Here is a 57,671-nt window from a genome sequence, read left to right on the forward strand (position 1 = left end):
TTACACAAAAATCTTGACAGACTCTTGCCAGTGCTCGAAACGCATCCCCTACGACTCTTCCCCCCGCCTTCTCTCCCCTTCAGAACCACCGATCCATACAGAACCAAGCAACATGACAGCGCCGACCAACTGATACACAGTCATCTCCTCCCCTAAAACCAAAGCCGAAATAAACAGTGAAGTCAAGGGATCGATATAGCTCAACACAGCGATGCTCTGGCCTTTTATCCCTTTCATTCCGGCAAAGAACAGGTAAAAGCCAACCCCGCCATGAACGATCCCCAAAGTGAGAAGCAACAAAACCGTGTTTCCGGTGATCGAAGAGAAAGGATGGAAGCCATCGGTAAAGAGTACAAATGGGAACAGCATCACAACCGACATGCCGAGCTGCAGAAGCGTATTTTCCAGCCCGTCCAGCTCCCGGATAAACTTGTTGACCAATGTCAGAACGGCATAGAAACCGGCTGCAACCAGTCCGTAACCGATGCCAAGCAGATGATGTCCGGCAGTGTCCATCCTGCTGCCGTTTTGCAAAATAAAGAACAAGCCGAGCAAAGCAACGACGACACATACCGCCTTTTTTACTGACAGCTTTTCTTTCAAAACGAAAGGCGAGAGCATAATAACGAGAACAGGCGCAAAATAATAGCTCAATGCCGCGTTGGCTATCGTTGTTTCCTTGTATGCCTGAAACAGAAATATCCAGTTTCCGCTCAAAGCAACGCTTGCAATGAGGAGAGCGACGACATTTTTCTTCAACTTCCCCCATTGTATTTTCTGCTTCGTCCAAACAAAGACGACACTCAAAAACAGTGCGCCGATCAAACTCAAGAAAAACGCGATGGTACTGGACGACATGTCTATATATTTTGCAAACACGCCAACTGCGCCAAAGATAATCATCGACAAGACAAAATACAGTTTTTCTTTCACGCAATATCCCTGCTTTCTTATGATGGAGTGACCAAATTGTTTTTCATTGGGCTTTAGTGTATCATCCTTTTTAACATTACAGATCCGAATGTTTATCATAATAAAGATGACAAAACCGGATAAAAAAGAAAGGGATATACGCATGGACATGAATATCCAGAAATACCTGGCATTAGTCAAAACCGTAGAGTATGGCAGCTTTACAAAGGCGGCGGAAGCATTAAATTACTCACAGTCGGGCATTAGCCGTATGATTAACGATTTGGAGGTAGAATGGAAGATTTCTCTGCTGGAGCGCGGACGATCTGGCGTACGCCTGACTTCAGAAGGTCTTAAAATACTTCCGTACGCAAAAAGTGTTTGTAGCGAATATCAAAAATTGCAGACACAAATTGAAGAATTGCACGGGCTGCAATCGGGGTTCATTCGGATTGGCACATTTTCAAGTGTAGCGACTCATTGGCTTCCGAATATCATCAAAGCATTTCAAAAAGATTATCCCAATGTTGACTACGAGCTTTTGCTTGGGGATTATACGGAAATTGAAAACTGGATATTAGAAGGGCGCGTGGATTGCGGTTTTCTTAGGCTCCCCACACATCCTAAACTGGAAACGGTTTTTTTGGATCAGGATAAGCTGCTTGTCATCCTGCCGAAAAATCATCCATTAGCTGATTGCGAACGCTTTCCTGTCAACGCGTTAAGCGAAGATCCGTTCATGCTCCTGGAAAAAGGGGCGAAAGCGGAAATATCGGAAATCTTTGAGCGATATCATGTTGAACCAAAAGTGCAGTTTACGACATGGGATGACTACGCCATCATGTCGATGGTGGAAAACGGGTTAGGAATCAGTATTTTGCCAGAGCTCATTTTGAAGCGTATCCCCTACCAAATTGTAGCCAAAGAACTGGAAGTACCTGCATACCGCAGGATCGGCCTTGCAATGAGAGATAAAGAATCCGCATCACTTGCGGTCAAGCGATTTCTAGACTATCTGCCGTACAGGAGTATTCCGGAGAAAACGGATTTGGAAGGCCAGTGTGAACGTCAATAGCAAGCTTTCAAGGCAGGGGAGTGCGCAAACACAAAAAAGAGCTACTGGAGAATCTCCAATAGCTCTATGAAAGGCCGCGGATGGGCTTCTTTTCCGATTATGATCGACAAAGCCACTGTATGAACGAAGGAACCGCAGTGGTGGTACAGGAGCACGGCCACTCAACGAATGGTAGCCTCCTGCCCGATTGTTCGTCACCCACCCGATCCGAAAATTACGGCTGAACGCCCTCTGGCGCAGGGGCCGGATGGGCTTGCAAAAATTCAATGGCGTTGTAAATCAGCTCAGCGGCTTCCTCGCGGGTAATGGCGGCTTTCGGATTCAGGTTGCCATTGGCATCCAGCTTGACGATGCCAAAATGCAAAGCTCGCTGGATCGCCCCCTGATAACCCGGCGTGAGCGCATCTCCGTCCTTGATGGCAACGGGAGCGAGGTTAATCATGGGGAGTTGTCCATGCTGCTCAATGGCCGTGATGAGATGGTACAAAAACTGTTCGCGCGACCACACCTGGTTCGGGTCCAAATCGGCTTGCAGTTCCAGCCCGTTGTGTGCGGCGATAATCAACGCAGGGGCGTACCAGGCGTTATTGTCTGCCTTTGCATAGTAGTGCGTAGCCTTTGGCGGCTGGATAAAGCGGATGTGGTCGATGTTCAAGGAAAGTGCATTGACGATCAGTTGGATTCCTTGGGCAGCGGTTACGGCAGCATCAGGTTGGAATTGCTTGTCATTTACTCCGTGCAAATACCCTCTTTGCTGCAGGGAGATGATTTTATCTTTGGTTGTCACCTGGTTCAAGTCGGTAAAGGAAGCGGTCTCGGCAAAAGCCGGATTCGCAACCGTCAGCGCCAAAACGCCGAGAGCAGACAGAACCATGAAAGTACGTCTTGCGTTCATCACATTCACCCCAACAAGAAGATTGATCGTTACATTCTTTTTGACGAGTGCTGTGGAGGAAACGTTTCAAAAACGATTCTGGCAAGCTGCCCTCGCTTGCTTTGAAAAAACCTTGGCCGGAGCGGATGGAGGAACACACATCTGCTTGAGGTGGCCAAGGTTTTTTCGTGGGGGTGAAGGGATTAGGAAATCGTTTGTTGTCCGGGCTTCCAGTCCATCGGGCACAGCCCGCCGGATTGCAGGGCTTCGATGACGCGCAAAGTCTCATCTACGCTTCTGCCAACTTTGGAGTTGGAGACGACCGAATACTGCAGGATGCCCTCTGGGTCAATGATGAAGCTGGCCCGCAGAGGCGCTTTGGTCGCTTCGTCCAGCACGCCATAGCTGATCGTCGCTTCCTTGCTGTAGTCGGAAGCGAGCGGGAAGGACAGCGGGCCGATGCCGTCGCTTGCCTTCATCCAGGCTTTATGTGTATGAATGCTGTCGCCGCTCACGGCGAGCACCTCGACGTTCAGCTTGGCAAACTCATGAATTCGCCGATTCAGGCTGAGAATCTCGGTTGGGCAAACTTTGGAGAAATCAAACGGATAGAAGAACAGCAGAAGCCATTTGCCGCGGTAATCTGCCAAGCTTTTCGTTACGGGGAATCCGTGGTCAAAAGTCACGGTCTCCATCGTAAAGTCTGGTGCAGGAAGTCCAATGCGTGCACTCATGTGAATCTCCTCTTTCTGTTTGGCGAGTAGTATGGTCTGGTATCAAACTACCACGGATATTATTTAAAATCAATATAAAATGAAAATCATTTTAAATAAAAGTGCAGCATGCTTTTCAGCTAGCCAGTTTACAACGACAAAAAGAGAGAAAGCTGTCTGCGCGGGCTGATTTTTCGGGCTTGTCTACGCGGTGATATACAGGATGGACCTCATCTCGTTTGGCTGTCGCCTGCGTGTCGGGAGAGTCTGGCGATTTTCGCCGGAAGCACGTCGGCTTTACAAAATGAAAGCGGGCAGAGTGTACGAGAAGCAGCTCCCGAGAAGACGGACAATCAGGAGCCGCCCTGCTTTAGCCTGACCCAATGGTTGTAGTCGTGAATCGCAAAGCCGGAAAAGCTCGCATACTGTCCGAGATGTTCCTGCGCCAACTGCAATTCCGTTTTCAGCGTCTGGAGCGGCAGCGCGTGAAAGCTCGTGTGCGGCCCTTCCGCACTGGGAGCCGTCTCTACGGCGACGATTACTTGCTTTTTCAGCGTGGCCGCTTCCCGCAAAATCGGTTGGGCGTTGGCGATAATCCCGTCGTTGCCAAGCGCGACATTGCGGTAGTCCATGATGACGACGGCATCTGCCTTTTCCAGCATCCAGGCGCTCAGGCTGTAATCTGTGCCCGGGACTTTGACCTGATGGAGCCAAAACGGGATGTCGAGCGCAAGGGTAAGCCCGCTCTCCCGCCTCTCTTTTTCAATCAGGCGAACCGTGTCCATCCAGCTTTGCACGATTTGGTCGCGGTTTGACTTCCATTCCGGCAAAATGTACGGCTCAATGTCAAAATGCAGCCCGGTGAACCGCTCGTGTGCGGCGACCGAGGCGTTGTAAGTGCGGACCCAGTTGATAAACGATTGGAGCTCGTCATGGTTTGCGGGAAAAGCCCATTTAGGACGGCCTTCCAGCGCTTCTACGGCGATTTGCTTCTCCTGCGCCTTGCGGATGAACTCTCGGTAGACAGCCGGCGGGATGTCCCGATTGATTTGCAGGTAAATCGCGCTCAGCTGATGCTCGCTGGCAAACCGGATAATCTGCTCTTGCTGGGTATACAACAGGCTGGCATCCCAAAGCCACGTGCTGCGCCGATGCTGCCAGACACTGCCGGGAGCAGACGGCACAGATGCCGGAGGGACTGCACCCGCATGGCCGGACGTGGTGATTGCGACCAGATTGCGCTCGGCCAGCCACTCGACCCGGGCGTCAAACAGCTCGCTGATAAAGCGCAGCGGAACCATCGTGCGGTTGCTGCGGAGCACGGCCGGAGCGTCGAAGTGGACTTTTTTCCCGTTGACCAGCGCGTAGTCATGGCCGATGGTCAACTGAATCGTGTTCGCTGCTTTTTGGAGCGTCACCTGGCTTGTCTGTGGATTCCACTGCATGGCAAGGCCGAGCTTTTCCGCGACAAACCGGGCGGGAACCATGGTGCGCCGGGAGCTTGTGTCCACGTATGGCTGGGCGTCAGGAAACGTGACGTACTCGCCGTTCACGGCTACCTGAACTTGCGGAGCAGACTGGGCAAAAGAGAAGGGAGCGGTGCTGAGCAGAAAGGTCAGCAGGCCGACTTGCTGCATTTTTTTCATAAGTGCTTTTCCTCGCGTCTTTTTGTAGGATGTGGTGTACTATTTTACAATAGAACCGTCTGTCTTTACCTGATGACAAGGATGCAGGGAAGAAGGGGAATTTTGTGAAGAAACAACTACTTTTCCAAAAATTGCTTTACAGGGTCAGCGTCGATCTGTATAATGGTGAAAAATGACAAAAGGAATAAAAAATCAGGCTATTGTACTCCTTCCTTCTATTTTCTAAATGGACATTAGGGGTACTGCTTTCCTGATTTTTTTTATTGAGGCCGATGAAAAATCAAATCTACCTTCGCCGGAAAAATAAACTGGTTGTTGAAAAGGGACAGCATGAATTGCCTGTCTCTTATTTGGCTGCGGCTTTGCGCAACATCGAGTGCCTGGGTTACACGTTTTCCCTGGAGCTATTGGAGCGAATCCGCACGCTGTCTGAAGCGGAGTTTTTCCCGCTTTACTCCAGAGTAGTGACAGTATTGAAAGAAATGGTGGGGGCATCCCGCAAGTACAAGCCGATGTATCCGAATTTTCCCAAACAGGTGATGGAGGCAAGCGAGGGAGAATTGTATTTGCTGACGATCATCCACTATCTGACGTTGCAGCTTCCTGTGCACGAGGTGAAAAAACGGCTGCCGCTGTTGCGGGAATCCCGCCTGAAGGTGATCCATTTAGGGACGGACGAAGAGCTTTTGCAGACGGGCATGGACCTGCTGCGGGCGAAAAGCTCGCTCTCGCCGCAGGACAAGGAAGACCTCGCCGTGCTGTTCGCCGAGTACGAAGGAATCGCAGAAGCGCTGCCAAAAGAGATTCCGCACAAGGAAAACGCAGCGGTCGCAGCCAGCATCTTGCTGCGTGCCGACAAGCTGCCGCCCCGCTTTTTTGCGACCTATTGCAAAACGGCGACCGACGTCTTGCGTCTGGCGGTTGCGTTGTCTGACGGCGATGTCAGTCTGGCGACACCTGCGAAATTCCGCAAGTTCAGCCGGGCCGAGCGCCGCCTGCTGCTGCGCTTGCTGGAAGCCTGCCCGAACCTCGCGGAAGACATGCTGCGCTACAAAGGGCGCTGGATTCGCCTGGGGGAAATTTTGCATCCGTTCGAATACAAGGACCGCTATCCGCAGGCGGCGGAAGCGTTCGATATTTTGCGCAACAACCGCCGGCTGGAAACGTTCAACAGCAAGGTCGAGCTGGCGCTGGCGCGGGGGGAGGTACACGAGGCTGCACACCTGCTCGTGCAGCGGCCGGGAGAATTTGCCCGTCGCCTCGACCACTTGCTCAGGTTGGCAGAGGATGGGGGTGAGGTGCTCCGCTTATTTGCACAGGTCGCGCCTTCGGTGTCTACTCCTGTGCTGCTGCAAGCGCTGAACCACTTCGCGAAAAGGGAAGCGTACGGAAAGTGGCGCACCTTTTTCCCGAAAGGAGAGGTGGCAAAAGTACAGACGATTGCAAACGAGCTGCCACAGCTGGCCGAAGACATCCGCGCAAGTGCTGCCCGCATCTGCCGGGAAGCCCTTCTGGAGCGGTTTTCTGCCCTGCCTTCCCTGGGAAAAGTCTACATCGATCCGCGCTTGCAGGAGCAGCTTGTGCCATTTTCGCAACGGTCGGCGAGCAAGGCGCTGCGGACGATTGTGCGCGGTTCCAGGCTTCCGATCCCGGATGGCAGTACAATCCGCTTTTTCACCTGGTGGAAGGAAGGCTTGGTCAACAACGTCCCCACCGGGCGCGTCGACGTCGATTTGTCTGCGGTGCTGTACGACGCGGACTGGAAGTACATGGAGCACATTTCCTACACGAATTTGCGTTCGGCAAAATACCGCGCCTGCCATAGCGGCGATATTGTGCAGGCACCGAACGGAGCGTGCGAGTTCATCGACGTGGACATCGAATCGGTGCGAAAGTATGGCGGACGTTATGTGGTCATGTCGCTCAACTCCTTCACAAGCCAGCCTTATTGCGACTTGCCGGAATGCTATGCCGGCTGGATGATCCGCAGCGAGCCTGAGTCCGGAGAAATCTTTGAACCGCAGACTGTCCAGGACAAGGTCGATATTGCCTCGCGCTCGACGATCTGCATTCCCGTCATTCTCGACCTGGCGGAGCGCCAGGTGATCTGGACAGACGTCGCGCTGCGTTCGCATCCGCTCTATGTCAACAACGTGGAAGGGAATCGCAGCGGGATGGAGTGGATGGGCCGGGCGCTCACCACGCTGGTGAAGCCGACTCTCTACGAGCTGTTCTCGCTGCATGCGCAGGCGCGGGGGACGCTGGTTGAGCGGGCAGAGGATGCGGACACCATTTTTTCCATGAACGAAGGGATTACTCCGTACGATCTTGAAAAAATCATGGCCGACTTTTTGTAAGCCGAATGATGATAAGCCTGATACTCGCCAAAAGAGCTGCCCTGCCAGTCGTTTGCTGGAGTGCAGCTCTTTCTTGTGGAACGCGTCCGGATGGCGGGAGAGACGGCATTTCCCGAATTCATGCTGCCTTGCATTTTTTTCGTGCACTCTCGCCGGATTGCAGCTTTTGCTTGAATCCCCGGCAGCATTTGCTATTATTAAAACAAGCGATTGTCCTGAAAACGAACGACATGTGAATATGGGAGAAAAACAGGTCCTTGTGTTTCACGAGCGATCATTTGCGAAATGCGAGGTTAAAAGGGAAGTTTGGTGAAAATCCAACGCGGTCCCGCCACTGTATTAGGGGAGCTCTTCTTCCTGGCAACGACGCCGTCCACTGCACGCCAGCGTGCGGGAAGGAAGAAGAAGAGTGACGATCCTTGAGCCAGGAGACCTGCCTGTTTTTATGTGTCCACTGATTTCCTTCGGGTCAAAGGAAGAGGTGAGGATTGTTGCAGTCGGCTATCCGCGCTTTGTTTTCCTTGGAGTTTTGGGGAAACAAAGCGTTTTTTTGTGCGCGGAAAGCGAAATAACGAGGCTGTGGAAAACATTTGCAATAGGCAACGGAGCCTTACCTGCATTTGGGGAGCGCTGTGTCCCCGAAAATGTTGAGGGATGGGCAACGGGGCCTACACTTCATTTTGGAGGTTGAGCGACTTGAGTAACAAGCGAGGTCTGTTTTTGGTCTACACCGGAGATGGCAAAGGAAAGACAACGGCAGCAGTAGGATTGGCTGTACGGGCGGCTGGACGAGGCAAAAAGGTCATTATGATCCAGTTCATCAAATCGCCTGAACGCACGTACGGAGAGAAAATCAGCTTCGACAAGCTGGGCATCGAGATTGTGCAAAAAGGCGCAGGCTTTACCTGGACAAAGACGCCGGAGGAGCATCGGGCGGCGCTGAAGGAGGCGTGGGCTTTTGCCAAGGAAAAGCTTTTGTCGGGCGCGTACGACGTCGTGATTTTGGACGAGCTGAACAATGCGCTTGCGATTGATAGTTTTCCCGTTGATGACGTGCTGCCGCTTGCGGACGTTTTGCAAACGATTCAAAATCGGCCGAGCCATGTGCATCTGGTCGTGACGGGCAGAAGCGCCAAGCAGGAATTGATCGACATGGCCGATCTGGTGACAGAGATGAAGCCGATCAAGCATTACTACGATGAGGGGATTCCAGCGGTGCTGGGGGTAGAGTTTTGATGAGCGTACTGGAAGCGTACGGCCACGGCGGAGATTTGCTGACGGCGGCAGACCGCTTTGGCATGGAGCCAGGCCAGTTTGTTGATTTCAGTGCCAATATTAACCCGCTGGGCATGCCGGACAGCGTGCGCGAGTTGCTGCTCGCTTCGCTGTCTGCCGTGTTGCGCTATCCAGACCCGGGGCATCGGCTGTTTCGCCGGGCCTTGGCGCAGCGGCTGCAGCTGCCAAAGGAATGGCTTTTGCCTGCCAATGGTGCAGCAGAGGCGATGGCGCTTGCGATTCTCGGGCTCAAGCCGCAGACAGTCGGCGTGGTTTATCCTTGCTTTTCGGAATATGCAGAGCTTTCCGAGCAGTTTGGGGCAACCGTCATCGGCTGCTATGGAAAAGAAGAGAACGGCTACAAGGCCGACGAAAAAGAGCTGTATCGTCTGTTCGAGCAGGCTGACCTGGTGTTTGTCGGCTCGCCGAACAATCCGACTGGCATCTTGTACGAGCCGCAGGAGCTGTTGCAGATGGCGGACTGGACGGCCAGGACCGATACGTGGCTGGTCGTGGACGAGGCGTTTCTCGATTTTGTGGAGGAAAGCCGTCAGTTTACGCTGGCAAGCCAGCTTGACCGTTTTCCCCGCGTCATTTTGATGCGTTCCATGACGAAAATGTACGCGATCCCCGGCTTGCGGCTCGGATACGCGATTGCCCAGCCTGACGTGATTGCGAAAATGCGTGCGAAGCAGGTGAGCTGGAGCGTGAATGCGCTTGCCCTTTTGGCGGGGGAGCTGTGCTTGCAGGAGCAGGAGTACGAGCAGCGGACACGCAGTCTGATCGCCAGGGAGCGCGCTGGTCTGATCGAGTTTATTCGCGGGGAGCTGGGCTGGAAGGTCTGGCCGGGGGAGGCAAACTTTTTGCTGCTTCGCTCGCCGGAGGACTTGCCAGCGGCCCTATTGCAGGAGCGGCTCGGCAAAAAAGGTGTGCTGATCCGCAGCTGCGCCATGTACCCCGGATTGACGGCGCATGATGTGCGCATCGCCGTTCGCGGTCGGGAAGACAATGCGCGCCTGATCGCGGCCTTGCGCGAGGTACAGAACGAAAGGAGCGGGCAACGATGAGTCTTGTGCTGGTGACAGGCGGTGTGCGCTCGGGAAAAAGCCGCTTTGCAGAAGAGCTGGCCCGGCAGGCCGGAGAGCGCGTTCTGTACGTGGCGACGGGTCAGGCGTGGGATGAGGAAATGCAGCAGCGGATCGAGCGGCACAAGGAGCGGCGTCCGCAGCAGTGGGGCAGCGTGGAGGTCGGCGAGCGGCTTTGTGATTACGAGTCAGTTGGCACTGCTTACGACGTCGTGTTGATCGATTGTCTGTCGACGTGGGTGAGCAATCGGCTGATGAGCGTCGCGGAAGCAGAGTGGCGAAGCGAGGCGCACACAGAGGCGTTGCTTGCGGAGGCGGAGGCGTGGCTGGAGCTTGTCCGGCGCTCTCCGCAAAAAGTGATTGCGGTCACGAGCGAGGTCGGGCTGGGCGGTGTCGCCATGAATCGGCTCGGCAGATGGTTCGCAGACGTGTTGGGCGACGTCAACCAGCGGGCCGCGCGCCAGGCAGAGACGGTCTACGCGGTCATGGCCGGAATCCCGTGGAGGATCAAAGGATGAACGCATTTTGGCACGCGATCGCTTTTTTCACCCGCATCCCGGTTCCTTGGCTGCGCCCGTCCGAGGAAGCCTGGAAAAAAAGCGTCAACTGGTATCCGGCAGCAGGTCTGGTCATCGGTATGGTACTGTGGGGCGTCCACCAGGCAGGGCTGTTGTTCTTTAGCCCGTGGCTGTCCGCCGTGCTGACACTCGCTGTCTGGGTGTACGTGACGGGTGGACTGCATCTGGACGGCTGGATGGATTTGGCCGATGGACTGGGAAGCAGTCGGCCGAAGGAGCAGGTGCTCGCGATCATGAAAGACAGCCGTGTCGGGGCGATGGGCGTTCTGGCTGCGATTTTGCTGCTGTTGCTTAAGGCAGGGGCCGTCGCGGAACTGGCGCATCCCGGCTGGGGAGTGCTTCTCGTGTTCGTGCCTGCTGTGGCGCGGACACATGTGCTGCTGTCGATTCGGCTATGGCCGTATTTATCGCAGGAAAAAGGAATCGGCAAGGGCATTAGCGCAGGGCTGTCTCCAATAGCCATCGCAGCTGGATACATCGTTCTCGCCGTGGCTGGCTGGTTCGTCGCAGGTTTGCAGGTTGTCGCGGCTATGGTTGTCTCGTTGGTGTTCGTGCTGTTGTTTTCCCGTTCTGTCGCCCGCAAGCTCGGCGGCCTGAACGGCGACTGCTACGGCGCAGTCATCGAAAGCGGCGAGGCGGTTATGCTGCTCGTACTGGTCGGGAGCTGGTGGACATGAGGCTGCTCTGGATCCGGCACGGGGAGACGGACTGCAATCGCGAGCGCAAATATCTCGGACATAGCGACGTTCCCTTAAATGAAAAAGGAGAGCGGCAGGCGCGCGGGCTGGCGCGGCAATTGTCACAGCAACTGGAACGGCCTTGTGGGCTGTACGCAAGCGATTTGCGCCGCTGCACGCAAACAGCCCAGCCACTGGCAGACGAGTGGGGCCTGTCGATCATATCCGATCCGGCTTTGCGCGAGCTGTCTTTTGGCGACTGGGAGCTTTTGACCTACGAAGAGCTAATGCGCGCGGATGCCGAGCGGGCTTCGCGCTGGTATGACGACCCGTTCCGTTGCAGTCCGCCAAATGGCGAGAGCTTGCAGGAGTTGGGGCAGCGATTGGACGGCTGGCTGCGAAAGCTTCTTGTACAGCGGCGAGCGGATGCGGACGAACTGATCGTATGTGTTGCGCACGGGGGAGTAATTCGCTGGTTTCAGGCGATGTGGCTCGAAAACGACCCCAAGCGGTATTGGCATGTAGAAGGAGTAGGGCATGGCGAGGCCCTGCTGGCGCAATGGGACGGGCGATGCTGGCGTAGACAACGGCTGGAAGACGTAAAGAGAGGGACGACATGACGGAAGTATGGATTTTGTGCGCGGCATACGCAATTGACCGGGTGGTCGGCGACCCGCGCAGCCTGCCGCATCCGGTGGTTATCATCGGCTGGTGGATTACGCGGCTGGAACGGGTTATTCGCGCTGTAGTGAAACGGGAATCACAGCTAAAGCTGGCTGGCGTCCTGTTCCCGCTGTTGATCGTCACAGGCAGCTATGCGGTCGTCTGGCTGCTTTTATGGGGAGCGGCGCTCATTCACCCGCTGCTTTCGTGGGTGTTGAGCGCGTGGCTCATTTCCACGACGATTGCCACAAAAGGACTCGCGGACGCAGGACTGGAGATTGCCCGCCATCTGCTTGCCGGGGATATGACAGCGGCGAGACGCTCGCTGTCGATGGTGGTCGGCCGCGATACGGAGCAACTGGACGAACCGGAAGTTTGCCGGGGGGCGGTGGAGACGGTGGCGGAAAACATCGTCGATGCGATTGTTTCCCCGCTGATCTATGCGGCGATTGGCGGCGCGCCGCTGGCGATGGCCTATCGGGCAGCCAACACGCTGGACTCGATGGTCGGCTACAAAAACGAAAAGTACAAAAATCTCGGCTGGGCATCCGCCCGCTTCGACGACGTGATGAACTACATACCCGCCCGTCTGACTGCATTGCTGTTGGTCATCGCAAGCGGGCTGCAGCGGCTGGACTGGCGGCAGTGCTGGAAGATCATTCGCCGGGACGCACATCTGCACCCAAGCCCGAACAGCGGGCTGCCGGAAGCGGGAGTGGCTGGCGCGCTGGGCGTGCAGCTTGGCGGGCTCAACTACTACCAGGGGGTGCCTTCCAACCGGGCGCGGATGGGCGATGCGCATCGGCCGTTGGCTGCCGCAGATATTATGGCGACGATTCGGTTGATGTACCTCACTTCTTTGCTGTGTCTGCTCGTAGGTTTGGCGATTGCGGCTGCCATTGCTTTTATATAGGACGGAACCTGTAACGAAGTGTAGGACAACGGAAGAAATGAGAACGAACGAGAAAATGGCTGCGTGCGACACGCAGGCAATGGAAAGGGGAGGGACCGTATGAGCGGCAAGTTGTTTGTGATCGGTTTTGGCCCAGGAAGCTTTGAGCATATCACCAAGCGGGCCAGGGAGGCACTGCAAGAGGCGGACGTGATTATCGGCTATTCGACCTACGTGGATTTGATCCGCGGACTTTTGACCGACCAGGAGATTGTCAGCACCGGAATGACGGAGGAAGTGACGCGTGCGCGCGAAGCAGTGCGTCAGGCAGAGGAAGAGGGCAAAAAAGTAGCGGTCATCTCCAGCGGCGACTCCGGCGTCTACGGAATGGCGGGGCTGGTCTACGAGGTGCTGGTGGAAAAAGGCTGGACGGAAGCGACCGGCGTTCCGGTTGAGATCGTGCCGGGCATCTCGGCGATCAACTCCTGTGGCGCGATTCTCGGCGCACCGATCATGCACGACGCCTGCACGATCAGCCTGAGCGACCACCTGACCCCGTGGGAGCTGATTGCCAAACGGATTGACGCAGCCGGGATGGCCGACTTTGTCATTGCCCTGTACAATCCGCGCAGCGGAAGACGGACGCGGCAGATTGTCGAAGCGCAGCGCATCCTGCTGCAATACCGCTCTCCAGATACCCCGGTAGGTATTGTGAAAAGCGCCTATCGCGAGCGCGAGACGGTGGTTGTGACGACGCTTGCGCAAATGCTGGAGCACGACATCGGCATGCTGACGACGGTCATTATCGGGAACTCCTCGACCTTTGTCTACGATGGCAAAATGATTACGCCGCGCGGCTATCAGCGCAAGTACACGCTGTCTGCGGATGAGCAGCCGCTAAAGCCGCACCAGCGTCTGCGCGTGGAAAACGAGCCGTGGTCGCTCGAAGCAGGCGGCGCAGGAGTGATTGCCACTGCAGGCAAGCAAGCGCAGCCTGCGAGCGAGCGCCCTGTACTGGCTGGGAAAGCTGCAGAGCAAGCGACGCCGGAAGCGGCGTTTTCCGGCACGGCGAAAAGTACGGCTGTACTGAAAGCGCCGCCAGTGGAACAAGAGGCGGGAACAGCGAAGCCAAAGGAAGAACGTACGCCGTTGGAATGGGCGATGCAGGCGCTCGAAGCGCTCGATGCAGTCAAAGGAATCGAGCCGAAGCCAGCCGCTGCAAGCAGCGTGCGCCAAGCCTCGGCATTTCAGCCGGAAATGATCTTTGAATTTGCGGTCAGTCCAGGGATCGCCAACAAAAAAATAACGCCGCAGCAAATGATGGCAATCGCCGAGGTAGCGGGAGAAAAAGGCGAGATCGAATACACGCCGCACCACCAGATGATTTTGCGTGTGCCGACAGACGATCCTGACAGCATCACAGGCCGCCTGCGCGAGCTGGGTTTGCTTCTCAGTCCGATTGGAGACGTGGTGCAGGTCAAAGCGTGCGATTTTTGCGACGGAGAGAAAAAAGACAGCATCCCGTATGCGGAAGAACTGCATCGGAGACTGGGCGGAAAAGAAATGCCGAAGGAGCTGAAAATCGGCTTCAACGGCTGCGGAATGGCTTGCTACCGAGCGGTTCAGGAAGATATTGGAATCGTGTTTCGCAAAGGCAAGTTCGACCTGTTCCTGGGCGCGAAAACGGTCGGGCGCAATGCGCACTCTGGCATTCCGGTCGCGGAAGGCATCGACAAGGAGGACATCGTGCCCATTGTCGAGCGAATCGTGAACCGCTTCAAAAAAGAAGCATTTCCGAATGAACGCTTCCACAAGTTTTTCCAACGGGTAGGCGAGCTGGAAGGCTACGCCTGGTACGAACCGGCCATGCCCGAAATCGAGAACGCCGCTTGCGGCGACTGATCGGTGAGTTTGAACAAATACGAGGGGGAAACGAAATGGACGCGGTACTATTTGTAGGACACGGCAGCAAGGACCCGGAGGGCAACGAAGAGGTACGGCAGTTTGTCGCTTCGCTTGCGCCAGAGCTCGATGTGCCGATTATCGAGACGTGCTTTTTGGAGTTTGCGCGACCAGACATGCTCCAAGGCTTGAATACGTGCGTCGCTCGCGGGGCTACACGGGTGGCGGTCATCCCGATCATCCTGTTTTCGGCGGGACATGCGAAAATCCACATTCCGGCGGCTATTGATGAGGCGAAGGAACTGCATCCGCATGTACAGTTCATCTACGGCCGACCAATCGGCATTCACGAGGAAGTTATCAACATTTTGTCTACACGCATGGCGGAAGCAGGCTTTGCCTCCGGGGAAGACCACGACGATCTGGCAGTGCTCGTGATCGGGCGCGGCAGCAGCGACCCGGACGCGAACAGCGATATTTACAAAATGTCCCGCCTGTTCTGGGAGCGCTACAAGGCGCGGTGGGTAGAGACAGCTTTCATGGGCGTGACCTATCCGCTCTACGACGAGGGCGTGGAGCGCTGCCTGAAGCTCGGCGCAAAGCGGATCGTGCTTTTGCCGTACTTCCTGTTTACAGGTGTGCTGATTAAGCGGATGAGCGAGCAACTGGAAAAGTTTCGTCAGCAATATCCGGAAGCCCAGTTTGAGCTGGCGGAGTATTTCGGCTTCCACCCGCTCCTGAAAAAAGTGATAAAGGACCGGATCGAGGAAGCACTGCACGGAGAAGTGAAGCTGAACTGCGATACCTGTCAGTACAGGCTGGCGGCGATGGAGCATATTGGGCACCATCATCACCACCATCATGACGACGAGCACGGCCATGGACACCATCATCATCACCACGATCACGAGCATGACCACCATGCTCACGATCACGACCACAACCATGACCACGAGCATGAGCACAACCACAACCACGTAACCAAGTAGGAGGAGACACAGCATGATTCTGGTACTGGCTGGAACGAGCGACGCCCGCGAACTGGCTCTGTTAATCAAGGAAAACGGCTACGACCTGCTGACTACCGTCGTAACGGACAACGCTGCAAAAAGCATGGAAGAAGCAGGCGTGCCCGTCCAGGTCGGACGCTTGAGCGCAGACGACATCCAGCAGTTGATCCAAAAGCGGGGCGTGCAGTGCGTAGTAGACGCAAGCCATCCGTTTGCCGAGGAAGCCTCGAAAAACGCCATGGCGGGCGCACAGGGCGCAGGTGTGCCGTACATCCGCTACGAGCGGGAGAGCCTCGCTGCGCCAGGCAGCGAAAAGCTGATCGTCGTCGAGGATTACGTGCAGGCGGCTGAGCTTGCCGCCAAAAAGCGCGGGGTCATCATGCTGACGACGGGCAGCAAGACGCTGAAAACGTTCACGGACCGCCTGCTGGGCCTGCCGGATACGACGTTGGTTGCCCGGATGCTGCCGCGCATAGACAACATGCAAAAATGCGAGGAGCTCGGCGTGGAGCAAAAAAACATCATTGCGATGCAGGGGCCTTTTTCCAAGGAGCTGAACAAGGCACTCTACGCCCACTACGGCGTAACTTTGATGATTACGAAGGAGAGCGGCAAGGTCGGCGCTTTTGACGAAAAGGTGGAAGCGGCGCTGGAAATGGGCATCGAGACCATTGTCATCGGACGGCCGAAAATCGACTACGGGACCAAGTTTTCCGATTACCAAAGCGTGCTGGACCAGCTCAAAGCGGTTGTTCAATAGCGCGCCGTACCGGTTGAGGAAGGAGCACGCACCCAAACAAGTGACTGGAGGGAGTCAACCATGGATTTCAAGACGGAATTCAAGCCTTTGACTGTACAACCGCAGGAGATCGAGGACAAGAGTTTTCAAATCATTACGGAAGAGCTGGGCGAGCATTCTTTTACCGCCGAGCAATTCCCTGTTGTACAGCGCGTCATTCACGCTTCCGCAGACTTCGACCTCGGACGCAGCCTCGTTTTCCATCCGGATGCTGTGAAATCCGGTATTGAGGCGATCCGCAGCGGAAAAATCGTCGTCGCGGACGTGCAAATGGTGCAGGTCGGCATCAGCAAAAACCGGATCGAGAAGTTCGGCGGCCAGGTAAAAGTGTACATATCCGACCGTGATGTCATGGAAGAAGCGAAGCGCCTCAATACGACGCGCGCGATCATTTCCATGCGCAAAGCGGTGAAGGAAGCAGACGGCGGCATTTTCTGCATTGGCAACGCGCCAACGGCTCTCCTGGAGCTGATTCGCCTGGTGAAGGAAGGCGAAGCGAAGCCAGGCCTTGTGATCGGAATGCCAGTCGGCTTCGTATCTGCCGCAGAGTCCAAGGAAGAGCTGGCGAAGCTCGACATTCCGTTCATTACGAACATCGGGCGAAAAGGCGGAAGTCCTGTGACCGTCGCCGCATTGAATGCCATTTCCATCATGGCGGAACGGTTGGGATAGCAGATGGCAGCGAAAGCAGCGTCGGAAGAAAAAGAGGCAAAACCCCTCCGCCACGGCTATACAACCGGATCATGCGCAACGGCGACGACCAAGGCTGCTTTGATCGCGCTCATCACCCAGGAGCGGCAAACAGAGGCCACTATTCGTCTGCCGATTGGCGAGGACGTGACCTTTCAGATGGAGAGCTGCGAATTTTCGCCGGAAAAAGCGACGGCGGGCACGATCAAGGACGGCGGCGACGACCCGGATGCAACCCACGGTGCGCTCATTCTCTCGACCGTGGAATGGTCCGATCAGCCGGGGATTATTCTGGACGGCGGCGTTGGTGTTGGTCGGGTGACCAAGCCGGGACTGCCTGTTCCCATCGGTGAAGCCGCCATTAACCCCGTGCCGCGCAAAATGATCCGCGAAACCGCCCAGGCGGTGCTCGATGAGTACGGGACAAAGCGCGGCATCAAAATCGTCATTTCCGTGCCTGAAGGTGAGGAAATTGCCAAAAAAACGTTAAATGGACGACTTGGCATCCTTGGCGGCATCTCGATTTTGGGGACGCGCGGAGTCGTGGTGCCGTTTTCCACTGCTGCCTACAAAGCGAGCGTAGCGCAGGCGATCAACGTCGCAAAGGAAGCGGGCTGCGATCACATTGTCCTGTCCACGGGCGGCAAGAGCGAATCGTTCGGGATGGCCGCCTACCCGGAGCTGTCCGAGGAAGCGTTCGTGGAAATGGGAGACTTTGTCGGTTTTGCCCTCAAGCAATGCAAGAGGCGAAACATACGCAAGGTGACTCTGGTCGGGATGATGGGCAAATTTTCCAAAGTGGCACAGGGCGTCATGATGGTCCACTCCAAAAGCGCCCCTGTCGATTTCGGCTTTCTCGCCCAGATGGCGGAAGAGGCAGGGGCGCCGCAAGAGCTGATCCGCGAGATCCTTACCGCGAACACGGCCTCGCAGGTTGGCGACCTGATGGCAGATACGCCTGCCTTTTTCGAGATCATGTGCGCGAACTGCTGCCGGGCGGCCCTTACGGAAGTGGGCGGCGGCATGGAGGTCGAAACCATCATCATTACTATGAAAGGGTCCCAGTTGGGAAGGGTGACGATCAATGACACAAGCGATGAAAGTAATCGGGATCGGGGATGACGGACAGCAAAGCCTGCTGCCGCTGTACCGGACCTGGATTGAAGAGAGCGAGCTTCTGGTCGGCGGAGAGCGGCACCTTGGCTTTTTTCCGGAGTACAAAGGGGAAAAGCGGGTGTTGAAAGGCGGCTTGTCCGCAATGGTGGAAGAGCTGCGCTCCGAGACGCGCAAGACGGTCATTCTCGCTTCGGGCGATCCGCTCTTTTACGGGATCGGCAGCTTGCTGGCGAAAAAGTTGAACGTGGAAATTTACCCGCACCTAAGCTCCATCCAGCTCGCTTTTGCCAAAATGGGCGAGGCGTGGCAGGACGCGGTGCTCGTCAGCGTGCACGGCCGCAGCATCAAGGGACTGGCACAGCGCATCGACGGCAAGGAAAAGGTCGCACTGCTCACCGACCGGGAAAACTCGCCCGCAGCGATCGCCAACTACTTGCTGTCGTTTCAGATGACCGAATACGAAGCGTTCGTGGCGGAGAACCTGGGCAGCGCCGACGAGCGGACAGGCTGGTACACGTTGCAGGAAATGGCGGATGGCGTCTTTTCCGATCTGAATGTCGTCATTTTGAAAAAACGCCGTCCAGGCCCGGTCTGGCCGTTCGGGATTGCAGACGAGGAGTTTTCCCAGCGCAAGCCGGACAAAGGACTGATTACCAAAAAAGAAGTGCGCATTTTAAGCATTGCCCAACTGCAATTGCACGCCAAAAGCATCGTCTGGGACATCGGCACGTGCACAGGCTCTGTTGCGATTGAAGCGGCGCGGATCGCGCGGGAAGGCGCAGTGTACGCCGTGGAGAAAAACGCGGACGATCTGGAAAACTGCCGTCAGAACATGGCGAAGTTCCGCGCGGATTTGACGGTTGTGCATGCGCGTGCGCCGCAAGGACTGGACGAGTTCCCGGACCCCGATGCGGTGTTCATCGGTGGCAGCGGCGGAGAATTGCGCGAGCTTTTACATATTTGCTGCACGCGCTTGCGTCCAGGCGGCCGGATCGTGGTCAACGCAGCGACAATCGAGACACTGTACGAAGCGACGCAAGCCTTTGCAGAGGAAGGCTTTGAAACCGCAGTGACATTGGCGCAGCTATCGCGCAGCAAGCCGATTTTGTCTCTGACGCGGTTTGAAGCGTTGAATCCGATCTACATCATTACAGCCTGGGCGAAGCAGGCAGAAGAACAAGGGGGAGACAGCAAGTGAGCAAGGTCGGAACATTGTACGGATTGGGCGTAGGTCCCGGCGACCCGGAATTGATTACGGTCAAGGCATTCCGCCTGCTGCAGCAATCCCCGGTGATCGCCTACCCGAAAAAGCGGATGGGCAGCAAAAGCTACGCGCATCAAATCGCGGAGCTGTACGTGCAACAGTCAGAAAAAGAAATGCTCGGACTGGTATTCCCGATGACACGGGACAAAGACATTTTGGAGCGTGAATGGAAGCAAACGGTGGAAATCGTCTGGGAGCGTCTGGCGGAAGGAAAAGACGTTGCTTTCGTGACGGAAGGCGATCCGATGTTTTACAGCACATTTATCCACATGATGCGGGGCATGCAGGAGGCGCACCCGGAAGTGCCGATTGTGACCGTGCCGGGCGTCTCGTCTTTTCTCGGAGCAGCTTCACGCTTCAACCTGCCGCTTGCAGACGGCGACGAGCAGATCGGGATTATTCCGGCGACAGATGATCGGGAAGCGATGCGAAAAGCGCTGGAAAGCCACGATACCGTCGTGTTTTTGAAGGTAGCAAAAGTGCTGCCGATGATAATCGGTTTGCTGAAAGAAATGGGCCTCGCAGACAAAGCTGCTGTTGCGACAAAGGTCACTTCATCGGAAGAGATGGTCTGGACGGACATGCGCGAACTGGAGCGGGCAGAGCTTGGCTATCTTACGCTGATGGTGGTGAAAAAGGGATGAAACTGTACATAGTGGGAGCGGGTCCCGGCGACCCTGATTTGATTACGGTAAAAGGCTTGAAGCTGCTGCAAAAGGCAGACGTGATCCTGTACACCGACTCGCTCGTCAACGAAGAACTGGTGGCGCTCGGCAATCCTGACGCGGAGGTGCTGCACAGCTCCGGCATGGCTCTGGAAGAAATGGTCGAGCTGATGGCAGACCGGATCAGAAAAGGCAAAACGGTAGTACGTCTGCATACGGGCGATCCGTCTGTGTACGGGGCGATCATGGAGCAGATTGCCTTGTTGAAGGGGGAAGGCATCGAGGTGGAAATCGTGCCTGGCGTAAGCTCTGTGTTCGCGGCGGCAGCGGCGGTAGGGGCCGAGCTGACGATTCCCGAGCTGACCCAGACGCTGATTCTCACCCGCGCAGAAGGACGCACGCCTGTACCGGACAAAGAAAAGCTGCGCTCGCTCGCGGAGCATCATTGCACGCTGGCTCTGTACCTCAGCGCGACCTTGACGAAAAAAGTGGTGCGCGAGCTGATCGAAGCGGGCTGGAGCGAGGATACGCCCGTCGCCGTCGTGCAGCGGGCGAGCTGGCCGGATCAGTTGATCGTGCGCACGACTTTGAAAAACCTCGATGAAGACATGGGCAAACACGGCATTCGCAAGCACGCGATGATTTTGGCCGGCTGGGCTCTGGACCCGAACATTCACGAAAAAAGCGGGCAATACCGTTCCAAGCTGTACGATAAAACCTTCACGCACGGGTACAGAAAAGGTGTGAAAGAATGATAATCGAACTAATCGAAGGAGAAATCCCCGTCATCCGTCAGCGGGGCGATTACGCGATTGTCGCCATCACGAAGCACGGGGTCGAGATGGCCCGCGATCTGGCGCAAAAATTTCCCGGGACAGATTTGTACTACATGAGCAAGTTCGCGCGCGGGGACGAGGAAGCGCGCGGCATCCAGCTTTTTTCCAACAGCGTGCGGATGCTGTTTCCTGCGCTGTGGCCCGCGTACAAAGGGCTGATTGTCATTATTTCACTCGGGGCGGTCGTGCGCATGATCGCACCGCTGCTCGAAGACAAAAAGAAAGACCCGGGCGTTGTCGTCATTGACGACCGGGGGGAAAACGTCATCAGCGTGCTGTCCGGCCATCTGGGCGGGGCCAATGAGCTTGCCCGCGAAGTGGCGGCGGTCATGGGCGCTCGGCCGATCATCACGACCGCTTCTGACGTGCAGAAAACGATTCCGGTCGATTTGTTCGGCCGCCGTTTTGGCTGGGAGTGGGATTCTGCCGACAAGCTGACGCCTGTGAGCGCTGCGGTCGTCAACGAGGAACACGTAGCCGTGGTCAACGAATCCGGCGAGCGCGACTGGTGGATGCATGACACGCCGATGCCGCCGTCCATCAAGGAGTATGCGACCATCGCCGAAGCACAGGCTGCCAAGCCGCAGGCGGCTCTCGTCGTTACTCACCGCCTGCTCACGCCAAAGGAACAGACAATTCTCGACAACGGCGTCCTGTATCGTCCGAAGGTGATCGTGCTGGGAATGGGCTGCAACCGGGGAACGTCTGCGGAGGAGATCGAGACGGTTATCCGCGAGACGCTGGACGAGCTGCAATTTTCGATCAAGAGTGTCAAAGCGCTGGCCACGATTGAACTGAAAAAAGACGAGACCGGATTGATTGCCGTATGCGAGAAATACGGCTGGCCATTCGTCTGGTACTCGCCGGAGGAACTGAACCAGGTAGAAATCAGCGAGCCGTCCGAGACGGTATTCAAGTTTACGGGAGCGTACGGAGTGAGCGAGCCTGCAGCCAAGCTGTATGCAGGTGTCGACGAGCTTGTTTTGACCAAGAAAAAGTCGGGCAACGTGACCATTTCCGTCGCGCTCATGCCTTATCATAAGGAGGAACGCCCATGACGGACAGCCGCCGTATCGTCATTGCCGGAACAGGCAGCGGAGCGGGGAAAACGACAGTAACCATCGGGCTGATGGCCGCCTTGATCGAAAAAGGTTATATTGTGCAAGGCTTCAAGTGCGGTCCTGACTACATCGACCCGACTTACCACACAGCGGTGACGGGCAGAGCGTCGCGCAATCTGGACAGCTACATGCTGGAGCACGACGTCGTGAAGGAGATTTTTGTCCGCGGCAGCGCAGGCGCAGATATTTCCATCATCGAAGGCGTCATGGGCATGTACGACGGCAAGGAAGCGACCAGCGACAAGGGGAGCACGGCTGAAATTAGTATTCTGACAAAGTCGCCTGTATTGCTTGTCGTCAATTGCCAGAGCATGGCACGCAGCGCGGCTGCAATTGTAAAAGGCTTCCAGATGCTCAACCCGCAGGCGAAAATCGTCGGCGTGATCGCAAACAAGGTTGGCAGCGAAGGTCACTACAAAATCGTCAAGGCAGCGATTGAGCAGGAGTGCGGGATTCCGGTTGCCGGTTACCTGAAGCGGGAAAACGAGCTGGAAATCCCCGAACGCCATCTGGGACTCGTGCCCTCGGTGGAACGCGGCGAGCTTGCGCCGCTCTTTTCCAGGCTGGCTGGCCTGATCCGGGAGACGGTAGACCTGGAGCTGGTCTGGGAGCTGGCCAAAGCCGAGCCGCTGCAAGTGGCTCCGCAACTGTTCGCACCGCGTGAAGAGGTTTTCAACGTCACGATTGCCGTAGCGAAAGACCCGGCGTTCCATTTTTACTATCCGGAAAATTTGGAGCTGCTGCAGGCGTACGGCGCGAAGCTGGCCTTTTTCTCGCCGCTTGCGGGAGAGGGCGTGCCGGAAGAAGCGGACGGTCTGTACATCGGGGGAGGCTTCCCGGAGGAATTTGCCGCTGAGCTGTCGCAAAACGAAGCGGTGAAGGAGTCGTTTCGCCAGGCGGTCGCAAAAGGCTTGCCGACATTGGCTGAGTGCGGCGGATTCATGTTTTTGACGGAGGCGATTGTGACGACAGAAGGAGTGAGCTACCCGATGGTCGGACTGATCCCCGGCAAGGTGACGATGCAAAAAAAACTGGCGGCGCTCGGCTATCGCGAGGTGCGCGGCAAGGAGGGCAACTTCCTGATCGGCCCCGAGGAACAGGCAAAAGGCCACGAATTCCACTATTCGACCTATGCCACCGATGAGCAGCTTCCTGCGGCCTACGAGACAAAAGGCTTGCGCGGCACCAAGCCGGAGGGCTTTGCCAAAGACAACCTGGTCGCGGGCTACACGCACTTGCATTTTGGTTCCAATCCGGCACTGGTGCAGCGCTGGCTCGGGTTGTGCGCGGAGGTGGCTTCCCGTGACTAAAGCCCTCCCGCTGATGATTCAGGGAACCAGCTCGGATGCCGGAAAAAGTGTGATCGCGACAGCGTTTTGCCGCATTTTTGCCCAGAACGGCTACAAAACAGCTCCGTTCAAGTCGCAAAACATGGCGCTCAACTCGTATGTGACGCTCGACGGAAAAGAAATCGGGCGGGCACAGGGCGTTCAGGCGGAGGCGGCAGGGATTCTCGCGACGACCGACATGAATCCGATCCTCATCAAGCCGACGCGGGATGCGGAGTCGCAGATCGTGGTGAACGGCGAGCCGTACGCCAATATGAAAGCGATGGCGTACCGGACGGATTTTTACGACGAAGGACTGCGAATCATTCAGGAGTCGTATCAGCGGCTTGCTTGCGACTACGAGCGAATTGTCATCGAAGGCGCGGGCAGTCCGGCGGAGATCAACCTGAACGACCGCGAACTGGTGAACATGCGCGTTGCCCGCCTGACGAACGCTCCGGTTATTTTGGTGGCGGACATTGAGCGCGGCGGCGTGTTTGCCAGCCTCGTCGGCACGCTGCAACTGCTGGAACCAGAGGACCGCGACCGGGTGATTGGCGTTATCATCAATCGTTTTCGCGGCGATCTGTCGCTGTTGCAGCCAGGTCTGGACTGGTTTACGCAGTACACAGGCAAGCCTGTGCTTGGCGTGGTGCCGTTTATTCCCGACTTGTGGATCGACGCGGAGGATTCGCTCATTTTGCACCGCTACCAGGGGCAGCGGGAGATGCCGCGCGAGCTGGATATTGCCGTTTTGCGCTATCCGCGCATCTCCAATTTTACGGACGTCGACCCGTTTTTTGTGGAGCCGGACTGCCGCCTGCGCTTTGTGACCCGACTGGAAGAGCTGGGCGAGCCGGACATGATCGTGCTGCCTGGCAGCAAAAATACGTTGGAAGACTTGCAATTTTTGCGCGAGACGGGATTGGCGGCGGCTGTGAAAAAACGGCATGCAGAGGGCAGAGCATACGTGGTAGGCTTGTGTGGTGGCTATCAGATGCTGGGCGAGTCGATTCTGGACCCGGCCGGGGTGGAGTCGCCGCTGCAGCAGCTTGACGGTCTGGGTCTGATCCCGATGGTGACGACGATGGAGCAGAAGAAAACGACGGTGCTGTCCCGCGGCAAAGCTGCATTTGCCGGGGAGCAGCTTACGCTCGAAGGCTACGAGATTCACATGGGCCAATCCGTTTATGCAAAAAGCGATTTTCCTTTTATTCAGATGGGAGATCGTACAGAAGGCTATTGTCACGAGGAACGCCGGCTGATCGGGACGTATTTTCACGGACTGTTCCACAATGACCGCTTTCGCAGCCTTTTGCTGAACGCGATTCGCGCGAAAAAAGGGCTTGCGCCGATCACAGAGCGCCCGTCGTTCGTGGCGCTTCGCGAGCAGGGCTACGATCTTTTGGCGGATACGGTACGCCGTCATGTGCGGCTGGATCAGATCGAAGAACAGATGAAAGCTTATCAGGAAAAAGAGGTGCGTAAATAATGGCAGGCTTGGAAGTGCAGTTTCCGGCGATTGCGCCGCGAAACCAGGAAGCAAGTGAGCAAACGAGACAGCATGTGGATCAACTGACAAAGCCGCTCGGCAGTCTGGGACGTCTGGAGGAGCTGGCTGTCGAGCTGGCGGGGATGACGGGCGAGACGTTTCCTGTCGTCACGCCGCCGGGCGTACTTGTTTTTGCCGCCGATCACGGGGTAGCCGCAGAAGGAGTGTCGGCCTACCCGCAAGAGGTGACGGCGCAAATGCTGCTGAATCTGGTGAACGGCGGCGCAGGCATCAATGTTTTCGCGCGGCAAATCGGCGCGATTCAAAAATTCATCGATGTCGGCGTGGCCGTAGAGGTCGAAGCGCCAGGTATCATCAAGCGAAGAATCAAGGCAGGTTCGGGCAACATGCTGAAGGAAGCTGCCATGTCCGCTGACGAGGCGCAGCGCGCGCTCGCAATCGGCATCGAGATGGCCGGGCAGATTATCGACGAAGGTGCCAAGCTGCTGATCGTCGGGGAGGTCGGGATCGGCAACACGACGGCGAGCAGCGCGATCCTTGCTGCCTTGACCGGAGCAGACCCGGACGAGATCGTCGGCCGCGGCACAGGATTGGACGACGCGGGCTGGCAGCGCAAAAAAGCGGTCGTTCGCGAAGCGCTCGCCCTGCATCGCCCGGATGCCGACCGACCGCTTGACGTTTTGGCAAAAGTGGGCGGACTGGAAATCGGCGCGATGGCAGGCGCGATGATCGGCGCGGCTGCAAGGCGCGTTCCGGTGCTTTTGGACGGCTTTATCGCCACGGTGGCGGCACTGCTCGCCGTGCGGCTTGCGCCTGGGGTAGCGGACTACCTGATTGCCGGTCATCGCTCCCAGGAGCCGGGGCACACTTATGTGCTGAACGTACTCGGCAAACAGCCGCTTCTCGACCTGAACCTGCGACTTGGCGAAGGCAGCGGAGCGGCAGTCGCGTTTTCCATCGTCGAGGCGTCGGCGCGGATGGTTCGGGAGATGGCGACATTTGCACAGGCGGGAGTCAGTGACCGATGAGCGGTGCAGGCAAAGTGTATCTCGTCGGCGCTGGCCCCGGTGATCCGAAGCTGATTACCGTAAAAGGTCAGGAATGTCTGCAAAAGGCAGACGTAGTCGTCTACGACCGGCTGGCGAATCCGGCTTTGCTTGCGCTCGCCCCCGAAACGGCGGAGCGCATCTATTGCGGCAAGCTGCCCGATCATCACACGATGCGGCAGGAGTCGATCAATGAGGTGCTGGCCGAAAAGGCGCTGGCAGGCAAGGTGGTCGTGCGGCTGAAAGGCGGCGATCCGTGCGTCTTTGGCCGAGCGGGAGAAGAAGCGGAGTACCTGGCTGTGCGCGGCGTCCCGTTTGAAATCGTGCCTGGCGTAACGGCAGGTATCGCCGCTTCGGCGTACGCGGGCATTCCGGTGACGCATCGCGACCACGGTTCGTCGTTCGCTGTGGTGACAGGGCATCTGCGCGAGGACAAACCGGAGCTGGCTGTGGACAAGTGGCGGGCGCTGGCAGGCGGGATCGATACGATTGCCTTTTACATGGGCGTCGCCAATCTGCCGCTCATCCGCACGCAGTTGATGAAGCACGGCCGCGATCCGCAGACGCCCGTCGCCGTCATCTCCTGGGGGACGCTGCCCCAGCAGGCCGTCGTGACAGGCACGCTCACGGATATTGAAGACCGTTTGGCAGAAAATAGCCATATCACCAATCCGGCGATCATTCTCGTCGGGGATGTCGTGAAAATGCGGGAGAAGATCAACTGGTTTAAGGCTACGCTCGGGCCAAACGAGGGGATTTTCGGCTAAACAAAGGCAAGCGAGGCGGGCAGCCGGATGAGGCTGTCGGATAAGCCATCCGGCTGAGGCCGTCAGCTGCGCCATCCGCTTGTTTGCCCGAAACATGTGGGGAGGTAGGATGCCGAATGCGACCGTATGCGATGATGGTCAACCTGGAAAACAAGCGCTGTGTGGTCGTCGGCGGCGGGCAAGTCGCGGAACGAAAGATCGCCAGTCTCCTTGCCGCAGGTGCCGCCGTCAGCGTCGTGAGTCCCGCCTGTACAGCGGCGATTCGCGAATGGGAACAAGCTGGCAGGCTGACGCTCTGGCAGCGCCCGTTTGCTCCCGCAGACGTCGCGGGCGCCGTGCTCGTCATTGCGGCGACCAGTGATCCGGCTGTCAACCTGGCGGTGTACGAGGCGTCCGAGCCGCAGCAGTGGGTCAACGTGGTGGATCGTCCCGATCTGTGCTCGTTTACGGTTCCGTCCGTAGTCGAACGCGGCGATCTGACCGTCGCCATTTCCACCGGAGGAAACAACCCTGGGCTGGCGAAAAAACTGCGCCGCCAGCTGGAAGCGTGGATCGGGCCGGAGTACGAGGACTACACGCTTTTTTTGGGCAAAATGCGCCGCCGCGTACTCGCGCTGGACGAGCTTGGCCCGGCAGACAAACGCGCCATTTTGGCAGAGCTGCTGGACGACCGCTTTTTGCACTGGACCCGAAGCGGGGAGATCGCGCGCAGGGACCGGGAGGCAGAGGCGCTGGTGGCAGGATGGCTGGGAAAACAAGAGGAAACGTAAGCTGAAGCAACCTGAGCCTGTTTGGAAGATGGGCTTGGGTTGTTTTTTTGTGAAAAAGGTATCCAACAGAAGATAGGAGAAAGATTCCTTTTTGCGCTCGTACAGCAGGCATACGCCCCATCACGCTTGCAACACTATTTTGCCCGGAGCATTCCATTATCCCCCTTTTCCTGATATGTTGATAGGTGGTACAAGCTATCTTTTCCAAGGAGGAAACAGCTTTGTCGGACGCCTTTCAGATCGGTCCCTTTTTGTTGAAAATGAGCACGCTGGCTGTGATCGTCTCCATTGCCAGCGGCTTTCTTGCGATTACGTTTCTGTTTCCAAAAGAGAGAGCGAAAAGAGTGGCCATCACAGAGCTTTTGAGCAACGCGGTCGTTCTCGCTTTTTTCGTCTGGAAGCTCAGCTATGCGTTGTTTCATCTGGAGCAAGTTCTGCAAAATCCTTCGTCGATCCTCTATTTCTCCGGGGGTGAAAACGGAGCGTGGCTCGCAGCCGTGGCGGTTGCGGTCTATCTCGTGGTGACGGTGCGCAAAAAAGCTTTGCCGATCCAACTTGTGGCCTGGGCGCTGGCGACAGGCTTTTTGGCTGCGGCTGGCGTACATCATCTGCTGACGGCTTTGCTGGAAAAAGGCGGCGTGTGGTACCACGGCCAGCAGCTCATGCTCTGTCTGTTGTTCATCGTCTGGCTGCAACGAATGCGCGAAGCACTCAGCGAGCTGACTGCCTGGCTTGCGCCGCTCATGTGGTATGCAATCGGGCAGGTCTACGTGCTGTTTTATTTTGAGCCGCGCCAAGCGGTGCTGCTTGGACTGTCCGCCGAGCAGCTCGTCTGTTACGGCTGTGCCCTCCTGCTGCTCTTTTTATCCAGGCGCGCAAATCAAGTGAAAGGAGAGGGGCTGGATGAAACGTAATCAGATAGCGGCTGTGGTCGTGCTGATCGCCTTGTTGGCGTGGGGAGTCGTGGATGCATACGTGCTCGACAAAGGAGCGGAAAACGCGGCGACCAGCGGAGCGAACAGCAGCGTGCCAATCGGGCTGGAAAAAGGCAATCTGGCCCCGGATTTTGAACTGCAACAGCCTGGTGGCGACAAAGTGAAGCTGTCCGATTTTCGCGGGAAAAAAGTCATCGTCAATTTATGGGCGACCTGGTGTCCGCCGTGCCGGGCGGAAATCCCGGACATGCAGCGGTTTTACGAAGCAAACAAGGCGAACGGCGTCGTCATTTTGGGCGTCAACCTGACGGCAACGGAGACGAAGCCGGAAGATGTGGAGAAATTTGTCCAGGCGTACGGCATGACCTTTCCCGTGCTGCTGGATGGCGAGAAACAGGTCTCTGACATGTACAAGGCCATTTCTATTCCAACCAGCTTCATCATTGACAGCCAAGGCGTGATCCGTGAAAAGTACATCGGCCCGATGAGCTACGAATGGATGGAGAAAACGCTGGGGAGAGTGCAGTAAATAGCGTGCAGGCCCGAGGTGCCGCATGTCCGCCTTTTCCCCAGGCTGCCATCTGTGGAGGCGAACTGCCTCCCATGCTCACTCACTTCCGTTGCTGAGAATGGCCTTGAGTGCCTTCACCTGCTTTCGCTCTCCCGCTACAACCAGCGTGGAGCCTGCACAGAGCACATACTCGGGACCAGGGTTGATGGTTTGCTTGTGATCTTTTTCAATGACAGCGATAATCGTGGCTCCGGTCTCCTGACGCACATCGAGCTCGCCGATAGTCTTGCCGATTGCGCGTGCGTCCGGCTCGATCTTGTACCACTCGATCATGAGCTTGTCCAATGCGATCTCGACTGTTTCCAAAGCGGTTGGCTTGTAGGTCAGCCCGCCGACGATTGCGGCAACCTGCCTTGCTTCGTCATCGTCGAGTGTGACCATCGAGATGTTGTCATCGGGATCTTCGCGGTCAAAATGGTACATTTCCCGGCGTCCGTCATCGTGAATGACGACAACCAGTTTATCGCCGCTTTTTGTTTCTACCTGATATTTTCTGCCGATGCCCGGCAAATCTGTTTCTCGAATAGAGAACATGCAACAGCCTCCTTCATAAATCCAATGTGTAATCATCTGTACTTGTATAGGTAATCACTCTTTAACGAGAAAGAGCACTCTGCATGCCGCCGATCCTTTATTGGAATGATAACTGCGCCGAAGTTACGGCAGTCATCATCCCGCTGCTTGCACGAGTGTACTGTCGACATACGTACCTATTATCCATTATTATACACGAAGCGGCATCTGCTTTTTGGACGGAATAGAAAATGATATAGATGCAACAAACTCCGACAGAATTGACACATTTTTTAAGGGTGATGAAAGCGTGGCCAACAAGCAATATCGTTTAACCGAAGCCGAATGGCATTTTATTCAGGATATGCGCTCCATGGAGATGGATGAGCTATTGGACATCGTGATTGCCTTGCGCAATGAGGTGCGGGAGCTGGAGAAAAAAGCAGAGATTATCCGGGAGCGGGAGAAGGAGAACTGGCTGGAGGAATACCAGGCTGCGCAGAAGCGAATCAAACATTTGCGCCAGTTCGAGCAGGATTTGCGCAAGACATGGCCACATGATTGAGCAAGGGCTTCCATGCAAGAAAGGGAACCTACCGAAAGCAGGTTCCCTTTTGTAATGGAAGCGGAAAGCACTAGCCAAAAACAGCCGTGCCTATCATGATGTCAGGCCAATATCGCTTTGCCCTCTGCTTCCTGTTCCGAGCCTGGTTCTGTTGCCTCACTCGCTTGCTGGACGCGTCCAGGGTGGAATTCGTCCTCCTGTTTGGCAATGACAACCGCTGCTACGCCGTTTCCGATCAGGTTCGTAATGGCACGCGCCTCGGACATGAAGCGGTCAACCCCGAGCAGCAGGGCAATACCTTCGACCGGAATCATCGGGAAGGCTGCCAGTGTAGCCGCCAGCGTAATGAAGCCGGAGCCTGTCACGCCTGCCGCGCCCTTGGACGTAATCATCAAAATGCCGAGCAGCGTCACCTGCTGCCAGATGCTGAGATCGACGCCGTACGCCTGGGCGATAAACATGGCGGCCATCGACAGGTAGATCGAGGTTCCGTCCAGGTTGAACGAATAGCCTGTAGGAACGACGAGACCGACGACCGATTTGGAGCAGCCGTACTTCTCCAGACGGTCCATCATCCGCGGGAGAGCGGATTCGGAAGAGGAGGTGCCGAGTACGAGCAAAATTTCTTCCCGAATGTATTTGATAAACGAAAAGATGCTGAATTTGTAGTAGCGGGCGATACTGCCCAGCACCAGGACGATGAACAAAAACATGGTGACGTACACCGCTGTCATCAACAGGCCCAGACGGGAGAGAGAGCCGATGCCGAATTTGCCGATCGTGTAGGCCATGGCACCGAATGCCGCCAGCGGGGACACTTTCATAATCATGTTGACGACGCCGAAAAATCCGTGTGTCAGCTTGTCAAACAGCTTGATGACTGGCTGGGAGGCTTGCCCCATCGCCGCGAGCGACAGCCCGAACAGCACAGCGAAGAACAGGATTGGCAGCAGTTCGCCTTTTGCCATGGCACCGACGACGTTATCCGGGATGATGCTGACGATAAACTCAACGAAGCCGTGGCTCGATTGCGCGGCAGCCTCTGTGTACTTGCTCACGTCTCCGCTCGTCAGGCCCGTTTTGTCGAAGCCTTCGCCCGGTTTGATAATGTTGACGACGAGCAGGCCGATGGCAAGGGCAATAGTGGTAACGATTTCAAAATAAATCAGCGCCTTGCCGCCGATCTTGCCGACCTTTTTCATGTCGCCCATGCTCGCGATTCCGTTTACGACGGTGAAGAATACAATCGGCGGAATGACCATCTTAATCAGCTTGACAAAAATATCCGCCAACACTTTCAGTTCCGCGCCGAATTTGGGAGCAAAATGCCCGACGATAATACCGAGAATAATGGCAATCACGACCTGGACGGTCAGGTTTTTAAAGTTGATCCGCATCGAACCGACCCCTTTTCACTAAATGTCTTTGTAAGCGCTTCAACTGTCTATTTCGCATTGTATAGAATGGACAAAAAATTGAGAATGATACGGTCATATTGGTTGTTTTGGTCGTTTTGGTCATGGAGTTCCCTGAAACTGGAATGGGAAAAATGCAACGTTGACATATTCTCGACACGATCAATAGGTAAAGTAAATGTTGTACATAGCAACATGACTTGAAAAAGACAACCGGGAGAAGGAGGATTTTCGATGTTCAAAAAGCAGTATCTGGCAGTTTTCTCAGCGGTGGTTCTTGCGACAAGCTTGCTGCCGACAGGCTCTCAGGCAGCGACTGGAACAAAAAACTTGCAGGCAAAGTACAACAATATCAAGGTTTTGTATAACGGCGTAGCCGTTCCGACTACCATCGAACCATTTATCGTCAACGGAACCACCTACATTCCGCTGCGCATGATGGCTGGCGTGTTCAACAAGGAAGTCGTCTGGGATGGCAATACGTACACCATCACGGTAAAAGATCAGGCTGATGCCCAGCACGCGGCTGAACTGGCGGCGCGCGATGCGCAAATCCGCAGCCTGCAAAGCAAGATCGACTCGCTGAACAAACAAATCGCTGACCTGGAAGACGATCTGGAAGATGCGAAGAAGAAAAAAGACGACGATTTCGACGATGAACTGGATGACTTGGAAGATCAACTGAACGACGACTACGAAGATTTCCGCGGCGCTGAGTGGGATATTTCCCTGAGCGGCGACGAGGATGAGATCGAGGTGGAAATCGCTCTCGACTTCGACGAGTATGAGGACGAATTGGACGATTCCGACTTTGAAGACCTCGTGATTAACGTCATCGAAGACATCTGGGATGAATTCGACGATGCAGACGTAGTCGGCGAGATCGTCGACAGCAGCAACAACGACAAGACAAAATACGATTTTGAAGGCGATGCAAGCGATGGCGACATCTACTTCGAGGACGACATTATCAACTAATCGCATTCAAATAAGGCCTTGCCTCTTATACAGGGGCAAGGCTTTTTTCCTATTTTCCATAATCCGCAAATCCAAATATAAAAAGAACGAGGTAAACTGATAGTATAGTAGTACCTACTAGAAGGAGAGAACCATGCGAGCAATCGCAAATGGGAGAATAGGGAGCTTATGAAAAGCATTTTGTTGGTAGAAGACGAACTGGTGATCTCGCGTGTACTGAAAGCGTACCTGCAAAAAGCGGGCTATCAGGTCTGGCAGGCTGAAGACGGAGTCGAAGCGATCCGCCTGTTTGACGAAAAAAAGCCGGCTCTCGTTCTATTGGATCTCATGCTCCCCGAGCGGAGCGGTTGGGAGATTCTGCAGTATATTCGGGAAAAAAGCGCCTGTCCGGTCATTATCATGACAGCGCTGGGGCAAACCGATCAAAAGCTGAAAGGGCTGAATCAGGGAGCCGACGACTACATAACAAAGCCGTTTGTCGCCGAGGAAGTGGTGGCGAGGGTCAATGCCGTGCTGCGTCGGTCGGTTATTTTGGTGAAGGATCAGGAGACGCGTTTTTTCGGCAGTCTGAAAATCAATTTCCAGTCCCATCACGTCACGCTGCACGGACTGGAACTGGTGTTTCATCCGCGCGATCTGTCCCTGCTGCTCTTTCTGGCGCAAAATCCGAACCAGACATTTACCCGCGAGCAGTTGATTGAGCAGGTGTGGGGAATGGACTACGGAGGCAGTGACCGTGCTGTGGACCTGGCCATCAAGCGCGTGAGAAAAACATTGGAAAATTGGCCCGCCCATGAAGGCGAGATTAAAACGCTGCGAGGGGTGGGTTATCAGTTCTGTGTTTACTAAGAAAAAGGAACCCGTTTCGCTCCTGCGCTACTGGACGACCCGTTACCTGCTGACTCTTGCCGTAGGCTTGCTCATCGTCGGGGCGGTGTCTGCCTATTGGATCAAATATGCTGCGGTTGAAAAGCAAATCGAGGTGACGCGGCTGTTTGCCGAGGAAGTGGCGGATCGGGTCGTAGACGACGAAGGCAACATTTTGGTCGGAGACAAGCTGCATCAGGTGCTGGACAATCGGCGCAGGTTCATGGGAGTGGATCGCAACCTTGTTCTGTTCATCAAAAACAGTGAGGGAGAGGTCATCTACAGACGCCCGGGGATACTGCCGCCCGTGCTTGAAAAGACGCTTCCCAGTTTGCTTGAGCGGGCGGATACGGACGACACGATCAGGCAAGCATCAGGCGACACGCTTTACGTAATCAAGGAAAATTTGGAATATAATGACAATCGGATCGGGAAGGTCATCCTGCTGTTTCCGGAAACCGACATCAAGATCGGCAGGGAGCAACTGCAGTATTTGGTCATCATGCTCGTCAGCCTTGGCATACTCGGCTGGGCCGTCATTTACTTTCACTCCCGGCGGTTGTCCGAGCCGATTCAGCAAGTCGTGCTGTCGGCGCGCAAAATCGTGGAAGGCAACTACGATGTGGCGATTACGCAGCCGATCCAGGAGCGGGAAATTCACGAGCTGGTCTACACATTCAAGGAGATGGCTGACCGTCTTCGCCAACTGGAAAGCATGCGGACAGAACTTCTGGCCGGAGTGACGCACGAACTGAAAACACCAGTGACCTCAATCAGCGGACTGGTCCAGGCGATTAACGATGAAGTCGTATCGGGGGCAGAGCAGAAGGAATTTCTGGAGATATGCCTGCGCGAAACCAAGCGGTTGCAAAAAATGGTGGAGGACTTGCTCGATTTCAACTCGTTTGCCGTGGGGGCGATTACCGTCCACAAGGAGGAGCAGGACATCAGCAAGCTGGTCAGGGAAATCGCCTCGCAGTGGCGGATCGTGCAAGACCTGGAGATAATCTCGTTTGCGGTCGTCATCCCGGAGAAGTCTGTGACCGTTTTTGTTGACCCTGTCCGTGTGCAGCAAATTTTGACCAATCTGCTGAACAACGCGAGACAGGCGATTGGAAAAGCGCAAGCCGACGGCAGCATTGAACTGGTGCTGTATGAAACCGAAAGCGACGTGCGCATGGACGTAAAAGACAACGGCCACGGGATTCCAGCAGAGGAGCAGCCGCTTGTCTTTGAGCGGTTCTTCCGCGGAAGCAACAAAAAAGACAAGGTGCGGGGACTCGGCCTTGGGCTGTCCTACTCGCGGATGATGGCCAAAGCGCTGGGGGGCGACCTCATGCTGCGGCATAGCAGTGAACGAGGCTCCGTCTTTACACTCATTCTGCCAAAGCGGGGTTGAGACTTCTGAAAACGGGTGAGAGCTTCACTGTCTCTGGTGAAGCTCTCTGATTTTTTCCATCAGGTCAGCGCCGATGCTTTCCGCGAACTTGTCGTAAACGGGCTGCACAGCCTGAATCCAGGCTGCCCGCTCTTCTGCTGTCTGCACGTGAATCTGGATGTTATTCTGCTGCTGGAGCAGGCGCAGTTGGCTCGCATTCATGGAAACAGCCAATTGATTGTTGTACGCGGTTGCTTCTTGCATCGCCTCCGTGATCGCTCGCTGAATATCCGGGGGCAGCTTGTCCCAGAACGATTGATTAATGATAACCGTGTAGCCGAGAAAGCCGTGGTTGCTGATGGTCATATACTTCTGCACCTGGTACAGCCGCTTCGTGTACACGTTGGAAATCGTATTTTCTTCGCCGTCCACTTCTCCGTTCGCCAGCATGCTGTACAGATCGCCGAAGTACGAGCCGATCGGAATCGCCTGAAAAGAGCGAAACTGCGCTTCCAGTACGGCGCTCGGGATGATGCGGAAACGCTGGCCGACAAAATCGTCCGGCGCAATCAGCGGGCGGTTGCCTGTCATTTGCTTGAAACCGCTGGACCAGAAGGCAAGCCCCTTCATGTTGGATTGTTCCAGGGTGGAAAACAGCATCTGTCCGATTTCGCCATTGAACACTTTTTCCACATCCTCCTGCGTCCGGAACAGGTAGGGCAATTCGAGCACAGCCCATTGGGGGATCGTGCTGGACAGATGCGAGAAGGCGGGGGCGATCATTTGCACATCGCCATTTTGCAAGGCAGACATCTCGGTTTTTTCGGAGTGCAGCACACTGTTGGGGAACACCTGCACTTCCACGCGCCCGTTTGTCTTGTCTTTGACCAGTTGGGCAAAGCGTTCCACCGTCAAGCCTTTTGGCGTGTTTTCTGCGACTACGTGGCTGAATTTGATGATGATGCGCTCGGACAGTCCTTCCTGTACCTCGTCATAGCCGAGCTTTTCCAGCGACAGGTCTGTTCCGAAGCCGATGATGACAGCGCTCACAAGTCCGATCAATCCAAACAGCGCGATGCTCAGAAACGATCTCATCTTTTCTTTCACCTGCCTGCGAACAGTTGATTTGCTGGATGTACTGTACCAAAATATAGAAAAGCAAGCAATCCCCACTGGAAAGGAAGAGCTGGTCTGTTCAAACGGTTAACGATCAAATGGAAGATTATGCTGCTCTCAGTGGGCATCGTGCTGTTTTCCCTGATAATCGGCATGCTGATTATTGTGGGAGGCATGATTCGTGTGACGGAAAATCAGCTGGGGCAACGGCTGATGACGATTGCACGCACAGTCGCCCAGATTCCGCTGGTGCAGGAAAGCATTCAGGAGCCGGACGGCTGGCGGCAGATCAACCCGACGGCGCACAAGCTGAGAGTCGTCAACGACGTGACCTACATCGTCGTCTTGAATATGGAGCGGGTGCGTTACTCCGACCCGCTGGACGAGCGGATCGGCACGGTATTTGCCGACCCGGCAGTCGAAGAGGCGTATTCCGAGCACTCCTATTTGCAAAAGGTAAAAGGCGACATGGGCACGGCGCTCCGCGCTTACGTGCCAATCGTAGACGGGCAGCACCAGCAGGTCGGGGTGGTGCTGGTGGGCCGGGTGATGCCCGGCACGTGGGAGATGATGAAAAACGAGCGCGGCAATATCGCGTTGACCCTGTTTCTCTCGCTCCTGGTGGGCGTCTGGGGCAGCTACCTGCTGGCGCGTCACATCAAAAAGCAGATGCTCGATCTGGAGCCGGAGCAGATTGCGCGCATTCTGGTCGAGCGGACGGCTACTTTTCACGCCATGCATGAAGGGGTTATTGCCATCGACAATCAGGAGCGGATCACGATTTTCAACGATCGGGCCAAGCAAATTTTCGGCATTGAGGGAGAGGTGCTGGGAAAACCCATCCGCTCGGTTCTGCCTGACACGCGCTTGCCCGAAGTACTGGAGCTGCGGCAAAATTTTACGAACACCGAGCTGCACGTAGGCAATGCGTTGCTCTGGTCCAACCGTTTTTTGATTAAAGTGGAGGACAAAATCGTCGGCGCTCTCGCCATCTTCCAGGACAGGACAGAGGTTGCGCGGATGGCGGAGGAACTGACAGGGGTCAAGGAGTTTGTCGGCGCCCTCCGCGTGCAAAACCACGAGCACATGAACAAGCTGCACACAATCGCTGGCTTGCTGCAGCTCAACCAATACGACAAGGCGCTCGCCTACCTGTTCGAGATTAACGAGGAGCAGGAGGAACTGACGTCTTTTCTGACGACGCGAATCATGGATGAAAACTTGTCCGGGCTGCTCATCGGCAAGGTCAGCCGGGGCAGGGAACTGGGCATTCGCGTGGTCATCGACCGGATGAGCCACCTGGAAAAATTTCCGCCCTACATGGACCACCATGATTTCGTGCTCATTTTGGGCAACCTGATCGAAAATGCCTTTGACTCGCTGGAACAGTGCGAGCGCGCGGACAAGGAGATTACGATCAGCATCGAGCAGGATGAAGAGGTGTGCTCGATTCTCGTAGAGGACAACGGGATCGGCATGGACGAAGCGACGCGCGCGAAGATGCTGGAGAGAGGTTTTTCCACCAAAAGCCGGACAGACCGCGGCCTTGGTCTGCATCTGGTGCATCAGCTGGTGCGAAAAGGACGAGGCGAACTGGTTTGCCATTCCCGGCCGGGCGAAGGGGCGAGCTTCATGATTACATTTCCGATGAAGGAGGTGGATGAATAGTGGGGGAGGAAAGCATTCGCGTACTGGTAGTGGAAGACGATCCGATGGTGCAGGAGATCAACAAGCAGTTCATTGAGCGCGTGCCGGGCTTTTGCGTCGTCGGGATGGCGGCGAACGGTGCAGACGGCGTCCGGATGGTGCAGGAGCTGGCGCCGGATTTGGTCATCATGGACATTTTCATGCCGATTCAGGACGGGGTAAAAGCGCTGACGGAGCTGCGCGCGGCCGGCCAGGACGTCGATGTCATCGTCGTGACGGCAGCCAAGGACAAGGCGACGATTCAGGCGATGCTGCGCGGCGGAGCCATGGACTACATCATCAAGCCATTTGCGTTTGACCGCATGAAAAAGTCGCTCGAAAACTACCGGGAGTTTCGCCAAAAGCTCGAACAGGCCGGGACGGCTTCGCAGGATGAGGTAGACCAGCTGGTGTTTCGCGGGGCGTCAGAGCGCGACGAAGAGCAGGAGCGGCCAACTCCGGCAAGCAACAAGCCTGGTCCTTTGCCAAAAGGTCTGCATGCCGTGACACTGGAGCAGATCATTCGCCAACTGGACGGCGAGGAACAGGCCCTGTCCGCAGAAGATGTCGCGGAGCGGGTAGGGATCGCCAGAGTGACGGCGAGACGCTACCTGGACTACCTGGAGAAGACAGGCGTGGTGAGAATCGATGTCAGCTATGGCGGAGTTGGCCGACCGACAAACCGTTACGTGCGCGTCGACGAGACAAAAGCAGGGGGTGGCAGGCGGTCGTGATCGGCGAAAATACGTCAGGCGGCCGCAGCTTCTGTGCAAGTGAGTGAAAACGTGTATTCCGTCCGTGAATAACGGCTGTACACACAATGAGCCAGCGGCGTGCCGGAATTGTTTTTGAAATATTGGAAAAGTCATGGCTGGAGCACAGGCAGCATACGTGTGTGCATGAGAAACGATAAAGGGAGACGTGTCGGATGAAAAAAGGAAAAGTATTGCGGGCAGGAGATACGATTGGGCTGGTTGCTACTTCCAGTCCCGCGACGGAAGAGGTGCTGGTCAAGGCAGTGGACGCCATCATGGAGATGGGCTTCAAGGTCAAGGTCGGAGCGGCGTGCCATGAGACGTACGGCGGGTATTTGGCTGGCACGCCGGAACAGCGGGCAAGCGAACTGAACGCGATGTTTGCAGACGACGAAGTGGACGGCATCATGTGCATGCGCGGCGGTTACGGTTCCCCGCAAATTTTGCCGCTGCTCGATTACGATCTGATCGCGCAAAATCCGAAGCTGTTTGTCGGATACAGCGACATTACCGCGCTGCATACGGCTTTCGGGCAACTGGCGCAACTCGCGACTCTGCACGGGCCGATGGCGACGTCAGATATTGCGCAAGGACTGGACGACTGGTCCAGGCAGTATTTGCTGCGGGCGATGACCCGGCCGGAACCGCTCGGACCGATTGTCAACCCGCCGGGAGAGGACATTCTCTGTCTCGTGGAAGGGCAGGCATACGGCCCGATTGTCGGCGGAAATCTCTCCCTCGTCGCCGCTCTGATGGGCACGCCGTATCAACTGGACACCCGCGGCAAAATCCTGTTTCTGGAGGACATTGACGAAGAGCCGTACCGTATCGATCGCATGCTGACACAGCTCGCGCTCGGCGGCCTGTTCGACGATTGCGCAGGCATCGTCATCGGCACGTGGACCAGCTGCGAGCCGAAAAAGCGTGAAGGTTTTTCGGTGTGGGACGTCTGCCAAAACATCATCGTGCCTTACGGAAAGCCAACGATCTGGAACGTGCAGATCGGACACGGCTCCTGCAATATGGCGCTGCCCTTTGGCGTCGAGGCTACGCTTGACGCGACTGCCGGAGTGCTCGCACTGGAGGAGAGTCTGACCGTCTGAATCCCGGTTAAGTGGATTCTGCTCTGAAAAGGCGGCAAGCATGCAGGGAAAGTAACTTCTGCGGCTTGCGCAGCATTTTTCCAGACAGGGGTATAGGATCAAGGCGGCAGCGGAACACTACAGACGCTGTATTTTTCATCAGAGAAAGGAGCGTCTGCGTGAGTATTACGATGAGTCGGACCGTCACCGATGTCTTGAATAAACAGGTTGCCAACTGGACTGTGCTGTATGTGAAGTTGCATCATTTTCACTGGTATGTAAAAGGCCCCCACTTTTTCACGCTCCACGCCAAGTTCGAAGAGTTGTACAACGAGGCAGCGAAGTACGTGGATGATCTGGCGGAGCGGCTGCTTGCCATCGGCGGCAAGCCTGTCTCGACCATGAAGGCCTGTATGGAGCAGGCTTCCATTCAGGAAGCGGCTTCCGGCGAGACAGCCGAGCAGATGGTGCAGGCGGTCGTAAACGACTTTACGACCTTGATCGGCGAATTGAAGGAAGGAATCGCCGCTGCAGAGGCAGCCGACGACGCAGCGACTGGCGACATGTTTTTGGGAATGATGGAAAGCCTGCAAAAGCATGTGTGGATGATGCAGGCGTATTTGGGAAAATAAGCGCGAGCAAACGAGCAAGCTGATACCGTCGGTGTCAGCTTGTTTTTTTGCAAACGGTATGGTTTGAAAAAAACTTCCTGACTTCTGTTGAATCCCGTTCGGCGTAGGCTTCGGTACGCATCTGTTTTCCTGAAAAAGAAGGTGCCAAGACTGTATTTGGTACATCCCTCTTGTTCCCAAGAGCAGCATGCTAGTGTAAACTTACCTTGTGATGAAACAAAGAAAGCACTTTCATGATGGAAAGGATGTACATTCCCATGGCATCACCATACGTTACGTTTAATCGCGAGCAGTGGAGAGCGCTGCGAGCCTCCACGCCGCTTACCATATCAGATGAAGAGCTCGCCTGTTTGCAGGGATTGAACGAAAATATATCCATAACGGAGGTAGCCGATATTTATTTGCCCCTTTCCCGACTGCTGAATTTGTATGTCGGCGGCACGCAGGAGCTGTATCAGGCGACGCATACGTTTTTGGGCAATCAGGACGGCAAGGTGCCGTTTATCATCGGGATTGCAGGAAGCGTGGCGGTCGGAAAAAGCACGACGGCGCGTATTTTGCAGACGCTTTTGTCGCGCTGGCCGAACCATCCCAAGGTCGATCTGGTGACGACGGACGGCTTTTTGTATCCGAACCGCGTGCTGGAGGAGCGGGGGATCATGAAGCGCAAGGGCTTTCCGGAAAGCTACGACCTGCGCCGCTTCATCAACTTTTTGGCCGATGTGAAGTCCGGCATCCCGGAGGTCAAGGCTCCGGTCTACTCCCACCTTGTCTACGACATCGTGCCAGGGGAATGGCAGACCGTCCGCCAGCCAGACATCCTGATCGTGGAAGGCTTGAACGTGCTCCAGCCGCCAAAAGGCGACGAGCCGCGCATCTCCGAAGTGATCGTCTCTGACTTCTTCGATTTTTCGATTTACGTGCACGCCGAGGAAAAAGATATTTTGCAATGGTACGTGGAGCGCTTCAAGCTGCTGCGCAAGACGGCTTTTTCCAATCCGAACTCGTACTTCCGGCGCTATGCGGACCTGTCTGACGAGGAAGCGACAGAAGTAGCGACAAACATCTGGACGGAAATCAACGGAGCCAACCTGGTGCAAAATATTTTGCCGACGCGTGTCCGGGCGCAGCTGATTCTCAACAAAGGCCAGGATCATCTGGTGCAGAGCGTCAAGCTGCGCAAGCTGTAAGCACATTGGCGGAGGGGATAGTCTGTGAAAGTGATTAGCGCTTGCCTGATCGGCTGCGAATGTCGTTATGACCAAAAGTCTTGTCTGGACGAAGGGCTTGAACAACTGCTGCGCGACGGCAAGGTCATTCCTGTCTGTCCGGAGCAGTTGGGCGGCTTGCCTACACCCCGTCCGCCCGCGGAGATTGTCGGGGGAGACGGTAACGACGTGCTGGACGGGCGGGCGAAAGTGATCGACCGGACAGGCCGTGACGTGACGGCTGAATTTTTGGCGGGTGCTTATCAGGCATTGAGGCTGGCAAAAACGGTCGGGGCTACCTCTGCCATCCTGAAAGAAAACAGCCCGTCCTGCGGCAGTTCGTTTGTGTACGACGGTCATTTTGCCGGGAAAAAGGTGCCGGGGGCAGGTGTGACGGCGGCGCTGTTTCGCAGGCACGGCATAGAGGTGAAATCAGAGCAAAGCTAGCTTTACTTGAAGCGGATAAAAAGCTTCCTGATCGGCACAAAAAAGAGCGGGAGTGCTGACCCGCCCTTACAGCATTTGTACATACAGGCTGATGTTTTCTCGCGCCGCACCTCGCTTTGCAGCATAGACCACGTGGAATGGTTGCTCTCGTCAGGGACCACCCGCTCCAGCAGGCGGTCAGGGGTGGAAATGGTATGGTACGCGACCTTATTTCCTGACGGCTCCCGTTCATAGTCGATCTGGTACGTGACGTCGGAGAAGAGCGATTTTGTGTAAACCAGTTCATCCGTGGCAAAGTGGTGGCGTTCCTTTACGTTTTCCCAGATGATGAACCAGCTGAAAAAGAGTGCGATCACCACCGCCAATTGCCAGTATGATTTTGGCTGGATGCGTACGATGGGTGTGTTTTGCAAATTCGACCATGCCTTTTGAGTTTTTTACAAATTATACCATAAAACCCGTGGCGATGCGCACGGGTTTTTGTGTACATGGGCGTAGCCGGAAAACAGGACAACCGCGCGATCACGAAAACGTCTCGATAAACCGCTTGGCGGCCTTGGACAAGTGGCGGCCCGACTGCCAGACGACGGCCGCAGACGAGTAAATGGACGTCCCGGCAAGCCTGATTCCGTGGATTTGTTCGCTTTTATGCGTCTCCCATGCGGAGACCGGGACGATGGACGAGCCGACGGAAGCGGCGACCATGCTGACGATCAGCGAGATGTCCGGGCATTCGCAGATGACGCGCGGCGCAACGCCAAGGCGTGAAAACTCCTTGAGGATCAGGTCGTAAATGCCAAGGCCGGGCAGGCTTGGCATGATAAGCGGAAGCTGGGCGATTTCCCGCATGTGAATCTCGGTGCGGTCAGCATAAGGCGAGTTTGCAGGGACGATCAGGACGAACGCTTCTTCTTCCAGCGGAATCATCGTGCAGTTGCTGAGCGAATGGGGCAAGCGCACGATTGCGACCTCGATGGTGCGCCGCTCCAGCCACTGGTTGAGCAGTTGGGTATCGCCCTTCCATACTTTGTAGGTAATGAGCGGATATTTTTGCTGAAACAGGCGAATCTGCTCCGGCAGACGGTAAGCGGACAAGGCGCTCACCCCGATGGACAGCGTTCCGCGAATGCCTTCGCCGGTTTCTTTTACTTCCGAGAGCGCTTCTTCCATCTGGTGGACGATATTGAGCGCCTGGCGGTACAGGGTCAGCCCGGCTTCGGTCAGCTCCATCCGTTTCCCGGAGCGCTCCACGAGCGTGACACCCAGTTCCTCCTCCATTTGCTTGAGCTGCTGGCTCAAAGGGGGCTGGGCCATGTTCAGCCGTTTTGCCGCCCCCGTAATCTGCCCTTCTTCCGCGATGGCGATAAAGTAGCGCAATTGCCGTATATCCACGTGTCATCCTTCTTTCGTTTGTTCAACCATATGATTTCGATATGAATATCAGATTTACTCGATATTTTTCATATTAATGTCGCTATGATAGCATATTTTTCAGCAAACACGGAGAAGACAACGAAAGAAAGAAGGGAAACTGACGTGCGTACGTGGCTGGATAAGCTTTTTCACTTACGCGCTTGCGACACAACGTTCCAACGGGAGCTTATCGCCGGATTTATCGGCTTTGTCACCATTGTCTACATTGTTGCCGTAAACGCTTCGATTTTGCAGGATGCCGGAATCCCGATGGAGGCAGGGATTTTGGCGACTGTTCTGACCGCTTTTATCGGATCATTGTTAATGGCCTTCTGGGCGAATGCACCGATCATCCTTGTCCCCGGCATGGGGATTAACGCGCTGTTCACCTATACGCTCTGCCAGTCGATGGGCCTGACCTGGCAGGAAGCGCTGGCAGCCGTATTCGTATCCGGCCTGATCTTTACCGCCATCGCCTTTACCCGCGCGGCGGCGATTTTGTCCAACGCGATTCCCGCCTCGCTCAAGGAAGCGATCACGGTGGGCATCGGCCTGTTTTTGACCTTTATCGGACTGCAAAAAGGCGGCCTGATCGTCACCAATCCGTCCACCTTCGTCGCGCTGGGCGATTTGTCCAGCCCGCATGTCATCGTGACGCTGGTGACGCTCGTCCTCACCCTGATCTTGTTTGTACGCAACGTCCCCGGCAACTTCCTCATCGGAATTGCCGCTGGTACGGGACTTGGCTTTTTGTTCGGGATCGGCGGGGCGGCTACCGGGGAGACGTTTTCCTTTGCGCAGTACGGACAAGTATTGGGCGGCATGTCGTTTTCCGCCATCTGGACCTTGCCGTTTTGGATCGCGACTTTTTCGCTGGCGATGGTAATCGTGTTTGAAAACATCGGCCTGCTGCACGGGCATACGGCGATGATCGGCCAACCGCAAAAGTTCCGCCGCTCGCTACAGGCAAACGCCTTGTCGGCGGCCATCTCCGGCATCATGGGAACGAGCCCGACCGTTGCAACGGTAGAGACGGCAGCGGGAATTGCTGCGGGAGGAAGAACCGGACTGACCACGCTCGTCACCGGGACGCTTCTATTGTGCTCGCTCGGCCTGATTCCGGTGGTGAAAATGATCCCGAACAGCGCGGTTGCACCTGTGCTCATCATCATCGGGGCGTTGATGCTGCAAAATGTGCAAAACATCAATTTGAAGGACTTTTCGGAGGGCTTCCCCGCCTTTTTGATTATCGCCATCATTCCGCTGTCCTACAGCATCGTGGACGGCATCGCTTTTGGCTTCGTGGCGTACCCTCTGATGAAGCTCGCGCTGGGCAAGCGCCGGGAAGTGCCTGCCTTGCTGTACGTCATCGCCGGGCTGTTTTTGCTGAATTTGATGCTGCCTGTGTTGGCGTAAGGCAAAAGAGGGAAAGCGCCAGGTAAGTCGGAATATGCAAAAAAAGGACACCTTTTACTCCGTCAAGAGAAAAGGTGTCTTTGCTTGTTGGCACCAAGCTCCTGCTTTCCCGTCAGTCTGCCCGCGAGCATTGCGAAAACAACCGATTCCAAGTAGAATGATGAAATGCCCAAAAGGGCCGCGGTTCGCAAAACTCCCGCGTTATCAAAACTAGGAGGCTATCATATGTTTAATTTTGCCCTCGGAGTATGTTTTACTCTGGTGAATTTCGGGCTGTTTCTGCTCTGCTACCGCCTGTTCGGCAGAATGGGGCTGTACGCCTGGATCGGAATGGCTACGGTGCTGGCGAACATTCAGGTGGTCAAAACCATCGAGATGTTCGGGCTGGTCATGACGCTCGGCAATACGATTTACGCATCCATTTACCTGGTGTCTGACCTGCTGAATGAAAAGTACGGCGAGCGGGCGGCGAAAAAGGCGGTCTGGTTCGGCTTTTTCACCTTGATCGCGACGACGATCATCATGCAGCTCGTGCTGTTGTTTGAGCCGCAGGCGGAAGACATCGCCCAGGAATCGCTGGAGAATTTGTTCGGCCTGATGCCAAGGCTCGCTTTGGGCAGCCTGTGTGCGTACTTGCTGAGCCAGTTCGTGGACGTGAAAATCTACTCCTGGCTGAAGATAAAGTGCCCGGGACGCAACCAGCTGTGGATTCGCAACAACGGCAGCACGCTGTTCAGCCAGTTGCTCGATACCTTGACATTTTGCACGATTGCTTTTTGGGGCGTCTACCCGCTGGATGTGTGGTGGCAAATTTTATTGACCACGTATCTCATCAAGTTCGTCGTCTCGGCTGCCTCGACGCCGTTTCTCTATATCGCACGCAATATGAAGGTGCCGGAAGATGAATCGACAAAATGACACAAAAAACGCCAAGGCGTCTGAGCTTTGGCGTTTTTTGTTTCGTAGAAATGGAAGGAAAATACATTCTTTACATATAATTTACATAAAATTCGGACTATATGTTTACGATGTTCATAGCGAGCATTTCGCATGTTTGAGAGGAGGCAGAAAAAGAGAATGCAAAGCAAAAAGGGGAGATTACGCTGTCTGGCGAAGCTGGCGCTGATTGCGGCGGTTGCTGTCAGCGCCGTTTTGCCGAGCGGGTGGGGGCAGCAGGCAAAGGCACAGCAAGCTGGTCATGTCGTCATCAGCGAGGTGTACGGAGGGGGAGGAAACAGCGGGACCTTCTACAAAAACGACTTTATCGAGCTGTACAACCCGACTGGCACGACCGTTTCGCTGGCAGGCTGGTCTGTGCAGTACGCTTCTGCAAGTGGATCGACATGGAGCAAGACAGATTTGACGGGAAGTATCGCCCCATACGGGTATTACCTGATTAAACAGGCGGCTGGGACGGGGGGAACGGCTGAGCTGCCTGCCCCGGATGACGAAGGCAAGATTGCCATGTCAGGAACACAGGGAAAAGTGGCCCTCGTCAGCAGCGGAACGGAACTTACGGGAGTGGATGTCACTGCCCATCCTGATGTAGTAGATCTGGTCGGCTTCGGAGCCGCCAACGGCTATGAAGGGGCTGGTCCTGCTCCTGCCACGACGAACTCCACCAGCGCTTCCCGCAAAAGCAACGCGGATGGCATTGTGCCAAACGGCGGAAACGGCTGGGACACGGACAACAACAGCGCCGACTTCGTGGTGGGAGAGCCGACTCCGAAAAATACGCAAAGTCCGGCAGAGCCGCCGACAGACAGCGATGTCAGCGAGAAGCCGAACGGCCGGGAGTTGCTGTTTGACGTGACGAATCCGGCGGAAGCCGTCATTTTCGGCCAAGTCCGTCCGCATGTCACCATCAAGGTGTACGCAGCCCCGCCTGCCGGCAGCGAAACGCCTTTGGCCGAGCAGGTGTCGGACGATTTTGGCCAGATCGAACTGACTTTTGCCCATCCAACCTCGGCAGCGGTCTATCTCACCGCGACGGAGAGCGGCAAACAGGAGAGCGAGAGCATCGAGCTGCTGCCAGCCGCAGAAAGTCCTGTCTTGGCGGCTGAAAAAATCAGCTTGCAGCAAGTCGGAAGCACAGCAGAGCTGAAAGGCCAGGCGGGGGCAGCAGCGGGCAAGGCGATTTTGCGCGCCTATGATGCGCCAAATGGCAACAGCCTGCTGCTCGGCGGCAATCCGACTGGCAGCGCAGGGGAGAACGGCGCGTTTTCCTATTCGCTGCAAGGAATTGAGCAGTTGGACACCATCTACGTGACGCAGCAGCTCGCAAGCGAGCACGGCATGATGTTCGAGAGCGAGCCTGTACCGATTGCCAAGTCGGTACGCTCGACCCTGCCAGTTGCCGAGGCGAGGGCGCTGGCAAAAGGAACAACGGCGAGTGTTGCCGGAACGGTGACGGCCATCTTTGAGGCGGGGGGCCAAAACAACGTCTACATGCAGGACGAAACAGCCGGGCTTGTCGTGCGCGGTCCAGGGCTTGCCGCCAAAATCGCGGTCGGAGACAAAATCCAGGCGACCGGAAAAATGAACGACTACTACGGCCTGGCACAGCTCGAAGTCGCAACAGACGACATGACTGTCCTGGAGAAGCAGGCAGGCGTGCCAACGCCGCAGACGGTGACATCGGCAAATTTTGCAGCCAATGCAGGCGAAGCGATTGAAGGCCAACTGGTGACTGTCCGCAATGTGACTGTCCAGTCTGTGCAAAGCGGCAATTATACGTTGCAAGACGATCAGGGGAATTTCCTCTCCCGCCCTCCAGCCACGCTCCCGCTGGAACTGGGCACGACTTACGCCAGCATCACCGGCGTGGTCAACTACGATTTTAACGAATACAAGCTGGTGCCTCGGACGCTGGCAGATTTGGTAGAGGACGAGACGAGGGTTCCCGCAGTAACGGCGTATCCCCAAGGCCCGCTGGTGGCAGCAGGCACCAAAGTGACCCTGTCTACGACGATGGCGGATGCCAAAATTTACTATACGACGGATGGCTCGGAACCGACCAGAAACAGTACGGTTTATGCGGAGCCGATCCAGCTTGATGCGGATACGACGATTCAGGCGTTTGCTGTCAAGGAAGGCTACACGGACAGTAAAATCGCCATCTTCCGCTACACCATCCAAAAAGACGCCGTGCGCATCCACGATATTCAAGGAACCTCGTACCAGTCCCCGCTTGCGAATGGCACAGTCAAGGGCGTCACGGGAATTGTCACGGCAGTCGTTAAAGATGGCGGATCGGTACATGGCTTCTACATGCAAGACCCGCTCCCGGACAGCGATCCGCGCACGTCCGAGGGCATCTACGTATACGAACCGAAAGCGGCAGTCAAAGTGGGAGATGAAGTGAGCGTTGACGGCACGGTGAAGGAGTACGTGCCGCAAAACAGAGCGGCGACCGATCTCACCCAGACGCAGATTGATGCGGCAAAAGTCACTGTGATAAGAAATGCGCAGCCGCTCCCGGACCCGGTTGTTCTGGGCGAAGGAAACTACCGTTATCCAAAAGGGATCATTGACAACGACAGCCTGGGCACATTCGATCCTTGGGAGGATGGCATCGACTTTTGGGAGAGCCTCGAAGGGATGCTGGTGCAAGTCAAAAATCCAATCGTGGTCGGGGAAACAAAAGTTTTCACCAACCCGGCAAGCGTGGAGTTTGTGGTCATCGACGATCTGGCGCATCGCGGACAGCCGCGTACTCCGGCAGGCGGAGTGGTGCTTGCAGCCGACGATTTTCACCCTGAGCGCATCACGGTAGCAGACAAACTCGTGCCGATTTTGCAGCATCCAAAGGTCGGCGACAAAATTTCCGAGCCGCTGGCAGGAATCATTGATTACAGCTTTGCCAATTACAAGCTGTATCCCATCGAGACGTTTTCCGTCCAGCCCGACGGCAGCCAACCGACAGTGACAACACTCGACCCGAAAGCCGATGAACTGACGATTGCTTCCTACAACATCGAAAATTTTTCGGCCAAAACGGAGTCCAAAAAAATTTCAAGAATCGCGGAAACGATTGTCGAGAACATGAAATCGCCGGATATTATCGGCGTAGTGGAAATGCAGGATAACAACGGACCGACGGACAATGGCGAGACAGATGCCGCAAAATCCGCAGAAGCGCTGATAAAGGCGATCCGGCAGGCAAACGGCCCTGCCTACCGCTACATCGACATCGCTCCAGAGAACAACAAGGACGGCGGCCAGCCCGGCGGCAACATCCGCGTCGGATTTTTCTACAACCCGGATCGCGTGCAGCTGGCAGAAGGCGTAGCGGGAACGGCGACAGAGGCCGTACAGGTGGAAATGCGCGATGGAGCCGTACACCTCTCGCGCAATCCCGGCCGGATCGACCCGACCAACGAAGCGTTCGCGTCCAGCCGCAAGCCGCTCGCGGCGCAGTTCGTCTTCCAGGGCAAGCCTGTGTTTGTCATCGCCAACCATTTCAATTCCAAGGGCGGGGATGGAGCGCTGTTTGGAAAAGACCAGCCGCCGAAGCTGGTGAGTGAGGCGCAACGGATGAAAATCGCCCGCGTGGTGAACGGCTTTGTGAAACAGATCCACGCACAAGATCCACAGGCCAATGTGGTCGTATTGGGCGACCTGAACGATTTCCCGTTTTCCAATCCGGTAAAAGCACTGGCAGATGGCGCTCTGGTCAATATGGTTGAAAAGCTGCCGCCGGGCAGGCAGTACACCTACGTCTACCAGGGCAATTCACAGGTGCTCGATCAGATTTTGGTCAGCCCCCATCTGGAAAAACGCACCAAAGTGGACATTGTGCATATCAATGCCGGATTCACGGAAAACGAAGGCCGGGTGAGCGACCACGATCCGGTGCTTGTGCAGATTCGTTTGCAAGCCCAGGACGAACACGAGACGACGGCGCAGGAAGTGGCAGATGGCATTACCAGTCTCGCCCAGCCGGCAGCAGGAGCGACAAGACTGCGGTTGCCAGAAGTGCCTGCAGGCTTTACGGTTGCGATCAAGCATTCCAGCAACACGGGCGTCATCGCGCTGGATGGCACGATCACACCCCCGAGCCGCCAGACTGACGTGGAGCTGATTTTGCAGGTAACGCGGGAGTCGGACGGTACGACTGCCACGACTGAAAAGCTGACGGTTCATGTGCCAGCCAGACCGACAACCCCGCCCCCTGTCAATCCGCCAGACACGACCCCGATGCCTGACAGGCAGAAAGACTTGCACAGGCAGGCAGAACAGGCCATTTTGTCTGCCGCAGATGAACAGAGCATCGAGGAACAGGTGCAGCGGGTGCTTGCCAGCCTGCAACAACTGTTCGACGCCAAGCAGGTCACGCAAGCCGAGAAGTGGGACGCTGTTTCGCATTTCGTTTCAACCGTGCTGGCCGCTGTCGTGGAGCAGGCAGAGCGTGGAATCATTCGGGAAAAGACACTGCACGAGCTGAGTGAAAGCTTTTTGGACGAAGCGTTTGTTCCTCTCGCAAAATGGGAAAAGGTGGACACAGAACTGGCCCGACTGGGACTTACTGCCTTGACGAATTTTGCGAAAACTGCACTGGAGCCGTTCGATTCAGACGGTATTTCCAAGGATGTAGCCAAGCGTGTTCGCCTGCTGGCAGAAACGCTGCTGAAACGGTCCGGCACGATCACCGTCGAGCCTGGAGACGAGATCAAAGCATCTGACGAGCAAGTAGAAGGGGTGCTGGATACGCTAGCGGATTTCATGCAGGCCATTGAGGGCATTCAGGAAAAAATTGGATTTTCTCCGGTGCTGTTCATTCGCATGGAAGGTGACGAAGGGACATACGAGCCAGATACCGATACAGACGATCGTCTCCGCAGTAAAAAAGCAGGAAGCGAAGAACAGGCGATTACTTTGGAGAAGAAGCTGGTCGAGCTGCTGAAGAAAAACGAAGTCGGCGTCAGACTGACTGTTCCGGCAGGAGCATGGGTGGAAGTTCCGGGCGCTTATTTTGCCAAGGAACGCGCGGGAAAATTTTCCCTCCATCTGACAGAGGCAGAAGCAAAAGCAAACGGCTGGAAGGGCGTTACCAATCCCGGAAAAGCATACTTGCTGGAAGCGTGGAGCAACGGAAAAGAGCTGGGCAGCTTTGGTGAGCGGGGCTTTACACTCGCTCTGCCGCTGGCGTTTGACGCTGGCGAAAAGCTGCAGGCTTACACGTACCGCAACAAGCAGTGGCGAGCCGTGACAGGAGAAAAGGGCAAGCCGCCGAAAGTGACAGAAGAGGATGGAATGGGCGTCTTTACAGTCAAGTCAGCCGCTTCCTATGTCGTGGGAGACGCTGCGGTGGAGGCACTCGAAGCCAAACCGCAATCGTTGAAGCTCGCGCCTGGAGAAAAAGCGCAGCTAGAGGTGCTGGCGATCTTCAGCGACAAAAGCTCGGAGGACGTGACGAAGGCGGAATCAATCACGTACGAGTCCAATCGTCCCGAGCAGGTAGAGGTAGACGAGGAAGGCCGAGTGGTCGTTCTGGACGATGCGGAAGCGCGCACGCGCGCGACGATTACCATCAACTATGGCGGAAAAAGGGCGAAGGTATACGTTTTTGTCAGAAGCGCTGAAAAGTAAGGCTGTTACGGGAGAGCGGGCGGCAACGGTTTACCGCCGCGAGCCGCGAACCGGGTCTCGCTCACCAATGAAAAAACGGGTCGGGAGAAGCTTCCCGGCCCGTTTTGCGTCGCGATTTTCCTAGCGCGCCATACCCATTGCTTTTTCTACTTTGTGCAGCATTTCGTTCGCTACGGCATTTGCCTTTTTGGCGCCCGCCGAGAGGATGTCGTCCAGCTCGGAGGAATGGAACAGTTGCTCGTAGCGTTCCTGGATCGGACGCAGCGTCTCCACCACGATTTCCGCCAGGTCGGTTTTGAATGCGCCGTAGCCTTTGCCCTCATACATCGCTTCGATCTCTTGCAGCGACTTGCCGGAGCAGAGCGAGTAGATCGTCATGAGGTTCGATACGGCAGGCTTTTCTGCCTTGTCATAGCGCACGCTGCTGTCGGAGTCGGTCTGCGCGCGCTTGATTTTTTTCGTGATCGTCGCCGGATCGTCGAGCATGGAGATGAAGGAGCCCTGGTTCGGGTCGGACTTGCTCATCTTTTTCGTGCCATCGGTCAGCGACATGATGCGTGCGCCCGCTTCCGGCAGGCGGACTTCCGGAATGGTGAAAATGTCGCCGTAACGGTTGTTGAAGCGCTGTGCCAGGTCGCGGGTCAGCTCCAGGTGCTGTTTCTGGTCCTCGCCGACCGGAACGTAGTCTGTGCCGTAGAGCAAAATGTCCGCGGCCATCAGCGGCGGATACGCCAGCAAGCCGGCCGGAATCGATTCGCCGCGTCCGTCCGATTTGTCCTTGAACTGGGTCATGCGCTCCAGCTCGCCAAGGTACGAGGTGCACAGCATGATCCAGCCGAGCTTGGCATGTGCTGGCACTTCTGATTGGACGAACAAAGTCATTTTGTTCGGGTCAAGCCCGACTGCCAGGTAGAGCGCTGCCAGACGGCGGATGTTTTCGCGCAAGACGGCTGGCTCCTGCGGCACGGTGATCGCGTGCTGGTCGACGATGCAGTAGAAGCAGTTGTACTCGTCCTGCAGCGGAACGAAATGCTTCATCGCGCCGAGGTAGTTGCCGAGGGTCATAATCCCGCTCGGCTGAATGCCTGAAAAAATCGTTTTCATGAAAATGCTGCTCCTTTCCATAACGGGAATCTGTTTTTGGAAAATAAAAAAGGTCCATCCGCCCTGGACAGGGACGAATGAACCGTGGTGCCACCCTTGTTATTTTGCACACGGAAAAAGCCATGCGCAAAATCGCTCTATTCCGTACCGTTTTGATACGGTGTCCTTTGTAACGTGCGGACGTCACGCCAGAGCCTACTGCCGCTTTTAAAAAACGGGTTCGGTCTGGAGCTCGGGAGCCCATTCACCATTTCCTTGACACTGATTCGCACCAACCATCAGCTCTCTGCCGTCGCGAAAAATGACTACTCTTCTCCCTCATTGCCATCGAAAGATACTCTTTGAACAATCATTTTACGCAGTCCAGGAAGAAAAAGCAAGAGGGGATTGACAATTTCATCCAAAGATTGTAAAAGTAACTCAAGAGTTATATAACTGTCGAGTTACTTTTTTGGGGGGAAACCGGATGGCTCACAAAGTTTCCAAAGGAGAGCAAAGTCGTGGACGCTTGCTGGCCGCAGCGGTTTCCGAGTTTGCGGCCAAAGGCTTTCACCGTACCAGGGTGAGCGACATCGTGAAGGCGGCCGGGCTGACGCAAGCGTCTTTTTACCAATATTTCGAGAGCAAGGAAGGGCTGTATCAGCAGCTTATGGACGAGTTTTTCGCCAAGCTGTGGGAGCTGGCTGACGGAGGAAGCAAGGTGACAGCGCTGGACGAGGCCGATGTGTACGGGCAGGTGCGGGAAAATCTCGTGGCGCTGTTCCGCTTTTTTAAGGAGCGGCCTGAGCTGACGCAGATTGTGCTCTACCAGGCGGAAGCGGGAGAGGAACTGCACGGCAAACTGGCCGCCATGGTCTGTGCCAACCTGCGGAAAAACCAGGCCGCAGGACACGTCCGCGCGGATTTGTCGCCTGAGGTGGCGGCAGAAGCGATGGTCGCCGTCTGCTACCGTCTGACGTCCCGCTTTTTGCTAACGGGGGAAAAGACGGCCGAGCAGCTCGCCGACGAGGCGGTGTCTTTTTTGGCGCACGGGATCCTGGCGAAAAAAGACAAGGAGGGGGCAAAGCATGAGTGAGTTTGTGAATCTGATCTGGCTGTTGCTGGTCGTGTTTGTGTTTCACGATCTGGAGGAAATCATCACCGTCGAGCGCTGGCTTGGGCAGAAGCGAGCGCAGGTTTTGCACGCGCTGCCGGGGCGGCTGCAAAAGCTGATGGAGCCGTCGCTTGCGATGAACACCGCGCAGTTTGCCGTAGCCGTCACGTGCATCTTCGCTGTCCTAGTGGCAGCCGTCGTGCTTGCGGCTGCCACGCTGCCGCTCGGGACGTATCTGCCGTTTTTCCTCGTCTGTCTGCACGTGATGTTTCTGCACGTTTTCACGCACATCGGACACACGATTGTCTTGCGCGCGTACACGCCGGGTGTCGTGACGGCAGTCATCCTTGTTTTGCCGTACAGCGTCTACACCTACGTTCGGCTTTTTGAAGCCGGAGTGATTACGTGGTCGCTTGTCTGGAGTACGCTGCCGTTCTGCTTGTTGGCCGTGCCGATCCTGTATGTTGCCCACTGGCTAGGACAGGCGGCAGGAGGGCTGGTCAGTCGCTGACGAGGCGAGATTGGCTGTAAGTGCGGACGTATTTTTGCTATTCTTAGAAAAAACGTTGGGAAAGGTGGGCGTGTATTGAAGCTGCGACTAGGCGTGATCGGAGCGGATGATTCGCTTGTCATTATCCAGTCGGTCATGCAGGAGTTTCCCGAGATTGAATGCCTGCCGATCGTGTATTGGAGAGAAGAGGAAGTCGTCGATCTGCTCATGGCGCATCTGGATGAGGTGGACATGTGGCTTTTCTCCGGGCAGGTGCCCTATGCCATGGCATGCGAGACGGGAAAAATCCAGGTGCCGATGGCTTATGTGCCGCATATTGGCGCGAGCCTGTACCGAACCTTGCTGCATCTGTCCCATCAGCTCGGGATTCGCGTGGATGAGGTGAGCTTCGATACGTTTTCAGGCGAGGAACTGGGGCAATTTCTTACGGAAGCGGGAATTGCGGAAGGCTACAAATGGCTCAAGCACTACGAAGGGGCGATCTCTGCCGATGAGCTGGCGGATTTTCATGAGGCGTTGTGGAAGGAAGGCAAGACAAAGGCGGCGGTGACGTGTCTGCGGACGGCGGAGCTTGCGCTTGTGCGCCGGGGCGTTCCCGTGCATCGCGTCCTGCCGACGCGCGCGGGTGTGCTGTCGGTTGTTCACATGCTTTTGCGCACGCATGAGATGCTGCATTTCAAGGATACGCAAATCGCCGTGCAGATGATGGAGATCGATCCGTTCCGGGAGCTGGCAGGCGGGAATTTTTCCACGGACGAATGGCAAAACGCCGAGATCAAGACGATGGAAAAGCTGTTGCGCTACGCCAGGTATTTGCAAGGCTCGCTGAAGACGGCAGGACCGGGACGCTACGTCATCTTCACGACCCGCGGCAAAGTGCAGGAGGTCACTAGAGGCTATGTGACGGTGCCAGACGTAGAGGGGCTGTTCGGGATTCGCGCCGACCTGGTGACGTGCGGAATCGGGATCGGCAAGACCGCCTACGAAGCGGAAATTCACGGGGGGATGGCGCTCTTGCACGCAAAAGAGCGGGGCGCAGGCAACTGGATGGTTTTTCTCGACGACAAAAGCGTCGTGGGACCGCTCGGACGCGACGAGCAGATCGCCTATCGGTACGACTCGAAGAAGCTGCAGGAGTTAAGCCAGCTTACTTCGCTGAGCGTCATGACGCTGTCGAAGCTGGAGTCGATTTTAAAAAAGCGGGGAAAGCAGGAGATCAACGCGCACGAGCTGGCTTCGCACATGCAGATTCTCCCGCGCAGCGCCCGCCGCATTTTGATCGAGCTGGAATCGAAGGGCATTGCCGAGGTGGTCGGGGAGGAAAACCCGCATCCACGGGGGCGTCCGCGCAAGGTGTACCGGATTCGTTTGTGAGGGGCTTTGCACTGGCAGATCAGCAGGAACCTTTTTTCCTTTTCAAAATAGACAGACTACTATACAATTAGGGACATAGCCGTAAATCAACCGTTAATAGGCGGTGCTACGAAGGGGGAGTCTCTCGACATGATTCATGCGGACCGATTGTGGGACCGGCTGGGGCAAATGGGGAAGATTGGCGCCCAGGAGGCCGGAGGGGTGACGAGGCTGTCGTTTACTCCTGAGGAGCGGGCGGCAAAAGACCTTGTCGCCAGCTTCATGAAGGAAGCGGGACTGACTGTTCGCGAAGATGCGGTAGGCAATCTGATTGGGCGAAAAGAGGGGAAAAATCCTTCGGCACCTGTTGTTCTTGTAGGCTCGCACATCGACTCCGTGCCGAACGGGGGAGATTTTGACGGGCCTCTCGGCGTTTTGGCAGGCGTAGAAATTTTGCAGACGATGCAGGAGCAAGGAATAGAGACCGAGCATCCGATTGAGGTGGTCGCTTTCACGGATGAAGAGGGCACGCGCTTCGGCTACGGCATGATCGGCAGCCGCGGGATCGCCGGGCGGATTCAGCGCAGCGATCTGGAGCAGGCGGATAAGGACGGCATCACGATTGCCGAAGCGATGCGCCAGGTCGGACTCGACCCGGATCAGACCGATCAGGCGGCGCGCACGCCAGGCAGCGTCAAGGCGTACGTGGAGCTGCACATCGAGCAGGGCAAGGTGCTGGAGAGCCGCAATTTGTCCGTGGGGATCGTGACGGGTGTCGCTGGACCGCTCTGGATGAAGTTCATCCTGGAGGGCGAGGCGGGCCACGCTGGAGCTACACCGATGAACTTGCGCCGCGATCCACTTGCTGCGGCAGCGCTCGTAATGCTTGCCATAGAGGAAGAGGCAGCGCGGACGGGCACAAGCGTGGGGACGGTCGGACAGGTGCAGGCATTCCCAGGCGGGGTCAACGTCATTCCGGGCCGGGTGGAGTTTACGCTCGACTTGCGCGATGTGGACGAGGCGGTTCGCGATCAGGTCGAGCAGCGTATTTTCGAGCGGGCAAAAGCGATTTGTGCCGAGCGAAACGTGACGATGCAAGTGGAATTGCTGCAGCGGATCGCGCCTGCCGTATGCTCCGAGAGCATCCAGCAGGCGGCGGCAGAGGCTTGTGCGCAGGAAGGGCTGGAAGCGTTCCGGCTCCCGAGCGGCGCAGGCCACGACTGCATGCAGCTGGTTGACCTTTGTCCGGTCGGCATGATTTTCATTCGCTCCAAAGACGGCATCAGCCACAATCCGGCCGAGTATTCGACGAAGGAGGATTGCGCGGACGGAGCCAACGTGCTGTACCGCACCGTGCTGGCTTTGGCGAAGCAAGTTTAATGTAGAGAGACTGACGAACAAGCAACACGCGTACAACGATAAAGAGACGAGGATTCGGCAGCTTGGCGACGACGGGCCAAAAGCGCACCGAACGAGGAGGAGAACCGTATGACAGCGACAGCAGTCACCATGAATCAGGCAGCAGAGGCGCTCAAAGAGCAAGTAATCGCGTGGAGACGCTATTTGCACGAGCATCCCGAACTGTCGTTTCACGAAGAGAAAACAGCGCAGTTCGTGTACGAAACTCTTCTGTCTTTTGGCAATCTGGAAGTGAGCCGGCCGACGAAAACAAGTGTGATGGCCCGCCTGATCGGTTCGCAGCCGGGAAAGGTGCTGGCGATGCGCGCCGACATGGACGCTTTAGCGATTACGGAAGAAAACACGTTTGCGTTCGTCTCGAAAAATCCGGGCGTGATGCACGCGTGCGGACACGACGGACATACATCCATGCTGCTTGGAGCCGCCAAAATTTTGTCCGGGATGAAGGAGCAGATCAAAGGCGAGGTGCGCTTTTTGTTCCAGCACGCGGAAGAGGACTATCCGGGCGGGGCGGAGGAAATGGTGCAGGCGGGTGTCATGGACGGTGTGGACATGGTCATCGGCACCCATTTGTGGTCGACGATGGAATTCGGCACGGTGGGCATTTGTCCTGGTCCGATGATGGCAGCGCCGGATACGTTCTGGATTACCGTGCTTGGAAAAGGCGGACACGCGGCGCTTCCGCACGAGACGATCGACAGTATTGCCATTGCGGCGCAAGTCGTGACCAACCTGCAGCACATCGTCTCGCGCAATACCGACCCGCTGCATAGCCTCGTCTTGTCCATCACGCAATTTGTGGGCGGTACGACACACAACGTCATTCCGGGCACGGTGGAAATTTGCGGGACGGTGCGCAGCTTTGACAAAACGCTGCGCGAATCCGTTCCCGGCCTGATGGAACGCGTCATCAAAGGGATCACGGAAGCACATGGTGCCAGTTACGACTTCAAGTACCAATTCGGCTACCGACCCGTCATCAACGACGAGGAAGTGACCCGCCTGATGGAAGAGGTCGTCGTGGAATCGCTCGGACCTGAGTGGGTGGA

At 56.0% G+C, this 57,671-nt stretch carries 52 protein-coding genes, 1 riboswitch and 1 other annotated feature (1 of these 54 running past the window's edge); of the genes, 42 read left to right on the forward strand and 10 right to left on the reverse strand.

Features of this window, described 5'->3' with window-relative positions:
• Positions 1 to 48 precede the first annotated feature (48 nt).
• Positions 49 to 933 carry a DMT family transporter gene (locus EDM57_RS20465; RefSeq protein WP_122906546.1) on the reverse strand — a complete coding sequence of 295 codons (885 nt, stop codon included), beginning with the start codon at positions 931 to 933 and terminating at the stop codon, positions 49 to 51.
• Between the two features lie 148 nt (positions 934 to 1,081).
• Between EDM57_RS20465 and EDM57_RS20470 the strand changes: the two genes are divergently transcribed.
• Positions 1,082 to 1,987 (forward strand): LysR family transcriptional regulator, encoded by a 906-nt coding sequence (locus EDM57_RS20470; RefSeq protein ID WP_211338288.1) that lies wholly within the window; start codon positions 1,082 to 1,084, stop codon positions 1,985 to 1,987.
• Positions 1,988 to 2,201: 214 nt separating this feature from the next.
• On the opposite strand, the gene EDM57_RS20475 is transcribed toward EDM57_RS20470, so the two are convergent.
• The 3 genes from EDM57_RS20475 to EDM57_RS20485 form a co-directional block, all read right to left on the reverse strand.
• A complete protein-coding gene (locus tag EDM57_RS20475) occupies positions 2,202 to 2,882 on the reverse strand; it encodes an S-layer homology domain-containing protein (protein ID WP_122906548.1) in 681 nt (226 codons plus the stop codon).
• A gap of 182 nt (positions 2,883 to 3,064) precedes the next feature.
• On the reverse strand, positions 3,065 to 3,595 hold the full coding sequence (locus EDM57_RS20480) for a peroxiredoxin (protein ID WP_122906549.1): 531 nt from the start codon (positions 3,593 to 3,595) through the stop codon (positions 3,065 to 3,067).
• A 332-nt stretch (positions 3,596 to 3,927) separates the two neighbouring features.
• Positions 3,928 to 5,220: a copper amine oxidase N-terminal domain-containing protein gene (locus tag EDM57_RS20485; protein ID WP_122906550.1), complete on the reverse strand. Its 1,293-nt coding sequence runs from the start codon at positions 5,218 to 5,220 to the stop codon at positions 3,928 to 3,930.
• A 272-nt stretch (positions 5,221 to 5,492) separates the two neighbouring features.
• On the opposite strand from EDM57_RS20485, the gene EDM57_RS20490 reads away from it, so the two are divergent.
• The 23 genes from EDM57_RS20490 to EDM57_RS20600 all read left to right on the forward strand — a co-directional run bounded on the left by EDM57_RS20490 (position 5,493) and on the right by EDM57_RS20600 (position 29,038).
• Positions 5,493 to 7,577, forward strand: coding sequence for a TerD family protein (locus tag EDM57_RS20490; RefSeq protein ID WP_122906551.1), 2,085 nt, complete (start codon positions 5,493 to 5,495; stop codon positions 7,575 to 7,577).
• A 234-nt stretch (positions 7,578 to 7,811) separates the two neighbouring features.
• Positions 7,812 to 8,032, forward strand: a riboswitch (cobalamin riboswitch).
• A gap of 199 nt (positions 8,033 to 8,231) precedes the next feature.
• On the forward strand, positions 8,232 to 8,813 hold the full coding sequence (gene cobO / locus EDM57_RS20495; RefSeq protein ID WP_211338285.1) for a cob(I)yrinic acid a,c-diamide adenosyltransferase: 582 nt from the start codon (positions 8,232 to 8,234) through the stop codon (positions 8,811 to 8,813).
• Positions 8,813 to 9,919 carry a threonine-phosphate decarboxylase CobD gene (gene cobD, locus EDM57_RS20500; RefSeq protein ID WP_122906553.1) on the forward strand — a complete coding sequence of 369 codons (1,107 nt, stop codon included), beginning with the start codon at positions 8,813 to 8,815 and terminating at the stop codon, positions 9,917 to 9,919. The genes cobO and cobD overlap by 1 nt, the downstream gene beginning before the upstream one ends.
• On the forward strand, positions 9,916 to 10,455 hold the full coding sequence (gene cobU, locus EDM57_RS20505; protein WP_122906554.1) for a bifunctional adenosylcobinamide kinase/adenosylcobinamide-phosphate guanylyltransferase: 540 nt from the start codon (positions 9,916 to 9,918) through the stop codon (positions 10,453 to 10,455). The genes cobD and cobU overlap by 4 nt, the downstream gene beginning before the upstream one ends.
• Positions 10,452 to 11,192, forward strand: coding sequence for an adenosylcobinamide-GDP ribazoletransferase (cobS, locus tag EDM57_RS20510; RefSeq protein WP_122906555.1), 741 nt, complete (start codon positions 10,452 to 10,454; stop codon positions 11,190 to 11,192). The genes cobU and cobS overlap by 4 nt, the downstream gene beginning before the upstream one ends.
• Positions 11,189 to 11,812 (forward strand): histidine phosphatase family protein, encoded by a 624-nt coding sequence (locus EDM57_RS20515; protein ID WP_122906556.1) that lies wholly within the window; start codon positions 11,189 to 11,191, stop codon positions 11,810 to 11,812. Before cobS ends, EDM57_RS20515 begins: the two co-directional genes overlap by 4 nt.
• Positions 11,809 to 12,768 carry an adenosylcobinamide-phosphate synthase CbiB gene (gene cbiB, locus EDM57_RS20520; protein WP_122906557.1) on the forward strand — a complete coding sequence of 320 codons (960 nt, stop codon included), beginning with the start codon at positions 11,809 to 11,811 and terminating at the stop codon, positions 12,766 to 12,768. The genes EDM57_RS20515 and cbiB overlap by 4 nt, the downstream gene beginning before the upstream one ends.
• Before the next feature lie 99 nt (positions 12,769 to 12,867).
• The gene (cobJ, locus tag EDM57_RS20525) at positions 12,868 to 14,649 is read left to right on the forward strand and encodes a precorrin-3B C(17)-methyltransferase (RefSeq protein ID WP_122906558.1); all 1,782 of its coding nucleotides are present in this window, start codon (positions 12,868 to 12,870) and stop codon (positions 14,647 to 14,649) included.
• A 35-nt stretch (positions 14,650 to 14,684) separates the two neighbouring features.
• Entirely contained in the window at positions 14,685 to 15,638 is a 954-nt protein-coding gene (locus EDM57_RS20530) for a sirohydrochlorin chelatase (RefSeq protein WP_122906559.1), read from the forward strand.
• Positions 15,639 to 15,651: 13 nt separating this feature from the next.
• Positions 15,652 to 16,419: a precorrin-6A reductase gene (cobK, locus tag EDM57_RS20535; protein ID WP_122906560.1), complete on the forward strand. Its 768-nt coding sequence runs from the start codon at positions 15,652 to 15,654 to the stop codon at positions 16,417 to 16,419.
• Between the two features lie 60 nt (positions 16,420 to 16,479).
• A complete protein-coding gene (locus EDM57_RS20540) occupies positions 16,480 to 17,130 on the forward strand; it encodes a precorrin-8X methylmutase (protein ID WP_122906561.1) in 651 nt (216 codons plus the stop codon).
• Positions 17,131 to 17,133: 3 nt separating this feature from the next.
• Complete coding sequence (locus EDM57_RS20545; RefSeq protein WP_122906562.1) at positions 17,134 to 18,270, forward strand: cobalt-precorrin-5B (C(1))-methyltransferase; 1,137 nt, start codon at positions 17,134 to 17,136, stop codon at positions 18,268 to 18,270.
• A complete protein-coding gene (cbiE, locus tag EDM57_RS20550) occupies positions 18,233 to 19,462 on the forward strand; it encodes a precorrin-6y C5,15-methyltransferase (decarboxylating) subunit CbiE (protein ID WP_122906563.1) in 1,230 nt (409 codons plus the stop codon). The genes EDM57_RS20545 and cbiE overlap by 38 nt, the downstream gene beginning before the upstream one ends.
• Positions 19,459 to 20,172, forward strand: coding sequence for a precorrin-2 C(20)-methyltransferase (gene cobI / locus EDM57_RS20555; protein ID WP_122906564.1), 714 nt, complete (start codon positions 19,459 to 19,461; stop codon positions 20,170 to 20,172). The genes cbiE and cobI overlap by 4 nt, the downstream gene beginning before the upstream one ends.
• A complete protein-coding gene (gene cobM, locus EDM57_RS20560; RefSeq protein ID WP_122906565.1) occupies positions 20,169 to 20,948 on the forward strand; it encodes a precorrin-4 C(11)-methyltransferase in 780 nt (259 codons plus the stop codon). The genes cobI and cobM overlap by 4 nt, the downstream gene beginning before the upstream one ends.
• A complete protein-coding gene (locus EDM57_RS20565) occupies positions 20,945 to 22,087 on the forward strand; it encodes a cobalt-precorrin 5A hydrolase (RefSeq protein ID WP_122906566.1) in 1,143 nt (380 codons plus the stop codon). Before cobM ends, EDM57_RS20565 begins: the two co-directional genes overlap by 4 nt.
• Positions 22,084 to 23,460 (forward strand): cobyrinic acid a,c-diamide synthase CobB, encoded by a 1,377-nt coding sequence (locus EDM57_RS20570; protein WP_122906567.1) that lies wholly within the window; start codon positions 22,084 to 22,086, stop codon positions 23,458 to 23,460. Before EDM57_RS20565 ends, EDM57_RS20570 begins: the two co-directional genes overlap by 4 nt.
• The gene (locus EDM57_RS20575) at positions 23,453 to 24,970 is read left to right on the forward strand and encodes a cobyric acid synthase (RefSeq protein WP_122906568.1); all 1,518 of its coding nucleotides are present in this window, start codon (positions 23,453 to 23,455) and stop codon (positions 24,968 to 24,970) included. The genes EDM57_RS20570 and EDM57_RS20575 overlap by 8 nt, the downstream gene beginning before the upstream one ends.
• Entirely contained in the window at positions 24,970 to 26,019 is a 1,050-nt protein-coding gene (gene cobT, locus EDM57_RS20580) for a nicotinate-nucleotide--dimethylbenzimidazole phosphoribosyltransferase (RefSeq protein WP_211338286.1), read from the forward strand. The genes EDM57_RS20575 and cobT overlap by 1 nt, the downstream gene beginning before the upstream one ends.
• Positions 26,016 to 26,804, forward strand: a complete 789-nt coding sequence (cobA, locus tag EDM57_RS20585) for a uroporphyrinogen-III C-methyltransferase (RefSeq protein WP_122906569.1) — start codon at positions 26,016 to 26,018, stop codon at positions 26,802 to 26,804. The genes cobT and cobA overlap by 4 nt, the downstream gene beginning before the upstream one ends.
• 116 nt (positions 26,805 to 26,920) lie before the next feature.
• Entirely contained in the window at positions 26,921 to 27,574 is a 654-nt protein-coding gene (locus EDM57_RS20590) for a precorrin-2 dehydrogenase/sirohydrochlorin ferrochelatase family protein (RefSeq protein WP_122906570.1), read from the forward strand.
• Positions 27,575 to 27,795: 221 nt separating this feature from the next.
• Positions 27,796 to 28,488: a hypothetical protein gene (locus tag EDM57_RS20595; RefSeq protein WP_122906571.1), complete on the forward strand. Its 693-nt coding sequence runs from the start codon at positions 27,796 to 27,798 to the stop codon at positions 28,486 to 28,488.
• On the forward strand, positions 28,478 to 29,038 hold the full coding sequence (locus tag EDM57_RS20600) for a peroxiredoxin family protein (protein WP_122906572.1): 561 nt from the start codon (positions 28,478 to 28,480) through the stop codon (positions 29,036 to 29,038). Before EDM57_RS20595 ends, EDM57_RS20600 begins: the two co-directional genes overlap by 11 nt.
• Positions 29,039 to 29,116: 78 nt before the next feature.
• Here the strand turns inward: EDM57_RS20600 and EDM57_RS20605 are convergent, their stop codons facing one another.
• Positions 29,117 to 29,614: a cation:proton antiporter regulatory subunit gene (locus EDM57_RS20605; protein ID WP_122906573.1), complete on the reverse strand. Its 498-nt coding sequence runs from the start codon at positions 29,612 to 29,614 to the stop codon at positions 29,117 to 29,119.
• Between the two features lie 289 nt (positions 29,615 to 29,903).
• Here EDM57_RS20605 and EDM57_RS20610 point away from each other — a divergent pair, with 289 nt between their 5' ends.
• On the forward strand, positions 29,904 to 30,158 hold the full coding sequence (locus EDM57_RS20610) for a hypothetical protein (RefSeq protein ID WP_122906574.1): 255 nt from the start codon (positions 29,904 to 29,906) through the stop codon (positions 30,156 to 30,158).
• Between the two features lie 101 nt (positions 30,159 to 30,259).
• Here EDM57_RS20610 and EDM57_RS20615 read toward each other — a convergent pair whose 3' ends face one another.
• Complete coding sequence (locus EDM57_RS20615; protein ID WP_122906575.1) at positions 30,260 to 31,555, reverse strand: dicarboxylate/amino acid:cation symporter; 1,296 nt, start codon at positions 31,553 to 31,555, stop codon at positions 30,260 to 30,262.
• A gap of 252 nt (positions 31,556 to 31,807) precedes the next feature.
• Between EDM57_RS20615 and EDM57_RS20620 the strand changes: the two genes are divergently transcribed.
• The 3 genes from EDM57_RS20620 to EDM57_RS20630 all read left to right on the forward strand — a co-directional run bounded on the left by EDM57_RS20620 (position 31,808) and on the right by EDM57_RS20630 (position 34,817).
• On the forward strand, positions 31,808 to 32,551 hold the full coding sequence (locus tag EDM57_RS20620; RefSeq protein ID WP_122906576.1) for a stalk domain-containing protein: 744 nt from the start codon (positions 31,808 to 31,810) through the stop codon (positions 32,549 to 32,551).
• A 168-nt stretch (positions 32,552 to 32,719) separates the two neighbouring features.
• Complete coding sequence (locus EDM57_RS20625; RefSeq protein ID WP_122906577.1) at positions 32,720 to 33,400, forward strand: response regulator transcription factor; 681 nt, start codon at positions 32,720 to 32,722, stop codon at positions 33,398 to 33,400.
• Positions 33,390 to 34,817, forward strand: coding sequence for a HAMP domain-containing sensor histidine kinase (locus EDM57_RS20630; RefSeq protein WP_246005869.1), 1,428 nt, complete (start codon positions 33,390 to 33,392; stop codon positions 34,815 to 34,817). Before EDM57_RS20625 ends, EDM57_RS20630 begins: the two co-directional genes overlap by 11 nt.
• 24 nt (positions 34,818 to 34,841) lie before the next feature.
• On the opposite strand, the gene EDM57_RS20635 is transcribed toward EDM57_RS20630, so the two are convergent.
• Positions 34,842 to 35,891 (reverse strand): DctP family TRAP transporter solute-binding subunit, encoded by a 1,050-nt coding sequence (locus tag EDM57_RS20635; RefSeq protein WP_122906579.1) that lies wholly within the window; start codon positions 35,889 to 35,891, stop codon positions 34,842 to 34,844.
• A gap of 129 nt (positions 35,892 to 36,020) precedes the next feature.
• Between EDM57_RS20635 and EDM57_RS20640 the strand changes: the two genes are divergently transcribed.
• From EDM57_RS20640 to EDM57_RS20665, 6 genes are all read left to right on the forward strand, one after another.
• On the forward strand, positions 36,021 to 37,580 hold the full coding sequence (locus EDM57_RS20640; RefSeq protein ID WP_122906580.1) for an ATP-binding protein: 1,560 nt from the start codon (positions 36,021 to 36,023) through the stop codon (positions 37,578 to 37,580).
• Positions 37,580 to 38,332: a response regulator gene (locus tag EDM57_RS20645; protein WP_122906581.1), complete on the forward strand. Its 753-nt coding sequence runs from the start codon at positions 37,580 to 37,582 to the stop codon at positions 38,330 to 38,332. The genes EDM57_RS20640 and EDM57_RS20645 overlap by 1 nt, the downstream gene beginning before the upstream one ends.
• A 194-nt stretch (positions 38,333 to 38,526) precedes the next feature.
• Positions 38,527 to 39,456 (forward strand): S66 peptidase family protein, encoded by a 930-nt coding sequence (locus EDM57_RS20650; RefSeq protein WP_122906582.1) that lies wholly within the window; start codon positions 38,527 to 38,529, stop codon positions 39,454 to 39,456.
• Positions 39,457 to 39,626: 170 nt separating this feature from the next.
• Entirely contained in the window at positions 39,627 to 40,067 is a 441-nt protein-coding gene (locus tag EDM57_RS20655) for a Dps family protein (RefSeq protein ID WP_122906603.1), read from the forward strand.
• 257 nt (positions 40,068 to 40,324) lie between these two features.
• Entirely contained in the window at positions 40,325 to 41,257 is a 933-nt protein-coding gene (gene coaA / locus EDM57_RS20660) for a type I pantothenate kinase (protein WP_246005870.1), read from the forward strand.
• A 24-nt stretch (positions 41,258 to 41,281) separates the two neighbouring features.
• The gene (locus tag EDM57_RS20665; RefSeq protein WP_122906584.1) at positions 41,282 to 41,722 is read left to right on the forward strand and encodes a 2-thiouracil desulfurase family protein; all 441 of its coding nucleotides are present in this window, start codon (positions 41,282 to 41,284) and stop codon (positions 41,720 to 41,722) included.
• Between the two features lie 2 nt (positions 41,723 to 41,724).
• On the opposite strand, the gene EDM57_RS20670 is transcribed toward EDM57_RS20665, so the two are convergent.
• Complete coding sequence (locus EDM57_RS20670) at positions 41,725 to 42,135, reverse strand: hypothetical protein (RefSeq protein WP_122906585.1); 411 nt, start codon at positions 42,133 to 42,135, stop codon at positions 41,725 to 41,727.
• Positions 42,136 to 42,244: 109 nt separating this feature from the next.
• The gene (locus EDM57_RS20675) at positions 42,245 to 43,114 is read right to left on the reverse strand and encodes a LysR family transcriptional regulator (protein ID WP_122906586.1); all 870 of its coding nucleotides are present in this window, start codon (positions 43,112 to 43,114) and stop codon (positions 42,245 to 42,247) included.
• Between the two features lie 144 nt (positions 43,115 to 43,258).
• Here EDM57_RS20675 and EDM57_RS20680 point away from each other — a divergent pair, with 144 nt between their 5' ends.
• From EDM57_RS20680 to EDM57_RS20690, 3 genes are all read left to right on the forward strand, one after another.
• The gene (locus EDM57_RS20680; protein WP_122906587.1) at positions 43,259 to 44,551 is read left to right on the forward strand and encodes an NCS2 family permease; all 1,293 of its coding nucleotides are present in this window, start codon (positions 43,259 to 43,261) and stop codon (positions 44,549 to 44,551) included.
• 225 nt (positions 44,552 to 44,776) lie between these two features.
• Positions 44,777 to 45,469 (forward strand): queuosine precursor transporter, encoded by a 693-nt coding sequence (locus tag EDM57_RS20685; protein ID WP_122906588.1) that lies wholly within the window; start codon positions 44,777 to 44,779, stop codon positions 45,467 to 45,469.
• 159 nt (positions 45,470 to 45,628) lie between these two features.
• The gene (locus tag EDM57_RS20690; protein WP_122906589.1) at positions 45,629 to 51,142 is read left to right on the forward strand and encodes a chitobiase/beta-hexosaminidase C-terminal domain-containing protein; all 5,514 of its coding nucleotides are present in this window, start codon (positions 45,629 to 45,631) and stop codon (positions 51,140 to 51,142) included.
• Between the two features lie 120 nt (positions 51,143 to 51,262).
• Here EDM57_RS20690 and trpS read toward each other — a convergent pair whose 3' ends face one another.
• Entirely contained in the window at positions 51,263 to 52,246 is a 984-nt protein-coding gene (trpS, locus tag EDM57_RS20695; protein WP_122906590.1) for a tryptophan--tRNA ligase, read from the reverse strand.
• Positions 52,247 to 52,312: 66 nt separating this feature from the next.
• Positions 52,313 to 52,577: a binding site (T-box leader), on the reverse strand.
• A gap of 135 nt (positions 52,578 to 52,712) precedes the next feature.
• Here trpS and EDM57_RS20700 point away from each other — a divergent pair.
• From EDM57_RS20700 to EDM57_RS20720, 5 genes are all read left to right on the forward strand, one after another.
• A complete protein-coding gene (locus tag EDM57_RS20700) occupies positions 52,713 to 53,321 on the forward strand; it encodes a TetR/AcrR family transcriptional regulator (RefSeq protein ID WP_122906591.1) in 609 nt (202 codons plus the stop codon).
• Complete coding sequence (locus EDM57_RS20705; RefSeq protein WP_122906592.1) at positions 53,314 to 53,850, forward strand: HXXEE domain-containing protein; 537 nt, start codon at positions 53,314 to 53,316, stop codon at positions 53,848 to 53,850. The genes EDM57_RS20700 and EDM57_RS20705 overlap by 8 nt, the downstream gene beginning before the upstream one ends.
• A gap of 75 nt (positions 53,851 to 53,925) precedes the next feature.
• Positions 53,926 to 55,224, forward strand: coding sequence for a helix-turn-helix domain-containing protein (locus EDM57_RS20710; RefSeq protein ID WP_122906593.1), 1,299 nt, complete (start codon positions 53,926 to 53,928; stop codon positions 55,222 to 55,224).
• A gap of 129 nt (positions 55,225 to 55,353) precedes the next feature.
• Entirely contained in the window at positions 55,354 to 56,583 is a 1,230-nt protein-coding gene (locus tag EDM57_RS20715) for a Zn-dependent hydrolase (RefSeq protein WP_122906594.1), read from the forward strand.
• 108 nt (positions 56,584 to 56,691) lie between these two features.
• Positions 56,692 to 57,671, forward strand: the 5' portion of a protein-coding gene (locus EDM57_RS20720) for a M20 family metallopeptidase (RefSeq protein WP_122906595.1). Its footprint extends 205 nt past the window's final position; only the first 980 of its 1,185 coding nucleotides appear in the window; it begins with the start codon at positions 56,692 to 56,694; its stop codon lies beyond the right edge, outside the window.

This window comes from Brevibacillus gelatini (assembly GCF_003710935.1).
GTDB classification, from domain to species: Bacteria; Bacillota; Bacilli; order Brevibacillales; family Brevibacillaceae; genus Brevibacillus; species Brevibacillus gelatini.

Coding starts and splice junctions, on each gene's coding strand:
- EDM57_RS20515 (WP_122906556.1), top strand. CDS start 11,189: ATGAGGCTGCTCTGGATCCGGCACGGGGAGACGGACTGCAATCGCGAG.
- EDM57_RS20635 (WP_122906579.1), bottom strand. CDS start 35,891: ATGAGATCGTTTCTGAGCATCGCGCTGTTTGGATTGATCGGACTTGTG.
- EDM57_RS20540 (WP_122906561.1), top strand. CDS start 16,480: ATGGATTTCAAGACGGAATTCAAGCCTTTGACTGTACAACCGCAGGAG.
- EDM57_RS20650 (WP_122906582.1), top strand. CDS start 38,527: ATGAAAAAAGGAAAAGTATTGCGGGCAGGAGATACGATTGGGCTGGTT.
- EDM57_RS20690 (WP_122906589.1), top strand. CDS start 45,629: ATGCAAAGCAAAAAGGGGAGATTACGCTGTCTGGCGAAGCTGGCGCTG.
- EDM57_RS20475 (WP_122906548.1), bottom strand. CDS start 2,882: ATGAACGCAAGACGTACTTTCATGGTTCTGTCTGCTCTCGGCGTTTTG.
- EDM57_RS20685 (WP_122906588.1), top strand. CDS start 44,777: ATGTTTAATTTTGCCCTCGGAGTATGTTTTACTCTGGTGAATTTCGGG.
- cobD (WP_122906553.1), top strand. CDS start 8,813: ATGAGCGTACTGGAAGCGTACGGCCACGGCGGAGATTTGCTGACGGCG.
- EDM57_RS20490 (WP_122906551.1), top strand. CDS start 5,493: ATGAAAAATCAAATCTACCTTCGCCGGAAAAATAAACTGGTTGTTGAA.
- cobM (WP_122906565.1), top strand. CDS start 20,169: ATGAAACTGTACATAGTGGGAGCGGGTCCCGGCGACCCTGATTTGATT.
- cbiE (WP_122906563.1), top strand. CDS start 18,233: ATGACACAAGCGATGAAAGTAATCGGGATCGGGGATGACGGACAGCAA.
- EDM57_RS20470 (WP_211338288.1), top strand. CDS start 1,082: ATGAATATCCAGAAATACCTGGCATTAGTCAAAACCGTAGAGTATGGC.
- EDM57_RS20640 (WP_122906580.1), top strand. CDS start 36,021: ATGCTGCTCTCAGTGGGCATCGTGCTGTTTTCCCTGATAATCGGCATG.
- EDM57_RS20530 (WP_122906559.1), top strand. CDS start 14,685: ATGGACGCGGTACTATTTGTAGGACACGGCAGCAAGGACCCGGAGGGC.
- EDM57_RS20615 (WP_122906575.1), bottom strand. CDS start 31,555: ATGCGGATCAACTTTAAAAACCTGACCGTCCAGGTCGTGATTGCCATT.
- cobA (WP_122906569.1), top strand. CDS start 26,016: ATGAGCGGTGCAGGCAAAGTGTATCTCGTCGGCGCTGGCCCCGGTGAT.
- EDM57_RS20625 (WP_122906577.1), top strand. CDS start 32,720: ATGAAAAGCATTTTGTTGGTAGAAGACGAACTGGTGATCTCGCGTGTA.
- EDM57_RS20590 (WP_122906570.1), top strand. CDS start 26,921: ATGCGACCGTATGCGATGATGGTCAACCTGGAAAACAAGCGCTGTGTG.
- EDM57_RS20545 (WP_122906562.1), top strand. CDS start 17,134: ATGGCAGCGAAAGCAGCGTCGGAAGAAAAAGAGGCAAAACCCCTCCGC.
- EDM57_RS20600 (WP_122906572.1), top strand. CDS start 28,478: ATGAAACGTAATCAGATAGCGGCTGTGGTCGTGCTGATCGCCTTGTTG.
- EDM57_RS20715 (WP_122906594.1), top strand. CDS start 55,354: ATGATTCATGCGGACCGATTGTGGGACCGGCTGGGGCAAATGGGGAAG.
- EDM57_RS20700 (WP_122906591.1), top strand. CDS start 52,713: ATGGCTCACAAAGTTTCCAAAGGAGAGCAAAGTCGTGGACGCTTGCTG.
- cobU (WP_122906554.1), top strand. CDS start 9,916: ATGAGTCTTGTGCTGGTGACAGGCGGTGTGCGCTCGGGAAAAAGCCGC.
- cobO (WP_211338285.1), top strand. CDS start 8,232: ATGGGCAACGGGGCCTACACTTCATTTTGGAGGTTGAGCGACTTGAGT.
- cobT (WP_211338286.1), top strand. CDS start 24,970: ATGGCAGGCTTGGAAGTGCAGTTTCCGGCGATTGCGCCGCGAAACCAG.
- cobJ (WP_122906558.1), top strand. CDS start 12,868: ATGAGCGGCAAGTTGTTTGTGATCGGTTTTGGCCCAGGAAGCTTTGAG.
- EDM57_RS20705 (WP_122906592.1), top strand. CDS start 53,314: ATGAGTGAGTTTGTGAATCTGATCTGGCTGTTGCTGGTCGTGTTTGTG.
- cobK (WP_122906560.1), top strand. CDS start 15,652: ATGATTCTGGTACTGGCTGGAACGAGCGACGCCCGCGAACTGGCTCTG.
- EDM57_RS20655 (WP_122906603.1), top strand. CDS start 39,627: ATGAGTCGGACCGTCACCGATGTCTTGAATAAACAGGTTGCCAACTGG.
- cobS (WP_122906555.1), top strand. CDS start 10,452: ATGAACGCATTTTGGCACGCGATCGCTTTTTTCACCCGCATCCCGGTT.
- EDM57_RS20485 (WP_122906550.1), bottom strand. CDS start 5,220: ATGAAAAAAATGCAGCAAGTCGGCCTGCTGACCTTTCTGCTCAGCACC.
- cbiB (WP_122906557.1), top strand. CDS start 11,809: ATGACGGAAGTATGGATTTTGTGCGCGGCATACGCAATTGACCGGGTG.
- EDM57_RS20565 (WP_122906566.1), top strand. CDS start 20,945: ATGATAATCGAACTAATCGAAGGAGAAATCCCCGTCATCCGTCAGCGG.
- coaA (WP_246005870.1), top strand. CDS start 40,325: ATGGCATCACCATACGTTACGTTTAATCGCGAGCAGTGGAGAGCGCTG.
- EDM57_RS20620 (WP_122906576.1), top strand. CDS start 31,808: ATGTTCAAAAAGCAGTATCTGGCAGTTTTCTCAGCGGTGGTTCTTGCG.
- EDM57_RS20605 (WP_122906573.1), bottom strand. CDS start 29,614: ATGTTCTCTATTCGAGAAACAGATTTGCCGGGCATCGGCAGAAAATAT.
- EDM57_RS20480 (WP_122906549.1), bottom strand. CDS start 3,595: ATGAGTGCACGCATTGGACTTCCTGCACCAGACTTTACGATGGAGACC.
- EDM57_RS20570 (WP_122906567.1), top strand. CDS start 22,084: ATGACGGACAGCCGCCGTATCGTCATTGCCGGAACAGGCAGCGGAGCG.
- trpS (WP_122906590.1), bottom strand. CDS start 52,246: ATGAAAACGATTTTTTCAGGCATTCAGCCGAGCGGGATTATGACCCTC.